A 57,550-nucleotide genomic window follows, 5' to 3' on the forward strand; every position below is an offset into this window, starting at 1 on the left:
TAAACAATTACGAATCTCGCTCCGGTTGGGAGGATTGCGATAGGGTTCAATTAAGACAGTATTAAGGACAATTCTGCCTAATAATCCCAGATAATCGGGGTTGGGTTCGGGATTGGGGGAAAAAAATACATCTATCTGTCGGGTTTCGTCGCTGACTTCTTTGCTGATTTCGACGATTCCCAGGGGAGAAAGTAATTGTTCAAGGTAATTTTTGGCAAATTGGTCATGGGGTTTCATGGAGTGAGCAGTTAATCGATAATTCTCAATTGTATAGTTATTAAAAAAGTGGGTTATTTAAACCCACTTCTCAGGTGATGATTGGTAGTTTTTAGGATGGGAATTTTCAAACTGTGCCAGAAACTATGAGCAGCCATGGCAATTATTCTCCTTGTCAATAGTGAGCAATTGCAAGATTATACTACCTCTTCGAGAAAATCATAAATTTTGTCTAATTGTTCCAAGGTCACTAAACCGTACTGCCAGAGAATCATCGGTAAATGAATTTTATCAGATTGGATCGAGCGCTCGGCCATAGCGATCGATTCTTGGGTAAGGGACAATTCCTCTTGTAGAAATCGTCGGAATTGGGAATAGGCAATCGTGGACATAGGGGGATTTTTTCCTCAATAGTACATCTCGTAATTTTAACAAAACACCACCGATCGGTTTCAAGGACAGTTAGTCTCGCGACTGTTTTTTCTGTATCTAAGCTATCTCGATGATAGAGAGTGCTTTCCTAAAAATCGCTGGCTCTCTCAAGATAGTCCCGTTAGAGCGAGCAGAATTTTGTCTCTGTTCAATCTATACCAAGAGTGAAGATTATTCAATCTATCACTTGACCGACTATAAAAATCTTAATCGATATGGTTAGATTTTAAACAGTATCAATGCGTAATAGCTTATAAAAGCCATACTTATATTTCCGGACAAGGGACACTTTCTATAGGAAAGTTAACACCATTTTGAAAAATTAAGGTCTTGAGATAGACTCAATCTTAATTTTATCTCCTTCTTTCACTCCTAATTCTTTGGCTCGGCCCCCAGCTAGTTCGATCACTTGATTAACCATGGTGTTTGGCCCATAGACAGGACAAGGATCCACCCCACAAGGAGGGACATTGAGCAAAACTGCTTTTACTATACCATCTTTTAGAAAAATCATGTCTAGAGGAATCGAGACATTTTTCATCCAAAACCGTGCCATCAGAGGTTGTCCAAAGGGAAATAGCATACCGCGATTTTTCTCCAAAGACGAGCGATACATTAAACCCTTAGCCTGTTGTTCGGGGGTTTGAGCTACTTCTAACTCAATCATCTGACCATTAATATCTGCTTTGGCCGTGATCGGTAATATTTGCCCTTGATTCTCAGTTGTAATCTGAGCCATTGAGCTATTATTACCATTGAGATTAGTCGATTGACAACTCAGCAGCAACAAACCTAAGAATAATATTAACTTGATCTTGAGCATAAATGATTTTTTACCAGTCATCACCAATAGTTATCAATACTTAATTTTCCCAGGATAGGGGGAGAATTAAGCAGATAAGACACTAACATAAAGTGATGACAGCAAAGATAAAGATATTATTAAAAATATCCAGCCTAGGGGTGAGCATCCTTCCTTGAGGAGAGGGGCAGCTGGGCTAGAACATATATACTAAGAAAATTCTCAAAGTTGTCTGCCGATTTTCCCCCTCAATTTTGCCCTAGTGCGGCAGCAGTCGATCGCCTTCGTAGGTTAAAATACGATTTATCGATTATTGTAGGCTCAGGAGCAATCACCATGACCGCAGAAAGTATGTTATTTAATGGGCCGATCGTGGCGATCGTTCTCGTCCTCGTCGGATTAGCTTGGGGTTTTCTCCTCCTCAAAATCCAAGGTGGAGAAGCGGAATAGCTTGTTTTTCAGTTCATGGTTACTTTATTAGTAGTCATGAACTACTTTTCTCCCGTCCAAAGTAATTAAGAGAAAATCAATAACTAAAATTTTATACCCACACCTATGACCACTCCCACGATCGAGTTTTTTGTCGGTTTATCAGAAGAATTAAGCGGTGTTAGTCTCCGCCAAAATAAAAATACCGGGATTCGCAATGTCCTGATGACTTTTAAAACCCTGAAAGCGATCGAACGTTTCCAAAGTTTCACCACCCGCACCTACGGCGATCTCCGTCTCACCGATGAGGAAGGAGTGATTACAGTTATCCCCAACTCGACTAAATTTATTTTTGGAGGAGATGAAGGGGATGAAATTCAACGGGTAGAATGTGGTTTTGAAATCACCGATGAACACTGGGAGCGTTTTATGCGCTTTATGAATCGTTATGCGGCAGCCAACGGTATGGGGTATCAGGATAAGTGAGGAGACAGGAGTGGGAATTATAAATTATGAATTATGAATTATGAATTGGGGAGTGGTAAGAATAAATAAAATAATCTCCTGACTCCTGACTCCTGACTCCTGACTCCTGAATACGAATAGCCAAAAACCAGCTAAAATAAGGATAAATTTAGTCAAGAAACCATGAAAATAGCGATTACTGGGGCGACGGGATTTGTGGGTAGTCGATTGGTGGTCAAACTTTATGATCGCAGCGATGACATCCTAATTTTAACGCGCAATCCCGATAAAACCCAGAGAATTTACCCAAAGTCAATCTATCCTAAGATAGAGATTATCCCCTATATCGCCACAGAATCGGGGGATTGGCAAAAAGAGATTTCCGGATGTGACGCGGTGATTAATCTAGCGGGAGAACCGATTTCGGAACGCTGGAGCGGTGAAGTGAAACAGGCAATCGTCGCTAGTCGGCAAATCGGCACCGAGAAAATTGTCGAGGCGATCGCCAATGCCGCCCAGAAACCGAAAGTTTTAATTAACTCCTCGGCGATCGGTTACTATGGAACCAGTGAAACCGCTAGTTTTGACGAAAACAGCCCTCCCGGTGGCGATTTTCTGGCAGATGTCTGTAAAAAGTGGGAAACAGCCGCCCAAAAAGTTAAAGATTACGGCACTCGTTTAGTCATTCTTCGCACGGGTATTGTTTTAGGCAATGGGGGTGCTTTAGGGAAAATGATCCCACCCTTCAAACTTTTTGCCGGCGGACCGATTGGCAGCGGTCGTCAGTGGTTTTCTTGGATTCATCGGGATGATTTAATTAATTTAATCATCTATTGTCTCGATCGCCAGGAAATTAGCGGCACTTTCAACGCTACTGCACCCAATCCCGTCCGGATGAAAGAATTCTGTCAGATATTAGGGGAAGTAATGAAGCGTCCTTCTTGGTTGCCAGTGCCAGATTTTGCCCTCGAAATTCTCTTGGGAGAAGGGGCAAAAATCGTCTTAGAAGGTCAAGAAGTGCTGCCAAAAGCCACCCAAGCGATCGGTTTTGACTATCGTTATCCTAATCTAGAAGCGGCCTTAGAGGAAATTGTCCCGAAAATGTAGAAATCTGATAGACGAGCGGGCCGAATGCTCTCAATCTATTTTTCACTCCAGACGGGATGGGAGAATAAAGAGGCAGCCACTCTCACCCCGCGCAGTTGATTTAACAGGGGTAAATGGCCCACGGGAGCGCTTAAATCCCAGGTAAATTCTTGGGGGTATTTTGTCCAATTATTGCCATTTTTCCAGCCAATTTTCGGCCAGAGTTTCGGGAAATCTTGACCCACACCGAGCCATAATTTGCGCTGCACCGACCAACCGAATTTCCCTTCCGAATGAACCAACCAAAGATGATCAATAGTCTGAATATCCACACCGGGGAAAGCTTCTACTTCCGTAAAATAGACCCATTTTCTCTGTATTGCTCCTTCTCCTGCTAATTCACAGAGTTTTTGACGGGTGAGACTATCGGCAGTTTGAAAATCCTGTTTAGCCAATAATTCCTGTAAAAGTCGATAATCGATACCTTTAGCACTATCGAGGGGAACAACACCCGTGGGGAAATAATTAGCTAAAAATTCCTTGCTCTGAGCGCTATTATCTTGATAGAGCAATTGATAAGCCTTACCTGTCACCAGATTAACAGGAGTCGGCCGCTGGGCTAATAAAAAATCTCTCAATACAGTTAGGCCACCTTCTCCGTCCCCGGCTAATTGTGTCAGGATCTGTAATTGATTTTTCGGCGACTCGGTGGCTAATTGACTCATCTTACCGGTAATATCCTCGCTCTGTTCTTCTACTAACACGCCATTCTGGTCAGTCATATCATCACTTTTAAGACCACTCCTTCAATACTATTACCACTATTTCGGGGTCGCTGCTCGATTTTTTCCCGACAAAAAAGGGATTTTTAGCGGGTGGTTGATCGTACACTGAAAGAGAGAACTATTTTGGTTATCTAGATCACCGTCGGTCAAAATTCCCTTAACTGAATCGGGGATGCGCGGAGATTGTAACAAAATTTATCGATTTCTTGACAAAAAACACCGATCATGCTATCAACTGAACCTAAAATCAGCAATTCCGGACAAAAATATTTAGCCTATCAAGATTGTCTATCCCCGAATCAAACCCTGTTCCCCCTGACAGCCAAGGTTAATAACCGCGATTGTCTAGAAATCGGTGGTTGTGATGTGACCACCCTAGTGGAACGTTTCGGTTCACCCTTGTATATTGTCGATGAAGTCACCCTCCGCACTGCCTGTCGTCAATACCTGCAAGGTTTCCAGACTCATTATCCCGGAGAATCTAGGGTAATTTATGCCTCGAAAGCGTGGAATTGCCTGGCCCTATCGGCCGTGGTCGCTAGGGAGGGATTAGGTTTTGATGTGGTCTCGGCCGGAGAAATTCACACGGTGTTAACCGCTTTAGACCAGATCAATAAAACCGATGTGCCGATATACTTTCATGGTAATAACAAATCGATCGCCGAGTTAGAATATGCGATCAAGCATAACTGCATTATTATCGTTGATAACTGGCTAGAGTTAGAAAATCTGGTTAAATTAGGCGAAAATCGTCCTGATACCCCTATTCCGATCCTATTGCGGTTAACCCCCGGCATCGAGTGCCACACCCACGAATATATTCGCACGGGTCACTTAGACAGTAAATTTGGTTTTGACCCTCATCAAATCGAAGCGGTATTTGACTATGTTTTAGCTCATCCGGTGCTGAATTGTCTGGGTTTACACGCTCACATCGGTTCCCAGATTTTTGAACGTCAACCCCACCAAGACTTAGCCGCTGTGTTGGCAGATTGGTTTAAATTAGGTTTAGAACGGGGATTACCCCTAGAGCAATTAAACGTCGGTGGTGGTTTAGGGATTCGCTACCTCGAAAGTGATGACCCCCCAAGTATCGAGGAATGGGTGCAAGCAGTGTCCTTAGCAGTGGCTAAAGCTTGTCAGGAAAGAGGTATCGCTTATCCGCTGCTCATTGCCGAACCGGGACGCTCTCTGATTGCCACCGCTTGCGTAACGGCCTATACAGTGGGTAATCGCAAAGAAATCCCCGAAATCCGCACCTATATCGCCGTCGATGGCGGAATGTCTGATAATCCCCGACCGATTACCTATCAATCGGTTTACCGGGCCGTGGTCGCCAATAAAATGAGTCAAGAATGTCAGGAAGTGGTGACAATAGCTGGAAAACACTGCGAATCTGGGGATATTCTAATTAAGGATATTACGCTACCGAAAACCAACCCAGGGGATATTTTAGTGGTTTTAGCCACGGGGGCCTATAACTACAGTATGGCTTCTAATTACAACCGCTTACCCCGTCCGGCGGCGGTAATTGTCCAAAACGGAGAAGCCAATCTCATCCTTGAACGGGAAAACCTGGCGGATCTGCTGCGTCAAGACCGCTTACCCAATCGACTCTCCTTGATATAAACCTCATCGCCATCGTCCCCCATGTCGGGTTTTTTTCTGGACCCTCGCCGGTTATTGTCCTGGATTCTCAGCCATGGTCTGTCATTGCTAGACTTTGGGTTAGTTCTCCTCCTTACCTATATGCTGCTGCTAATTATCGGCGAGCGGCGTACTTTTTGGATGGTGCGAGGACTAATCTACTTAATGCTGGCCTCGGTGATTAGCGATGCCCTAGGATTGCGCTTGCTGGGGTTAGTCCTAGAAAAATTGATTTTAGGGTCAGCCGTGGCCATCGCTGTGATTTTTCAGTCGGAATTCCGCCGTTTTTTAGAATTATTGGGCAAAGGTCAAGTGTGGGAATTATTTAAAAAAAGTTCCCCCACTCCCAAGACCGATAATGTCATTGATGAGTTAGTGGACGCAGTGAAGGACCTATCTCAAAATCGCACCGGCGCGCTGATGGTATTAGAAACCAGTGGCAATCTCGACACCAGGGTGTTTGTCAATCCGGGGGTGGCACTCAATGGCCAGGTATCGAAGGAATTAATTCAAACTATTTTTCAAACTAAAACTTTACTACACGATGGGGCCGTATTTATTCGAGGCGATCGAGTGGTGGCCGCCGGTGTTATTCTACCCCTATCGGAGCGCAGTACCTCAAGGCAATTAGGCACCCGTCATCGGGCGGCTATGGGCATTACCGAAAGGCTAGATAATTGTATCTGTATTGTGGTTTCTGAGGAAACTGGCTCGATTTCCCTCGCGTCGGGGGGTAATCTGGACCGGCCTTTAACCAGTAGTAAACTAAAAGAGCTGCTCGAAGCGAAGTTTTCTCCGTCGGGAGAGGGGGAAGTGGTCGCACCGAGTTGGGGACGTTTAGGGCGTACAATTGGCTTAAAAGGTCGTCTAATCTTAGAAAAATTCTCCCGTTCGCCCAGCGCAACCCCCAAAGATAGAAAATGACTGTTAAACCGAGCTTATCACCAGAATTACCTACGGATTTAGATAAAAACCGTTTGCCTCAGCACGTCGCAGTGATTATGGATGGGAACGGTCGTTGGGCGAAAAATCGTGGTTTGCCGCGGATTATGGGCCATCAACGGGGAGTAGATGCGCTCAAAGACTTGCTGCGCTGTTGTCGTGACTGGGGTATTCCCGCTTTGACCGCTTATGCTTTTTCTACGGAAAATTGGGGTCGTCCCCTGGAGGAAGTAGAGTTTTTAATGACTCTATTCGAGCGGGTTTTACGGCGGGAATTGGAGGAAATGATGCAGGAAAATGTTAAAATTCGCTTTATTGGTAATTTATCAGTCTTGCCAGAGTCTTTAAGACGGGAAATTGCTAAATCTCAAGCAGAAACTAGCAAAAATTCCGGTATTCAATTTACGGTGGCGACTAACTATGGTGGCCGAGAGGAAATCGTACAAGCTTGTCGGGCGATCGCTCGTCAGGTGCAACAGGGTTTAGTCTCCCCGGAAGCGATCGATGAATCTCTCTTTGAACAGTATCTTTATACTGCCGGGATTCCTAACCCAGACCTGTTAATTCGCAGTAGTGGGGAAATGCGAATTAGTAATTTTTTACTCTGGCAAATGGCCTACGCGGAAATCTACGTTACCGACACTCTCTGGCCGGATTTCGATCGAGTGCAATTTCACCGCGCTTTAAAAGATTATCAGGGTCGTCATCGTCGTTTTGGCAAATTATAAGGGCTGCGGCCTAAATTGAGCGAAATAGCCACTGTGGAGCAGTTAAAGGACAATTCTTGATTTTTCACTTTTAATCTTAAACTCCCTGGGGCAACGGTCAAACCGCGACGAGAAGGCCGTTTGTGATCTTGTCGATTTCCCCAATACGGTAATCCGTAAATCGGCCAGAGCTAGACTTTTTCCCCGACTAAAATAAAATAGGGGGGAGAATAACTATCGACGATAAGCAGTTTTAAGATTATGGGATTCTTTGACTCAGAAGTGGTTCAACAGGAAGCTAGACAGCTATTTGAAGATTACCAGTCTCTCACACAACTGGGCAGCGAGTACGGGAAATTCGATCGAGAGGGTAAAATCATCTTTATCGATAGGATGGAGGAGTTAATGGAACGCTACAAGATATTTATGAAGCGTTTCGAGTTATCTGAGGATTTCTCCGCCCAAATGACCGTAGAACAGCTAAAAACCCAATTAGGTCAATTTGGTATGACTCCGCAAATGATGTTCGACCAAATGCAGCAAACCCTTGAGCGGATGAAGGCAGAAATTCGCTAAAATTGCCGATATTTATCGGGTATTGGCTGTCTTCTGCCCGATAATACTCTCTCGCTGTTTACTGCTCGGAAAATTGGGGTTTCTGCGGTTTTTTGAGAACAATGATCTAATAATTTTAAGTAGGTTAGCTGATGAACTCCAGGCCAGATTCAGAAGAGAATATTGATCCACCTCAGTATAGTGAAAAAACTAACCGCATTCAGGCGATCAGTCAACTGATTAAGGCGATAACCCCGTTAATTTGGGCTATAGTTGTTCTAGTGGTTATCGTGCCTCTTTTAGGGAAAATTTGGCTAGGAACTGCTGGCAATGAACCGTTAAAAACTAGGGTTGCTACCGAAACTAACCTAGAGATTCCGATCACTATACCCGAAAAATCGAACGGTCAAATCGATCGGGAGATTAGCCAAGCTTTACAGACAGCGAGAGCAAATTCTCAAACCTTTGCCCTAGTACAAATTGAGGCATGGGTGCAGGAGTTGATGACACGAGTAGATCAGAGTTTTCTGCCTTGGTATTTTAACTATTTCAATCAAAAACAATTTGAGGGCAAGGCCTTTTTAAGCGGATTATACTCCTCGATCGCTCACTGGGTCAATACAGATAATCCACCCGCAGAACAGGTGGTGGCAGAAAATTTGACCAAAACTATTCAAACCGAGTTTACCAAACGGGTAATCCGTCCCCAAGAGGCCCAATTGCGTCTAGAGAGAATTACTAGGGATACTGTTAGTTTATATGTCAATAATTTAAGCAATGAATTAGCGAATATTCAGGCCAGTTATCAAATTCCCCAAGGCAAATGGGATCGTTATCTTAGCGATATAGCCGTAACAATTCAAGATACCGAGGGCAATATTTCTAACACATCAATCAAACTTTTAGTCGGTGGTGCCACTGCTTTAGGAGTTAAATCTCTGGTCCCAGTGATGAAAGTGGGCAGCACAGTTTATTTGTCCCTAGCGGGAAAAACGGGGGCGAAAATTGCCACCAAAACCGGTGGAGCAGTAGCGAGTAGTTTTGGGGCAGAATTAATCGATCCAATCGTGGGAATTGGTTTGATAGTTTGGGATTTATGGGACTATCAGCACCGGGTAAACATTGAACAACCGATTCTGCGGGATGCCATTTTTAATTATTTACAAGAAGTCAAATACGATCTAGTCAATAACCATCAAGGTAGCGTCCTTTCATCTATTTATCAAATTGAAGCCAGTGTCAATAAATCCCTAGGCAGAACCTATTAATGTATCTTTTCACTTTCCAAGGTTTATTAACACAAGTTTAGATACTTTAAAAATGAAACTTAGAGTAAGATTTGAATCTAGAAAAATTGACTCAGCTTTGAGGTGAATTTACCGATTGTGGAATCAATTTGAAAATGGCTTATTTCGTTTTTGTAAATATAATAGTCGAGACATAAATTTTTTGATTGATTTATTAATAATTTTAATTTCTCTTCCCTTTCTTGTTGTTTTTTTATCTATTAGTGAGGACAAAGATTAAAAAGACTATCCCCCATTTCTTATGATTAAATGGCCTTAGCTGCTCATAAAGGTCAAAGGTGTTAAAGGTCTAAAGGTTACTGCCAACCGCGCAAATTAAAATAACCCAGATAAAAATCGCCCCCTTGATCTGCTAATAAACTTTTCTGTAAAATTGGCCATAAATGGGACTCAATATTATCAAAAATGCGCGGCATATTTTTAATCCGTAGGGTGCGCTCTTCGATAGCGTAACGCACCGACAATTGTGGTGGGTGATTTTGGTTATGGTGGTGGGTTACGCGTTGCTAACCCACCCTACTGAATTACTTAATCCAAACCGTTTTAACGTTGACAAATTCGCGAATGCCTTCCACACTTAATTCCCGGCCAAAACCAGAACGTTTAATACCCCCAAAGGGTAAGCGAGGATCGGATTTAACCATACCGTTAATAAACACACAACCGGCCTCAATTTCGGTAATTAAATGCTCAATTTCTTCGGGGTTATTCGTCCAGGCACTAGAACCTAAACCAAAGGGACTATCATTAGCTAAAGCGATCGCTTCCTCGATATTTTTGACTCGAAATAGTAAAGCCACAGGCCCGAAAAATTCCTCTTTTTCCCCCGGAGAACCGGCGGGAATATCGGTTAAAATCGTCGGTAGATAGAAGTTACCTTTTCCCTCTAAACGCTGACCCCCCACAAGGACTCTACCACCCATAGCGACGGTTTTTTCCACTTGAGCGGCAATTTCCGAGACGATCGATACCGTGGCCAAGGGACCGATATCAACGGTTTCATCGAGGGGATCACCCACTTTTAAAGCTTGGAATTTGGCCACTAATAACTGTTCAAATTGATCGGCGACAGTTTCCATAACAATAAACCGTTTAGCGGCGATACAAGTCTGACCATTATTTAACAATCTTGCCGTCACTGCCGTAGCCGCTGCCGCCTCGATATCGGCACTATCTAAAACGATAAAAGGATCACTACCTCCCAACTCTAAAACCACTTTTTTGATCTGTTTTCCCGCCGCAGCCGCTAAACTGATCCCCGCCGGTTCACTACCGGTTAAAGTGGCGGCTTTTACCCGTTCATCGTTAATTAAATCACTAACGCGATCGGCCCCGATCAAAAGAGTTTGAAAAGCAGCTTCGGGAAAACCGGCTTCTAATAAAATTCTTTCCACCGCTAAAGCTGATTGAGGGACATTAGAAGCGTGTTTGAGTAGGCCGACATTTCCCGCCATTAAAGCGGGTGCAGCAAAGCGAAATACTTGCCATAAAGGGAAATTCCAGGGCATAACCGCTAAAATCACCCCTAACGGTTGATAACGGACAAAACTGCGACTAGCATCGGTGGCAATCGGCACATCTTCCAGATAACCGGCGGCATTATCGGCATAAAAACGACAAACCAAGGCACATTTGAGAACTTCTGCGATCGCTGACTTGATTGGTTTCCCCATCTCTAAAGTCATGGTTGTAGCCAATGCTACTTGATCCCGTTCTAAAATATCCGCCGCTTGCCGTAACCACTGTCCCCGTTGACTGATGGCGGTGCGGCGATACTGCTGAAAAGTTGCCTCAGCCAGGGCCAATTTCGTGGCCAATTCCTCCGAGGTTAGAGGGGTAAAAGTCTTGAGAATTTCTCCCGTGGCAGGGTTAACTGAAGCGATACCCATATCCCAATTGTCTCCTATCGAGCGCTATATCTCTAGTTTAGTTCTCCAGCTGTACCGCTGCTCACCCTAATTTGGCAATCGGGATTAGGATTCAGGAGTCAGGAGATAGGAGTCAGGAGATAGGGTGATGGGGTTTTGGGGTGATAGGGTTTTGGGGTGATAGGGTGATGAGACAGCTTCCCCACTTCCCACTTCCCACTTCCCACTTCCTAATTCATAATTCTCATTTCCCCAACCCCCAACAGCTAAAACCCATCTATACGGCGCTGCTGACATAATTCGATCGCTAATTGGATCGCCGCTTGCATACTCTGGGGTCTAGCGATGCCAAGACCAGCGATATCAAAAGCCGTACCGTGGTCTGGAGAGGTGCGAACAAAAGGTAAACCGATGGTAGTATTAACAGCACAGTCAAAAGCCATTAATTTGACGGGAATTAGGCCCTGATCGTGGTATAATGCCAGATATGCGTCGGCGGGTTGCCCTGCACCGCTAAACCAAGCGCGTCCCGGTTCCACCCAAAGCGTATCGGGGGGGACAAGGCCGATTAATTGGGTTTGCGGGTATTTCTGTCCCATTGACTGCAGCCAAGGCTGTAACCAGTCCTTTTCTTCCCTTCCCAGTTTTCCCGCTTCGCCACTGTGGGGATTAAGGCCGGATATGGCGATTTTTGGGCGATCGATGCCGAAATCTAGCTTTAAAGACTCGATCAATAGGTCTAGTTTTCGGGTCATCAGATCGGGGTTAAGAGTATCGGGAACTTCTCGCAGGGGGATGTGGGTAGTGGCGAGGAGAGTGCGTAAGCTATAGCCAGTGTGAGGGGATTTAGCGACGAATAGCATCCCATAACGGTTAATTCCCGCCATGGTAGCTAAAACCTCCGTTTGACCGGGGAAATCATAACCGGCCAACTGCCAACAGGATTTGGCAATCGGACCGGTGACAATACCGTCAAATTCGCCCTTGAGGGTGCGTTTTATGGCTTCTTGCAGGTAAAGAAAGCTAATTTCACCACTATGGGCATCCCCACGCCCGCAAACGATTTTTTCTTGATTGTAGGGCAAATCGATCAGAGAAAAGCGATCGAGGAGATGGGGATCGTGATAGGCTTTTTCGAGAAGCGTTCTGGTGCCGATTAGAGTAATCTGACAAATAGACGAGATTGGGGAATCGGCGATCGCTTTCAACACCACTTCAGGGCCGATCCCGGCGGGATCACCGACGGGGATAACTAGACGGGGAATAAAATAGGCGGATTCCATAAATTTTGGCCGTCAAGATGGCTAATTCTCCCGATTAATCTGATCGTTGACAATTATCAGGAGGGAATAAATCAGTAAACAATCTTCAGTTTACTGTAATCTCATGGCGATAGATAGTAACTTTAGGCAAATTAAATTTTTTAACTTTTCTGTTTTCTTATTGCCCAAATTAGCCAGATTGTTGTAAGCTTATGACCCAACTACAACCCGATATATTCGTTAACAACCGTCCCGATACCGATGGAGACGAGGAAGAAGACTACTTCGATTATTTTTATGATGAACCGGGTAGTGAACCGGGGACATTAATTATCGAACCGGATGCCAAACCCTCGCGGATTATTTTAATTGACTACGATGAAGATAACGCCATTCGCAAGGTGGATATTACACCCAATGCTTGCGCCCCCTATATTGGCACAAATACCGTGTCTTGGATGGATATTCAAGGGTTAGGGAGTGAGACGGTTTTAAAACAAGTAGGGGAAATTTTTAATCTGCATCCTTTGTTATTAGAAGATGTGGTTAATGTGCCGCAGCGACCCAAGTTAGAGGACTATAACAATCAATTGTTAGTGATTTCTCAGATGGTGCGACTGAAAGAAGATGAAAGCGGTTTTGATACAGAACAGGTCAGTTTTGTCTTGGGAAAACGCTATCTTTTGAGTTTTCAAGAGGAGGAATTACAGGACTGTTTTGAGATAGTCAGAGATCGAATTCGCACTTCCCAGGGACGAGTACGAAAATCGGGGGCGGATTATTTAACCTATTTATTATTAGACACGATTATTGATGGTTATTTTCCCGTGGTAGAACACTACGAAGATCGGATTGAGGCTTTGGAAGATATGATCATTAGTAATCCCGATCGAGATACTATGCAGGAAATCTATGATGTCCGTCGGGAATTATTGGCACTGCGTCGCTTAATTTGGCCGATGCGAAATGTCCTACATCTACTGATGCGTGACCATCATGGTATAGTCAGCGACGAAGTACAAATTTATTTTCGGGATTCCTACGACCACGTCATTCAAATTCTGGAAATTATCGAAGCTTATCGAGAATTAGCGGCGAGTTTGATGGATGTTTATATGTCCACTATGGGCAATAAATTAAACGAAATTATGAAGTTTTTAACCGTAATTTCAACCATTTTTATTCCCTTAACTTTTATCGTTGGTGTCTATGGCATGAACTTTGAGAATATGCCAGAATTAAAAGGAGAATGGAGTTATTTTATTGTTTGGTTAATCATGTTAGCCGTAGCGGGAGGCTTGATTTTCTACTTCTGGCGCAAAGGTTGGTTTAAACCAATTTATTCCCTGAAAGAGGAAGCAAAAAGTTAGTTAACGAAGACAGGAGGCAGGAGGCAGGTTTTGGGGTTTTGGGGTTTTAGGGTTTTAGTTCAATTTCCCCACCTCCCCAATTCATAATTCAGGTTCTTCCGAACTTACACTGTAGAAAATTCCTCAAGCTCCCTCTCTGCACAGCAATGCTCTAAAGTTGATAAATATCAATCTGACAAAAACTCAAAGCCTTAGTATATAAACTTTACAAGCATGAGTTGTTGATAGTTTTACATGACAGGTTCGGTAGAGCCATAATTCATAATTCATAATTCATAATTCATAATTCCCACTTCCCACACCCGACGACAAACTTTTTCAGCCAACCCTAATTATTCCACCACAAATGCGAGGATTTGGCCTTGGTAACTGCCGAAGCGAATCTGTAAACCGGACTCTAGGGGAACTTCTTGGTTATGTACCTGCTTCCAGTGGCCATCTTGGTAGATAAAAGTACCAAAACGGGAGAAATCTTCGAGAAAGTATTGATAGTCTGAATCATCGGGTTTTTTACGGCAAATGATCCGACAATGGTTTTTACTAACCCATTTTTCAGGGACCTGTAGATCATTTTCCATGTCCCTTCCTATATTCATGCCACCACCACGGATTGACCATTTTCTTTCGGGATGATCGAGATAGTATAAGAAAGCGGCGGGCATGGTTCCGGAGACATTGGGCATAACCGTCGGTGATTGAGTCTCATCAAAGGTTTGCAGCAATTGCCCGTCGAATTCCGGGTGCATATAGAGAATCGGCAAAGTCCAAGCAGGCTGATTGTACTTGTAGAGGGTTAATAACTGCTGCCTGGCGATGCGAACGGCCTGATCGATAGGGACTCGCGGACTTGGAAGCAACTTAGATATCTGTGCTTCTTTGTCTTTGAAACCGAGGAGGCTGCGGGTAAAAACTTCGATAAAACTCAAGGCCTCGCGATCTGCGATCGCATCTCGCATGGCCAAAACTGCGGGAACGCCATGGTGAATCAAGACTTCCGCCAGACTGCTGCGGGGGATCATCTCCTGACCTGATTTAGCGGGATAAGCACCCCAACAGGCATTAAAAACCGTTAAAATAACTTGATTTCTCACCAAAGCTTGGGCTAACTCCGTCCCGTTTAGCTGTTCCCCCGGCCGCAGAAATAGGGAACCGCCATTGGGGGCGGCCATTCCGTGACCAGCGTAGAAAAAAGCTTGATATTTACCCGTATCCAAGGCCCGGGTTAGTTCTTTCGCCCCCGGTCGAATTAGGGTATCGACTTTGACTTTCACTCCCGAATTCTGGAGGGAACCACTGGGGGAGATGGCCTGGATGAGATTGGCGGCCTCGGATTCCAGTGCCTGGTCGGGATTAGTTTCTCCACCCGTATTAATGGCGGTGAGGTTGAGGGAACTAGCGGCGGGTTTAATCTGTTTTTCGCCGATAACTAAGAGAATATTGAGACTATTACTTGGTTTTATCGGTGGCAGTGGGTCCACATCGCTGGTGGTGCGGCTAAAGAGTATATTCGGATGCAGAGATATGGCCTGTTTACCCGCTTGCTGCATAATTTCCCAGGGCAGCAGAATTAAATAGGGATTGCGACATTCCAAGCGAATTCGCAGGGGCTGATTTTTGCCGAGGGCGATTCCCTGACTTTGGGCAAAACTTTGACTAATTGATGCTTGAAATAACCATTGCCAGAGACTAATACCTAGTTTCTGCATCAATTGACCGCCATAACTGCCGCCTTCTCCCGCAAGAATCAGTTTAGGTGGAGAATTTCCCTCTAATTGCTCTAACATCGGCAAGGGAGGCATTTTTTGCAGACAGAACATTTCCTGCCATGCCATCCATTCCGAGGTTAGACTCCCGGTCCATTCACAGTCATGATGCACATATCCCCCCGGTAGGGGTGCTTTCGTCACCCAACGGGCGAAGTTATTACTCGTGGCTAAACTAGAGATCGCTAAATTTAGACTAGGGATGGCATCATCGGTCATTGTGGTTATTTAGAAGTCTGAAGTCTATAGAATCTTATTCTAGAGGATTTCTGAAAGCTAAGGAAGAGTATTAAGTTACCAATAAACAACAAAGTTCGATAATTTTGGTTTGCAACGTTGCCAAAGGTTCTGCACCCCGCTTGAGACGATATTCTAATTCGAGAAGTATGGGCAAGGTGGCCAGAAGTTGTTTAGAAGAAAAGGATTGTATCTCTTTGCGAATGAAATATAGTCGCTTGGGATTGGCAATTTCGGCGGCGGCGGCGATATTTTTCTCGTCTTTTTCTCCTTCTTCAATTTTTAATTTCACTATTGCCCAAGTGCGAAATTGACCCCCTAGGGTGGCGGTGATAGCCAAGGGGTTCTCGTTGCGATTTAATAATTCATTAACTAATTCTAGGGCCTTGCCTGTCTCCCGTTTTAAAATCGCACTGGCTAACTGTAGGCTGCTTTGATTGCTGGCGTTGACTAAGCTTAAAATGTCCTTTTTGTCAATAGTTGCCGCCGAATTATTTTTAAATAAACGCAGTTTTTCTAACTCCATCCACAGCAAGCGGCTGTTATTTCCCACTGATTCAGCTAAGAGTTCGATCGCATCAGGAGTTAATTTTACTCCCACTTCTTTGGCAATTTCCCTAACTCTTTGGGCAATTTCCTCGACTTTCCAAGGGGGAATTAGTTCAAATTCTCGAACCTCTGCCTGATTTTGGATAAACTTGCTCGATTTTAAGCGGGAGTCTGGTTTTTTGGCACTGGTTAATAACAGATAGGAATTTTCGGGTAAATTGGGCAAAGTGCGCTGTAATTCCTTGAAAACATCCTCGGAACATTGTTGACAAATAACCGTATCTGCTAACCAAACTAAACGATTTCCCATGCCGAAAACTGGAGTCATCGCTTGATTGAGGGCCTCGATAATTGCCTCATTACGATCGCCATTGATTTGATCATAATTGAACTGTATCCAATTGGGATCGAGAAGTTTTGCTTGCAGATTTTTCACCGCTTGTTTAATAGCAAATTCATCTTCTCCCCAATAAAATATTGTCGGCATAAGTTTCTACTTATAGCAGTTATCTTGATGTTACTATTACCCATTTTGCCAGATTTTTACAGTTTTGTCAGCACTACCACTAATTAAATATTTCCCATCGGCACTAATTACTAAAGATAACAGTTTTTCTGTGGGTTGATCAAGGGTTGCTAATTTTCCTTTGCTTGTTAAAGACCAAAACTTAATCATTTGATCCGAAAGCTTGTTTAGAGGATAAACCCAGAATTTCCTAATATTGAGGCTGGCTATTCATAAACACAGGTGAAGACGATCTGACTCGATAATTTTGAAAATTAATCAAAAAATAGACTCGATCGACCCCAAATAACGCACAATAAAAAAGGAAATGTCAAAGGAGAATCGCAAATGTTGCCCTATATCCTAGCGGTCGTTGTGGGATTGAGTAGTCTGTACCTCCTCACCACCGCTTTTATCGCCCCCGATCGCCACCGTCAAGATGATTTTCTCTGGAGTGCGGTAGGATTATTCTATGCCCTTGTCCTCTGGTTGTGCGCGGGAAGGATTACAGGCACTATCCTCCTCGGACAAGTTGCCGCAGCCATTTTATTTATCGCTTTTGCTTGGCAAACTCTCAAACTCAGACAAGCACTTTTTTATCCCGACAAACCGGTTAAATTATTTACTATTGTCGGTTGGTTAGGCAATCGTCTCGGCAAAGTTACTCCCTCCCAATCCCCTAAAACTAAAGCTAAACCTGAGAAAGTAGCAGCAAAAGTTAAAGAAACGGTTAAAGAAACGGTGGACCCCGTTATAGAAAAAGCCGCGGCTATCGGGGAAACTATTACAGAATCAGTGACAGAAATTGAGGAAAAAGCTCAAGAAACGGTTGCCCCCGTTGCCGAAAAAGCCGCAGCTATCGGGGAACCTATTACAGAATCGGTGACAGAAATTGGGGAAAAAGCCGCAGAAATTATTGATGATGGGGAAACTTTCGATGATTTCGATGATTTTGATGATTTTGATTTGGCAACGGAAGAGATCAAACCCTCCGAAAATGCCCCAGAAATTCCCCCGACTGAACCTGTGGCTAATGTTGAAGTCGAAACTATTGCTGTTAGCGAAACGGTGATTATTGAAGTTACCGAGGAAAATTTGCCTCCAGAAGAAACCATCAGAGAAGATACTCCCCCAGAAACTCGCTCAAAAAGGGAAGAAAATCCCCCCCCATCGGATTAAAAGTTAAGATTATTTAGCGGGTGGTTTAGGCAATAATTACTCAAAAAATTAACTAATTAATTTAACCTTTGCCCCCACCCAGTCAAACCAAGTTGACAATATGACTTGAAAAATTAATTTAATTCGATGGTTTTATTTTCCCATTACACAGGGATAGTGCTTCTCGTTTTTCGGGACGAGTCCTGAGATAATCTTCTAACCAAAAACAACCTCGATCGAGCAATTTTTGTAAATAATTATATTCTGTTTCTAAGGGCCAGCGATGCTTTTGACCATCCCTAGCAATAATCACAATCTCTTGACCATCAGGACTAAAAGTGATCCCATAGACGATATCTTCTTCTATTTTAAACTCCGAGCGCAAATTTCCGTCAATGTCCCAGCGTCTAGCTGTACCATCCCTTGAAATAGCAGCGATTTTTTCACCATCGGGACTAAAACTAACTCCATAAACGGGAAAAGAATCGGTTTTAATCTCCTTTAAAATATTGCCCTGTAAATCCCAAATTTTAATCTTTCCCCGAGTAGCGGTAGCAATTTTTTGATGATCGGGAGAAAACACCAAATCATAGATAATACTATCATCAACTGTCCAAGAATTAATCAATTTAGTCCGATGATTGCTTAAATGCCAGTATTGAACTTTTCCCTCGCTTGTTCCCGTGATTATTGCTGTTCCCTCTCCATTAAAAGCAAGACTATAAATCGGTACTTGACTAGCGGTAAATTCTTGAAGCATTGTTCCTTTTTTGCTCCAGATTTGTACTTTTCCATTTCTTCCTGTAATCGCTATCTGATTATCATCAGGATGAAAAGCTATACTATAGATTGAGCGCATTTTTGTGGCAAATTCTCTAATTTTTTTTCCCTGGGAATTGAGTAAAGTAATTTGACCATCTTTGTTAGCAATAGCGATAATATTGCCCTGGGAATTAATGCTAACACTGGTATTATCGGTCCTAGCTTGATTTAAATTGTTCAGCTGCCAAATTTTAGCCGTTTCATCACTCGATCCAGTTACCACCTCTTTTCCATCTTGACTAAATACAGCAGTAAAAACTGATTCTTGATGTCCTCTAAGAGTAGTTATTTCTTCCCCTTGCATTCCCCAAATTTTAGCACTACCGTCACTAGATGCAGTAATTATAAACTTGCCATCAGGACTAAAATTAACACTGTTGACAAAATCTTGATGTCCCCGGAAAGTAGCTATTAAATTTCCCTGTAAATCCCAGATTTTAGCAGTTTTATCGGCCGCTGCTCCGGCAATTTTTTGACCGTCGGGACTAAAATTAACACTATAAAAAGCCTCAATATTTTCTTGACCTAAACTCAAGATAATTTTACCTGATAAATCCCAGATTTTAATCGTACCATCCCGGGAAGCGGTGGCAATTTTTTGACCGTCGGGACTAAAACTAGCTGCATCTATCGATCTTTTATGTCCCTTAAATACCTGTAAAGTTTCACCTGATAAATTCCATAATCTAGCGGTTTTATCCCTGGAAGTGGTGACAATTTTTTGACCGTCGGGACTAAAACTAACACTATAAACTGATTCTTGATGGTCAGGATAGGTGACTAAATTTTGTCCTTGCAAGTTCCAAATTTTGGCGGTTTTATCTTCGGAAGCAGTGGCGATTTTTTGACCATCGGGACTAAAACTAACACTATAAACTGCTCCCTGATGACCTGTCAAAGTTTGAATATTCTCACCTTTTTGATTCCAAATTTTTACCGTCCCATCTTGAGAAGCAGTAGCTATTTTTTGACCATCGGGACTAATACTAACACTATAAATAGTTCCTCGGTGTCCTTGCAGTTGGTTTTTTTCTTGAATGCGATCTAAAATTTGTTGTAGGGTAATAATTGGACTGGTAGCAGGATATTTACTCAAGGTTTGGTCATCAGTAACGATGTTTTTTAAACTATTTACTGCTTGCATGGCCGCCATTAAAGATTCTAGTTGTTCAAATTGAAATTGCTGCCAATAACTGTCACCATTGCGCTGTAATTTAATACCTAATTTAGCGGTTTCTACTTGCTGCCACGCTTGTTTTACCTGAATAAAAGCGAAGAAAGAACCCAGGAGAGAAGCAATTAAAATTACCGAGCCAATTTGAATTCTTTTCGTAGCTTTTTGGTGAGCGATTGCTAGAATTTTATTAGCTTGCTTCTGAGTTTCTAGGCTAATTTCTGCCTCTCTTTTATCGAGATTTTGACTAGCAGTTAAAAACTGATAATCAATATTACTTAAGCTTTTCCCCTGAGACCAATCGAGGGCATTATTTAAAGCTTTTCCGCGTAAAAGCCGCGATTCATCGGTATAATTAGACTGTTGCCAAGCGGCGATTGCTTCTGAGTAGGGACGCAATTGCTCTAATTGTTTTTCCACCCAATTGAGATTAAATATTTCTCGATAAATAGGATTATAAACTACTAATTGATTATCCTTTTTTACCACTAACCCCGATAACCTTAATTCCCCTTGTTCTGGACTATCATCGCACAGGATTGATCCCTTTTCTAAAATTTGTTGATAGATACCTAACAAACGACCGGCTTTGTCTTGATTTCTTAACAAGCGATCGGCAATAGTTCGCAAATGAACTGGCTCATCTTGAGATTCCCAATTATTAATAATTCTCTCTTTGATCAGCGTCTCAATATCTAAATTAGTTTCCCGCAATAGCTGACAGATTTTCTGGGTTAAAAATGGCTGTCCTCCCGTCCAAAAAATAACTTTTTCTAAGCAGTCGGGTTGATAATTACTTTGACTGGATAATCCTGCGGCTAAAGGAGCAATTTCTGCCAGATTAAATCCCGTTAATTCGATCGCCTGGCCGATATTAAAAGATGTTTGGGTCTTTTCGCGAATTAAATCTGCTGGGGTAGCCACACCGAATAAAGCAAAAGTAATTCTTTCATACTGGGTATTTTCTGCCCTTTGGTTATAACAATAACGAATCAGGGAAAAAAAGTCATCTAGAGAAAACTGTAAACTGAGAATTTTATCAATCTCGTCAATAAAAATATATATTTTCTCTCCCCGACAATAAACTAATAAAACTTCCTCAATAAATTGTCCCAAACGCTGCACGGGGGGTAAATCCTCTCGCTCGCGCAACCAGGATTTAAGATTAATTTTTCCCGTCAGATTAAATCCTAAAAACAAACGGGTGATCACGCCGTTATACCATTGGGATAAATTATCATTGCTACCAATACTGGTTATATCTACGGACGCGCAATCCATGCCCAATTGCTGTAAAATATGGGTTACTCGTACCCTTAAACTGGATTTGCCCATCTGACGACAGTTAAAAATGTAGCAAAATTGACCATTTTTTAACGCTGTTAACAGTTCTTGATCGGCATTTCTCTCGATATAGGTAGGATGGTTATAGGCAAGACTACCCCCGACACGATATTGATAATTCATTATCCTTAAACAAAGTTATTTCAATGTCACCAACAGAAATAAAATAGACAATTCTGATTTAGATATCTATAATGCAAGGATAATCGCTATTGACAACCTATCCCCAAGGCAATTATGAAGAAAACTTTTTTCACCTCCATGGCCATTAGTGCTACCCTCGTCAGTAGCATTGTTTTAGGTACTCTTGATGCCGGCAGTGCCTCCGCTTGTGCTTTCGCTAAAGGTAAAAGCATTTTTGGCAGCAATCACACCCTCCCTGTGGATGCTAACAAACTTATTTTAGGGGTTGCCGGTGCTACGGGAGCAATCACCGTAGCTGGTGTTTTAACCTACCGTCGTTTTCACTCCGGGCAGCCTCCCGAAGATGCCACCGCTAACCTGCCGGCGGTATTTTCTATCCCCATTCCCCCCGCAGCTTTAAACGTGGCAGTGGTGACGGAAGAAGCGGCAGAAACCAGCAAAATCTCCTAAAAATCCGCTAGATTCCCTCAAAAAAGGTGTTGGCATCCCCGCAGATTTCCCGCTAGGCAACACCTTTTTCTGCCTAATTGTGTCCCAGTTATCAGAATTTTCAGCGATTTTTAAGTTATGTTAAAAGGTACAACCCTACCACCAGAGGTAAAGATGGGCAACTCTACCACATTTTCTGACACCCCATTTCACAAAGAGCATCACACTTGGGAGCATTTAAAACAAGCCATCGCCGCTAGTTCGGGTTTTCGGCGTTGGCAGCAAGAACAACTAGAATCAGGTAAAAATAGAGACGATGCTGATGCTCGCATTTGTTCCTATCTACGGGAAACTTTAGAAACTTTAGCCTACTAGATTGATGCTCCCCAGCTATGACGGCATGGGGACTTTTTTGTCCGTTTAAGCTAATTGGCGGGCCCTATTTTCTGCGAGCTTCGTAACCCAATAACCAGACAAAAGCGACAATTAAAGGCAGGAAATAATAAATAGCTCGATAGGCGATTAAAGAACCTAAAAGCTCGCCATTAGATACATATTCGGGCCGTAATCTCAGCATGATAAACTCAAAAACACCTATCCCCCCCGGCACATTGCTTAATACCCCTGCGGTCATGGCAAATACATAGAGACCGAAAAATCCTAAAAACGAAGTATTGTAGTTGTCCGGGAGAAGAAGATATAGAACTCTAGCGGCTAATATCCAATCAATAAAAGTCAACAAAATCAAAGCCAGGGAAAGATTCCAAGAGGGTAGATATATATTTTCTTTGCCGATTCTTAGGGGTTTTTTATAGGTGAGAGTCAAGAAAAAATAGCCCGTCACCAGCAACAAAAAAATTATTCCTAAAGGTTTAGTAGTTAAGAAAGGTAATTTTAAAAGTTGAGGAATCCGTTGGGGATCGAGGAGAAAACTTACACCACCAATGCCTAACATTCCTAACCAAAAGCTTAAATGGGTAAAGGTGATAACTTTGGCAATATCCACCACCCCCACCCCCGCAGGAGTATAGAAACGATAACGGATCGCAGTTCCAGAAAATAAGGTTAAACCAATGGTATTACCAAGAGCATAACTGATAAAAGCAGTACGGATAATAGTGCCTAAAGCTAAGGGATGATTAATATAATAAAAACCTAGGCGATCATAACCCGTCATCGACAAATAACCCAAGGCCATGCAAAAAATAGCTTCTAGCTTATGACTTGTGGTAATATGATTTAAACTGTCCAACAGTTGGGCGAAAGTGTCGTGTTTAAATTCTTGACTAATTGCCCAGACCGCTAGAATAAATAAACTTAAAGAGAGGATAATCGGAGCAAAACGCAGGATTTTTTTATACATCTTACTTTTTACGAATTACTTTTGTCCCATTAAAATTTATGAAAAAATCAAAGGTAGATCTAGCCAAACGTCTAAATCGATCCCGAAAAAGGAAATATAATAAATTCCTGACTTCCTCCTTATATTTAACAAGCATTCTGGTTTTGTCTTATCTAGTTTACCTTAATCTGCCTTGGTCTTTCCATCTTTTTATGCGTTGGGTGACTAAAGGGGGTGATTTAGACAAAATTCCCGCCAAATTTTATGCAGAACTTAATCAATTGTGTTTGAGGGCCGATAGTGGGGGGGAAGTAAGAACGAGAAACTATAGAGAACATACAGAAATCGCCGAATCTCTCGGTACATTTAGATGTACTCTAGTTAATGGTGGTCAAGAATGGTTAATAGAAGATTATAAATCTTTTAGTGCTGCCGATGAAGCGATTTTAGGCACTCAGTTAGCGGTTTTTATCACCGAGATTTTAGGAACAGATTATAGTTATAGAATTCGCGCTTATATTCCCAATACTAAGTATCAAGCAACTTCTGAAACCAAATTCTAGACTAGGGATGGGTGCAGAACCCATCCTTAGAAAAAAATTAGGTTTCCGATACGGGTTTCGGTCGGGAAGGCCTAGGAAGGGGAGATTGTCCGGGGGTAAAAGGTCGTTTTTCTCCTTCCCCTTCCAGTTGAGAATATCGATCGACCGGGGGACGACGATTTTTATCAAAAGGCTTTTTAAAACCTCCCTTACCCATCGGTTTTTTCTTGCTGGCAAAACCGAGGTCTAAACCTTCCAAAATAGTTAAGGCATCTCCTTTAAGCTGTACCTGAAAATCCCAAAAACGACTGACCGGTTTACCAGGTAAAGTGCCGCGCAATTTTAGTTTAAAAAACTTGGGTTTGTCCGCTTCAGTTTTGGGCATTTGTCGGATTTTGACCACTACCGCTTGATTTTCCCGTTCGGTAAAGATGACTTCACCTCGAATCGAAAAATAACCAGGGGTAGAAGCGAGGAGCGGTTCTATCTCTGGATCATCCTCCTTTTTCAGGGTTTCTGGTTCCCAAACACCAACAATCTGAACATGAAGGGCATCATTTTCCTGACGGGTGCGCGGATAAACCACCCAAAGATGGGGTTTTTCCAGATCGAGATGATTTTTAACCAAACTGATCACCCGACCGAGAATCACAGAATCGATCAGAGTACCATCGGCAGTTAAAATATTGCCTTTAGTTAATTGTTCCTCCGATCGCTGATAATGGCCATAGACGAGACCGATCGCCCGGTACTGCCGCAGATGACTGGGAGGGGGGATCGGTTGTTGACGTTTGACTTCTTCGGGGGTGGCTGACTCTACGGCTAAATCAGCCTCAGTATGGGGGGATTCAAGGGGGACTTCCTGAATTTCCACTTCAGGGGTCGGGGGGGTTTTCGGTGATTCGGTAAACCGATTCCCAGGACGATTCATATCACACTCCTAGCGGCGGAGACACATAGTAAATTAGTAATCAAGCAAGTCAAAAGCGCGATCTGGGAGGTTACAATAACCCTCTAGGGCGACTCTACTGGCATCTATATATTAAGAACCATGATCTTTTGACTGTCAACCTGGTCAAAACCCTTTTGAGTCTTGACCGTTTGCCCATTGTACTCAATAAAGAGCGGCGAATTCGATCGATCCCTTCATCAAATCTCCAGATTTCCATAACATTTTCCTGTCTGTCCTCTCCCACCCCAGCGTATGAAAGCCTCTCTCTCTAACCGTCGTTGGCTGTCCATCGGTCTCGTCCTCATGTTATTTGCTTTGCTGTCTTTCTCGACCATGCCGCTATTGACTTCTATTCTCAAAAGTCAGCACTCCTCGGGCCAGAGTCATCTGTCCGCAGTCAAACAAGAGGAATTAGCCAGTCAAGCACTGGGTTATCAGATGGTTTTAGAGCGCGAACCCGATAATCAGACGGCTTTACGGGGATTATTAGATACTCGCTTACAGCAGGGTGATTTAAAGCAAGCGATCGAACCTTTAGAAAAATTAGCGCAACTTAACCCCCAACAATCCGATTATCTACTACTTTTGGCGGAAGCGAAACAGCAAATAGAGGACTATGCAGGAGCCACCGGCAGTTATCGCTCCCTTTTAGCCTCCCATCCCCAAGATCTACGGGCCTTGACCGGATTAACTAATTTATTTCTCAGCCAAAACCGCTCGATCGAGGCGATTAGTCTGGTTAAAGAGACGATTGATCGCGCTTTCAAAGCGGCTGCCGATCCCAATAATCCCGCTAGTTCCATCGATATCGTTTCCGTTCAGTTACTTTTAGGCAAAATCTATTTCGAGCAGCAAAATTATCCGGAAGCTTTAAACGCCTATAAACAAGCTCAACAGATGGATGTTAACGATTTCCGTCCGATTTTGGCGACAGCGATCGTACTGAAAGAACAGGGCAAAAATCAAGAGGCTCAACCCCTCTTTCAAGAGGCTCTCAGTCGCGCTCCTTTTGCCTATAGACAGGAGATTCAGACCCTAGCCGAGGAAAATAACAAAATTGAAGCCACAGCCCCTAATCAGTGAGCAGCTTTTTTCTCTCCTCTCCCTTCTCCCCAATTCATAATTCATAATTCATAATTCATAATTCCCTTGAGACTTGACACTGGGGACAAAAATGAGAGGATCGTCCACTTAATTTAATTCTGGCAATAGTTGCACCGCAAAGGCGACAATTTTCGCCAGTACGTCCATAAACCCAGGCCATCGAGCCATAATTGCCATTAACTCCCGTAACGTGGAGAAAATCGCTAAAACTGGTGCCGCCTTCAGCGATCGCCGTTTCCAATACAGAAATAATGTTTTTTGTCAATAAGTCTATTTGCTCAATTTTCAAAAGATTGGCGGCAGTTTGGGGATGGATGCCACTTTTAAAAAGAACTTCATCCGCGTAGATATTGCCAATTCCTGCCACCACATTTTGATCGAGGAGAAAAGTTTTAATCGGACGACGACTTTTTTGACAGTGACTATAGAGGTAATCGGGGGTAAAATTGCGATCAAAGGGTTCCAGTCCCAGTTTTTTGAGACCAGTAATCACGCTTTCTGGGGTTTTATCGGCGGCAATCCACCAAATTTTCCCGAAAGTGCGGGTATCGACAAAACGCAATTCTTGCTGATTGGCAAAAAAGAAGCGTAAGCGCGTATGAATCGGCAGGGGAGTGGTATCTTTTACCCAGAGCAATTGTCCGGTCATACGCAGATGAACCCCGATACTGCTACCATTATCTAAATTGGCGAGGAGATATTTGCCTCGGCGCTGCCAATTGGTAATCGTGGTCTGAGTAATTCCTTGCAGAAAAGTTGCCTCACAATTAGGATAGGCTAGGGTACGCTGTAATAATACTTCCCCACCGATAATTTTTTTGCCTTGGGTAACTTGATTTAATCCGCGACGCACCGTTTCTACTTCTGGCAATTCTGGCATATAAGTGATTGAACAAAATTAAGTTCTTGGTTAGGGTAGGCAAAAGGCAAAAGATAGATAAACAGAACTTTTCATCGGGAAACGACACCAAATTAACGTCAATTCTACTTTAACTTTAACATTTCGATAGTATCAATTATTTCCCGTTCAAAACTGACTTGAGCGCGATTAGTTTTACCAGCAATATAAAAGCGATCGCCCGATTGTAAAGCCCAAATTTGCGAATGGGAAAAGTAACTCATTACCACTCCCATCATCAATAAAGCAAAACCTAAATAGACGATAGGTACTCCCGGATCTGCCTTAATTTGTAACCCTGTACTGCCCACTAATTCGACTATTTTTAGATTAACTCCATTGATAGGAATCGTCATTCCTTCTCGTACCGCAGAGGTTAAATCTCCCTTAGCATCATAGACGATTACCGTACCTTGTAAATCTCTGGTTAAAAGAGAAACTCCCTCACTAAGATCGGTTTTAGTCGGAATCCAAGTTCCCCAGATTTGTCCATTACCTTTGGTGTCTAAACTAGCCATCGGTAGCTGTAGAATCGGACTATTATTCACCTGTACTTTTACCCCAGCAATTCCCCAACTGGTTTGATAAAAAGTCACCCCTTTATGGTGCAAAGGTTGGTTAACTTGAATAGTTTTGCGATCGATCTCCTCTCCTTGATTATCGATCACCGACAAATCAGAATAGAATTGTTCTATATCACCTTTAGGACTATAATCAATCCAAAAACGATTAACTTTAATCCCCCAATCTTTAGGGAGAGAATTTTTAGATAAGGGTCCAGCTTCAATAATATTTTTAACCTGAAAACTATCGCCACTAGCTACCATTTCTTGAGCGAAAAACCCCGTTAACGCTCCCCAGATCGACCCTGCTAAAATAATTAACATGGCTGCATGAACGATAATCGGACCGATTTTACCGATCAGACCTTTACGAGCATAAAGACTGTTATTTTCTAGAAAAACTTTGTAGCCTTTTTTTTCTAATAGAGGGGTGAGGGATTCTAGGGAACCAGTTTCTAATTCAGCACTTAAAGCTAGTTTTTGAAATTGGCGAGATTGTTGATAAAATTGCCAGTTTCTTGCCGCCTTTAAAGCGGGTAATTGTCGTCGGAAGGTGCAAGCGGTTAAACTGGAACCAAAGAGAATTAATAATGATAGATACCACCAAGTGCTATAAACATGATTTAATCCCAATAGTAATAAAACTTTCCAAGTCAGAAAGCCAAATAAAGCGGGTTTCTCAGGATAATTAACTTGGTAGAAAGATAGAGATTGACCCTGTTCGATTACCGTCCCAGAAATGCTAAAAATAGCGATTAAAAGTAAGAGGATAATTGCCAATCGCAGATCGGCAATAGTCTGGATAAATTTACGTCCCCATCGGGCCGGTGTATTCTTTAAATTTGAGGAAGTTTCCGATATAGTCATAGTTAAAAGTTTTGCAATTCTAGCCAATTATCTATCATAACTCTCCACCATCACAGCAGACGGGATAATAAAGAAAAAACTCCAAAACCGATTAATAAAACCCCACTGACAGGATTAATCCACCCGGACCATTGACGCAGGGAAAGAAAGCTTTTCAGCGAGGCAGTAAAAGAACCGACGATAATTAGGGGTAAAACATAGCCGCCGGTGTAGGATAACAATAATCCCCCTCCTAAGCTTAAATCCCCCGTATTTGCCACCCATGCCAATAAACTTGCTAGGACTGGTGTACTACAAGGAGAGGCGATTAAACCAAATGTTAAACCGAGAAGATAGGACCGCAAAATCGGAGGAAAATCCCCGGTAATCCAATCGGTAGCACCAAGGGAGGGGAAGCGCAGGGGTAATAATTCCAAGAGGTTTAACCCCATCAAAATAGCGATCGCACTGACGATAATTGGTAAACCGATCCCCACCTGTCCATAGACTTTTCCTAGAGTAGCGGCAATTAGTCCCAATCCCGCTAAGGTGGTAGCTAATCCCAGGGAAAACCATGTGGACTGCCAAAAAGCCGCTAAACGACCTTGATTTTCGTAACCCCCGATATAAGCGACGGTAATCGGCAACATCGACAGCATACAGGGGGTAAGACTGGTGAGTAAACCGGCTAGAAAAATCACAGCAATACTGACAAAACTAAGGTGAGTTAGTTGGGAAGTCACTAAGCGATCGGCGTATTGTTCAAGGTGATAGAGTTGAGTCTGTAATTGGTCTAACATATTGGGGAATTTTTCAGGCTAAATTTGGCTCATTTCTAGGATATTACCATCCGGATCACTGACAAATAATGCCTTTCTACCTGAGGCACTCATTTGAATTGTATAACCTTGACTTTCTAGATAGTTAGCCATGGCTGTCACGTCATCAATAGCGAAGGCAATATGAGGATTGCGTCCCCATTTTTGGGGATTGGGACGGTAGTTTTGATAATTGGTATCGACAATTAAATGAATTTGATAATCTCCCACTTGATACCAAACCCCATCGTATTGAAAAGGGCGATCAATTCTAGTTAATCCTAGAACATTTTCGTAAAAGTTAACGGCTTTTTCTAGCTCCGTGACTAAAATCCCCGTGTGTAAGGATTTTGTGATGTTCATAGTTAATATCTGACTCGCGGATCGAGCCAACTATAGGTTAAATCGGCAATTAAGTTAAAGATAACAATTAAAATCCCATAGATAAAGGTAATCGCCATCACTACGGGGGTATCACTGCGGGAAATAGAATCGATTAATAAAGCACCGATACCCGGCACACGAAACACTTGTTCTGTGACTAAAGCACCGGTAAAAATTGAGGGAATATCGAGAGCAATCAGGGTGACAACGGGAATTAAAGCATTGCGAACTATGTGCTTAGTGAGGACAGAAAAATTAGTTAATCCCTTCGCTAAGGCAGTTTTAACGTACTCTTGGTGAATTTCTTCAGTTACGGAAGAACGCACAAAACGCATCAACATCGCCCCTTGATATAAGCTTAATACAGTTACGGGCATAATTGACTGTTTAACCTGCTCGATCAAACTATTAAAATCACTGATTTCTAGGGTACTGTTATAAAAAGATGGTAGCCAGTTTAACTGCACACTAAAGATAATTATTAATAATAATCCTGTTACAAAGGTGGGTAAAGAAAAGCCAAGTAGCGAAAAAGTAGAGATGATTTTGTCTAACCAAGAATAGCGCTTGACTGCTGAAATTACGCCCAAAGGAAAAGCAATTAAAACCCCGAAAATATAGGCAATACCGACAATCCAGAGAGTTATGGGTAAACGCTGCCAAATGAGGGTAAAAACCGGGCTGCGACTGGTGAAAGAATAGCCCATATCTCCTTGAAGAAATGCTAACAACCACTTGACATAACGCACGGGAAGGGGTTGATCTAATCCGAGACTTTTGCGAATATTTTCTCGCACCGCTTCGGTGATAGCGGGATTAGCTGCAAATTCCCCCATCGGATCCCCCGGCGCTAGGGCCAAAATGCCAAAAACCACCATACTAATAGCTAAAAGAGTGGGAATCGAAAATAATAATCTTTTCAGAAAATATTTGAGCATTTATTTACTACGCTTCCAGTCCTTTATGTTCCAAGTATTTCTATCCCAGGGAGTTAATTTAAACCCCGACAAACTATTGCTAATTGCCACCACATCGGCACGATGAACTAGGGGAATAATCACAAAATTATTGATTAACATATCATTCATTTTAATTGCTATTTCTCTCCGTTTTTCTGGTTTTAATTCTTGACTAAAAGCTTGCCATAATTTATCGTATTCAGGATTACAATAACGAGCATAATTATCCCCGGCCCAACCATCAGCTTTTTGGGGAATTTCGCTACAGGTAAAGGTTTTAAAATAGGCTTTTGGATCGGGACTATTATTACCTGTAGTGTACATTTGTAGGTCAGCATAAAACTTTTCTACCGTGTCATCGTTAGCAGGATCGCTAGAAAAGAAAATACTGGCATCAACAGTTTTTAATTCTACTCCTATCCCGATCGCTTGTAAACTTTGTTTGATAATTTCTTGGGTTTTCTGACGGAGAGGATTGACAGTGGTTTGAAAAACTAATTTCATTTCTACCCCATTTTTATCCCTAGTGCCATCACTATTACTATCTTTCCATCCCGCATCATCTAGTAATTTATTAGCCTTTTCTAGATTAAATTCATAGCGAGTATTGGGAGAATTATATTCCGATGGCATCACAATAAAATTAGGAGTTGTTTTCCCAGTAATACCATAAAGCTGCGTGGCAATAGTATCTCTATCAACGGCTAAAGATAAAGCTTCTCTTACTTTTACATCACTCAAAAAAGGATGGGGAAACTTAATACTAGACCTCTCACCTTCGGGAGTAACTTGATTAGGATCGCTCAAATTAAATAAAACTCGTTCAATCAAAGAACCGAAACTAGATATTAACTGACCCCGACCCGCTTTTTCTAAATCACTTAAAACCTTAGCCTCCACTTGCAAATTATAGGCATAATCCGCCTCCTGTGTCTGTAAAACCGCTCGTGCCGCCGAAGTGGCATCACCTCCTCCTTTTAATTCTATTCTTTGAAAACCTAATTTATCCGCTTCTCTAAAGAAAGAATTTGGTTCATAAACTGCCGTATCTCCCGGTTTAAATTCTACCACTTTATAGGGGCCAGTTCCCACCGGTAATAAATTAGCAGGGGCCTGGCGTGCCGTTTCATTGCTATACTTTTCATAGAGATGAGCGGGTAAAATCATCCCTTCTGTTCCCACAAAAACTAATGACCACGCGGGATTAACTTGCTTAAAAGTTATTTTAACTGTATGGGGATCGATCGCTTCCACACTTTTAACTATTTCATAATTGCCGGCGCTAGTAGAACCAGTTTTCGGATTGGTAATAAAATTATAGGTAGCGATGACATCTTTGGCAGTAAAAGGAGTACCATCTGACCATTTAATATCTTTTTTTAGCTTCCATGTCACCGATTTACCATCCCGGGCAACTCCCCCATTTTCAATAGTAGGAATTTCTGCCGCTAAAAAAGGAACTAATTCCCCTTTTTCATCGAAACTAGCCAAAGGTTCTAGGGTAATACGACTCGCTTCTGAGTCTTTAAATCCCGTGGAGAGATGGGGATTTAAAATCGTCGGTGCTTGCCAATACAAAAGTTTTAAAGTTTCTGGATTATTATTGGTCGTTGCCGGAGGATTATTAGCTGTTTGTTGACGACAAGCACTAAAAACCAGCGTACAACTAAGGGATAAAATTAACAGGGGCAAGAAAAGCGATCGCTTAAACATTTTTAATGACAATCAATAATTCAACAGGGTGACTTAGGTGATTCCCTAACCCACCAATAACAAGTTATCAGACATTGAGTCTTGATCTCGATCGATTAATTGATTATTTGCCTTTATCCATTCCTAGTCAAGTTAAATCGATCATGCTATGGTAGCGATGCTGTACTAGACAAGAAAATTCTAGGCACGGCGACGAAAATGCTTATGACCTTATTTCATCAGGGTGCGACAGCAGAGGAAATCGTTAATCGTTACCCATCACTAAATCTAGCTGACGTTTACGCCACGATCGCTTTTTACCTCAAGCACCAATCGGAAGTAGAATCCTACTTGCAACAGCGACAACAGCAAGCACAGGAGATTCGGGTAATCAATCAAGAGAGATTTGACCCCCAGGGATTGCGGGATCGCTTTCTTGCGCGTAAAGCAGCGCGGCAAGCATGATTAAGCTTCTGGTTGATGAGAACTTTGATAATACTTAACTGGTGCGTTACGGCGGATTACTAATTTTGGTTTTTCATTCCAAGGTTATCACCGCCTAACGCACCCTACAAAATTGCTTTTGCATGAGTAGAAAACGGGTTTCTTGGAGAAACCCGTTTTCTGTGCGTTACTCAAGGGATTTAGTGCGATCGCCGATCTTGTAGGGTGCGTTAATGAAATGTAACGCACCTTATCTAATGTTCAAAATCCGTGCGTTACGCTAACGCTAACACAGGCTACATCATATCAATCGCAAAGATAAATAATTGATAAGCGATCGGCGCATAACACATCATTGGAGCGGACAATATTAGAGTAGTTTACGCTTAGTTGAACGGAATCTCTTGCTGCTCAATTAAGCCGTTATGTTTCATTCGGAGCGCTAGCCTAAGTGGAATTTGTTTACGCAGATGAATTGAAGCGCTCCTTCTCGGTGCGAGGGGATTTCTATGACGTAGAAATCGCCGGAAAAGTGTTTCCGTGCCGAAGCGTTTTGGAAATTATCGCCAATGCCGGAGATTCTGAAGCCACAGGGGTGCCGGACGCGGTAGTGATAATGATGAATCCGGGTTCTTCTAGGCCACTCGATATAAGTTACATTCCAAAATGCTACTCAGTGAGCGATGTACTTGATGGCGGATGGTCGAGGGAACTGATTCCAGCCAGGCCAGATAACGCGCAGTACCAACTGATGCGCCTGATGTTGCTAAAGAGGTGGAAGCACGTCAGGGTTCTCAACCTATCAGATCTCAGAAACGGAAACAGCGGCAGCTTTTCAGTGGATTTTGAGGATGCTCAGAAGCGTGACCCCTCCAGTCCCCATAGCATTATCCATCCCAAGCGGCTCGGCGGGCTTCAACGTGATTGTGCGGGAAGTTCTCGCATAGTTGCAGCATGGGGTTCTACTGAAGTACTTCGAAATGCTGCTATTGCATTCTTATCCGAAATCCCTGGGGTGCAGGGGCTACAGTTGGACTACCCTTGGTACCGCTATCCCAGTCCATATAGAAAAGATCAGAAGATCGATTGGTTAATCAGTGCCTTCGATAAACTTGAAACATAACACTTCGTTCCAGGGTCCGCTGCGCGATAAAGCTGCGCAGCGCCCCTGAACTCGAACGTTATGCTGAAACGATACGCCCGTTAAAGTTATCTATTTTTAGACAAGTTTAAGCAAGCAAAAGTTATCGGTTTCGTTGATGAGTTCCGAGAGATTGTCGGCGATCGCAAAGATAAATAATTGATAAGCGATCGGGGCATAACACATCATTGGAGCGGACAATATTAGAGTAGTTTACGCTTAGTTGAACGGAATCTCTTGCTGCTCAATTAAGCCGTTAGGCGGCTTCACATCCCGTGTGCCTCATACTCACAGTTAGCCGTAGGGTGCGTTCCCTAATGTGGCTCCTACCGCTCCACTAGCAGTAGGCTAATCTGGATAACACGCTTTTGGGCGTGATATACGGAAAAGTTACAGCAAAAAAGGAGGTTTATTATGGCTGAATGACTAGCAGTTGATGTTTCGAGAACTTACGAATCTGGTATGCTTGGCAAGCGAGGAGACGATAAATTTCCTTGCACCGGAGCAAGAATAACACGGGTAGAATTCCACAAAGAAGTTTCCAAACACCGTATTACTCCCTTTGATGATGGCATAGGACGGGGTGACGCTCACACAAATGATACTGAACTGCCAGATGTTGGAGTTCACTACTGGCTAGATGCAGGAACGAGGCTGAAATACATTTTGAAGGTCTGGGTTGAGGATTAAGGATTTTGTGAATCAGTCGTTGGGGGGCGTTGGTTCCCCTTGCTTTTTTTGTGCGCTACTATGGAATTAAATGATTAAAAGCTAAGACTGCTATGGCACTGGCATCGAATGGACAAACAGCTATAATCCGCACAGAGCGAGGGCTTACAATTGCGGATACTCGTATTACTCTGTATGACGTAATCGATTATCTCAAAGCTCAGTATCCACCCAAGTTTATTCGTGATGCCTTCAATCTTACAGATGCTCAGATTCATGCTGCCCTTTCCTACATTGAAACACATCGAACAGAAGTGGAAGCGGAATATCAGGAGGTTTTAAAGACTGCCGCAGAAACTAAACAATTTTGGGAAGAGAGGAATCGCGAACGTTTTGCTCGGATCGCTGCTACTCCTCCTCGTCCAGGCTATGAAGCGGTTAGAGCTAAACTTCAGGAACGGAGAGCAAAGCGGGAAGCGAAGAAGCAATGATTGTTCTGGCTGATTACAACTTGAATCGGCAGGCAATTCTGATCTCTGGAAGTCTTGTTGTTAGCGGGTTATTAGATCTCGCTCTAATTCGGTTGAGGACATTTGAAGACGTTGGCTTACCCGCAGACAGCAATGATCGAGTAGTTTGGAGATTTGCCCAAACCAACGGGATGCTCTTACTTACGGCAAACCGGAATGCGAAGGGTGAAGACTCGTTGGAACAAGTAATGCGTGAAGAAAATCAACCGACTTCATTTCCGATCATTACGATTGGCGATCCGGATAGGGTCAATGAATCTGACTATCGAGAACGCTGCGTTGAAAGGCTTGTAGAAATTGTGATCGATATCCAAGACTATATGGGGGCTGGTCGGTTGTTTATTCCATAAGGTGATTGGCGCATCATATCTGTTGGTGACACAGCATAACAACCCCAATGCACTCCGACCGACGAAAGCTAATCAGTGTGATCGCCGATCTTGTAGGGTGCGTTCCCTAATGTGGCTCCTACCGCTCCACTAGCAGTAGGCTAATCTGGCTAACACGCTTTTGGGCGTGATATACGGAAAGTTTCCGTATAATCAATAGTCCAGTAGTCGTAACGCACCACCCACGAGATATATTAAAAATAGCCTCGTAGGTTGGGTTGAGCGAAACAATACTGAGGCGAAAATAGCTTAATTCGCTTGAAAAAGCGAAACCCAACCACCCCAAAGGTTACTCTTTGTTGGGTTTCCTTGCGTCAACCCAACCTACAATAATTGCTTACCCAGATTGGTACTTCATGAACTGGCAGGGCAACGTAAAGGAACCTGGACGGTGAGAGTATCTGGAAACTGGCGGATCACTTTCACCTTTGACGGTGTTGGTGCTTGTGATGTCGATCTTGAGGACTACCACTGATGAAAATGCATAATCCACCACATCCTGGTGAAGTTCTTAAAGAACTTTGTCTCGAACCTTTGAATCTGACTGTGACTGAGGCTGCTGAAGCATTGGGTGTAAGTCGAAAAACCCTATCTGCCATCTTAAATGGTAGGGCAGGTATTAGCCCCGAAATGGCAATTCGCTTAGGGAAAGCTTTCGATACATCTCCTGAAAGTTGGCTCAATCAGCAAATGCAATACGAGCTATGGCAAGCAGAGCAGACAATTGGCAATATCAAAGTCAAACGGCTATCAGTGCGATCAGCGATCGCGTAGGGTGCGTTAATTAAATGTAACGCACCCCCCACGAGATATATTAAAAATAGCAATCTTGTAGGGTGCGTTCCCTAATGTGGCTCCTACTGCTCCACCAATAGATTTTTGGGGAACGCACCATGCTAGAGGATTATAAAAATATCTGCTGTCGCACTCCAGCCCATCGCGGCTGAGTTCAACCGTTATCGAGAAAAATAGTTAAATCCCGTCAAATTCCCCTAAAACTTTCACTTCTGGTTCTAACCAGAGAGACCAGCGATCGAACACTTGTTCCTGCACATGACGAATTAAACGCAGAATATCCGAGGCTTTTGCTGAACCAATATTCAGGATAAAATTAGCGTGTAATTCTGATACTTGCGCCCCACCAATTTGATAACCTTTTAATCCCATTCCCTCAATTAAAGCCCCGGCAAATTGCGGTTTAGGATTGCGGAAAACACTACCACAACTGGGACGATCATAGGGTTGGGTACTTTTGCGATGGCGTAAATTATGGGTAGTAATTGCCATTATTTCCTCACAATTATCGGTAGCTTCTAACTGAAATGTAGCTTCGATAACTAAACGTTGATTCCCTTGCAGAGAAGAACTGCGATAACTATAATTTAAATCTTCTTTGCTTAAAGTTTCTAACTGACCATCGGGATTTAATACCAGCGCCCGCACTAATCGATCCGCCACACAGGAGGTATGTGCGCCCGCATTCATCACCACAGCCCCCCCCACCGTCCCGGGGATACCCACCGCCCATTCTAGGCCCCTCCAGCCCCGTTTTGCCGCTCTCCAAGCTATTTTTGGCAGGGGTTCCCCCGCCGCTGCTGTAATCGTAGCAGTTTCGGCATCAAAACAACTCGATCGCAGATGGCGAGTATTGAGGACAAGTCCGGGTAAACCTCGATCGCTGATCAGTAAATTTGAACCAGCCCCCAAAACATTCAAAGGTAAATCTTGCGCTCGCCACCAAGCGAACACTTCTCTTAATTCCTCTAGATTAACTGGTTCGGCATACCATTGCGCTCTTCCCCCCACCCGGTAGGAAGTGAACTCAGCTAGAGAAACAGAGGATTTAATCATAGGGTTTTAGGGATTGGAAATTATAAATTATAAATTATGAATTATAAATTGGGGGTTGGGGAGATGGGGAGCAAAGGAGCAGAAAGTAGGTTGGGTTGAAGCATGAAACTCAACACCCGCAGGGGTTACGCTGCCGCTAACCCATCCTACAAATAATTGTGCCTCCCTACTTATTTAATACTGCTCACTTAAAAACTCAAATCTGATAACTGATAACTGATAACTGATAACTGATAACTGAATCCTATACTCTAACTGCTAATTGTTCACGGTAAAGAGAGAGCATTTCGGGGATAACTTGATTGAGATTGCCAGCGCCGAGGAACAGAGCCAGATCCCCTGGTTGGAGAATTTCTAGCAGGAATTGACCTAAAGAACTCAATTCAGGGTGATAGTAGGCGTTTTTATGGTGTTTTCTCACCTGTTCGACCACTTGCTGCCCGGTGACGTGATTGATATTCACTTCCCCAGCACTATAAATATCCGTTAAGACTACCACATCGGCGGAACTGAAAGCGGAGCCGAATTCCTCTAAAAAGGCAGTGGTGCGACTGTAGCGATGGGGTTGGAAAATAGCGATCGAACGTTGGTACTGTTTGCCTTCTACCTTCAATTTTGCCGCCGCTAACGTGGCCAACAATTCGCTAGGATGATGGGCATAATCATCGATAAAAGTAATGCCGTTTGCCTCTCCCTTGTGTTCAAAACGGCGTTTTGCCCCAGCAAAAGTAGCGATCGCATCGGCAATAACGGCAAATTCTAAACCGAGATAACGTCCGATAGCAACCACTGCCAAAGCATTACTAATATTATGTTGCCCCGGGATTTTCACTTCCATTTGTCCCAGATAACCGCCTTTTTCCCAGACGGAAGCTTTCATCATTCCCTGTTCATAGATAATCTCGCTGACGGTGTAATCGGCACCTTTTTCGGGATCGAGACTATAACTGATTGTCGGACGGAAATGCTCGGCGATCGTGTCACAATCTAAACAAGCGACTAAAATCTGGCACTGATGGGCGAATTCATGGAAAGTATCGATAACTTCGCTTAAATTATGGTAATGATCCGGGTGATCTAGCTCAATATTAGTGATTACGCCGATTTTCGGGGCGTGTTTGGTCAGGGAACCATCGGACTCATCGGCCTCTGCCACTAAAAAACGACCTTGACCGAGACGAGCGTTACCTTCCCACGCGTCCACCTCACCACCGACAATGATCGTGGGGTCTAATCCCGCTTCTAACAAAACGTAACCGATTAGGCTGCTAGTGGTGGTTTTGCCGTGGGTTCCAGCAACGGCGATACTGTCATAATCAGCGATTAAAGCCGCTAAAACGTCGCTACGGTGAAAAATTGGGTATCCTAAGTCTCTGGCCGCTTGATATTCCTTATTATGGTCATTAATCGCCGTGGAGCAGATTACTTGCGGAACTGTTTGGCTACTGTTTTGAGGGACCGGAGAATGAAATACAGCTAAATTATTGGCCTCTTGACGGTGGAAAATCTGCGCTCCCGCTCCCTGTAGCCGTTGGGTAATATGAGTAGGACGTAAATCAGAGCCAGACACGGGTAAATTGCGCTTGGCTAGGATATAAGCGAGGGCTGACATCCCAATACCGCCAATACCGATAAAATGGAAAGGTTGGCCGTTAAACTTAACTTTTTTCACTGTTTTCACTCCTCAGACCCACGATTATATAAGTTTTAAACTCGATCGGTAGTAAAGTCAACTTCATGATAGGGGCATTTGACCAGAATTCCCAAATGTTGCCCGGTCCCCCTGCAACATCCTTGACGCAGAATTAAAATTTTTTCTCCCAATTCCTTTTTTCTAGGCTGCGAGGAGTGGGGAGTGGGAAGTGGGGTGTGAGGTGTGGGGAGTGGGGAGTGGGGAGTGGGGAGAATAAATAAAAATAGTCTCCTGTCTCGGAGTCTCCTGTCTCGGAGTCTCCTCAATGGTGAGCTAATAAATTATTTTCGATCGGGATCGCAAAGTTCAACCTTTAAGGTATGATTGGGAACATTAATTATTTTTTTATGTATTGCACTAAAACGTAGAGGGCAAGCAGCAGTGATTAGAGTAGCGATCAATGGTTTCGGACGGATTGGACGTAATTTCCTAAGATGTTGGTTAGGAAGGACTAATAGTGGCTTGGAGGTAGTGGGGATCAATGATACATCCGATCCCCGGAGTAACGCTCACCTGCTCAAATATGACTCGATGTTAGGCAAACTTAACGCTAATATCGATGCCGATGATAATTCTTTAATTGTTAACGGTAAAACTATTAAATGTTATTCCGATCGCAATCCCCTCAATCTGCCCTGGGCAGAATGGGGTGTAGATCTGATTATCGAGGCTACCGGTGTTTTCGTCGATGAAGAGGGCGCTTCTAAGCATATTGTCGCAGGAGCTAAAAAAGTCCTCATTACCGCACCGGGTAAAGGTTCGGGTGTGGGAACCTATGTGGTTGGTGTCAACGCTGACGAATACGAACACGATAAATACAACGTCATCAGTAATGCCAGTTGTACCACCAACTGTCTGGCTCCTGTCGTTAAAGTGATTCACGAAAACTTCGGCATCATCAAAGGGACGATGACCACCACCCACAGTTACACTGGTGATCAACGGATTCTGGATGCTAGTCACCGGGATCTGCGTCGCGCTCGCGCCGCCGCCGTTAACATCGTTCCCACCTCCACCGGCGCCGCCAAGGCTGTAGCCTTAGTTATCCCGGAAATGAAAGGGAAACTTAACGGTATCGCTCTGCGGGTACCCACTCCTAACGTTTCTGTGGTGGATTTAGTGGCGCAAGTGGAAAAAAGCACGATCGCGGAACAGGTAAACGAAGTCCTCAAAGAAGCTTCGGAAAATTCTTTGAAAGGAATTCTCGAATATAATGATTTACCTCTCGTTTCCTCTGATTATCGCGGTGTTGATGCCTCCTCGATCGTTGATGCTAGTCTCACCATGGTGATGGGTGGCGATATGGTAAAAGTTATCGCTTGGTACGATAACGAATGGGGTTACTCCCAACGGGTGGTTGATCTCGCTGAAGTCGTTGCCAGCAAGTGGAAGGCCTAATTTTTGGCCGTTAGGGGATAGGGAAATGGTGGAATGGGGGAATTCAACTAACACCCCAACACCCTAAAACCCTAACCCCCGCCCCCCGATTCCTTTCAACTGATAAGTGATAAATTCTCACCGAAAAAGCGCCGATAGATTCCCTCTGTCACCAATTGTGCGGTGATTAGGTTAGCTAGGGCAATCATAAACAGGATCAGTATCTGGTAGGAAGCGGCGTTTAAAGGTTCACTTCCTGCCAATACCTGTCCGGTGAACATTCCGGGTAAACTGACTAAACCCACTACCATCATCTGATTGAGGGTGGGGATTAAACTAGCTCGAATCGCCGCTTTTTGATAGGATGCGATCGCTTGTTGAGGGGTTGCCCCCAAACAAAGATGGGTTTCGATTTCTAAACGGTGACTTTTAATCGCACTGCTTAATCTTTCCCCGGCTAAAGAGGCACTATTCATCGCTTGCCCTAACACCATCCCCGTCAAGGGAATTAAGTATTGGGGTGAGTACCATTGTTCTGGTTGAATAATTAAAGCGATCGCATAACCTAAAGTTAGACAGCTACTAATCAATAAAGAGCCGAAAACTAGGGGTAATAAGCCTTTATCTCGGCTATCGATGCGATTTTTAGCAACAATAGTCGCGATAGTCATCATCACTGCCAAAATCCCCAGCACTGCTAGAGGATTATCGAGGGAAAAAATAACGGCGATAACGTAGCCTACCACTAATAATTGCAGGATCGAGCGACCGGTCGCTAATAATAATTGTCCCTCTAGGGCTAAATTTGACCAACGGGAGAGGAGTAAACAAATGCCCATCATCCCCAAAGCCCAACCCAAATCCACCAGATTTAGTTCTACTAATCCATCCATAAAAATAAAAGAAACAAATTACAAGGGTACTTCATCTATAAATAGCAAGTTTATAATTATTTTTGACTAATTATTCCTTCTTTTCGCCAACAAATCCCGATTAGTCTCTAATTTGAGTGAAAGCGCGTGAGTACAATTCCCCCCGTCGATTTATCCCGTCAATACCAAGTCATCAGCGAAGAAGCTAACCATGCCGTTTTAGAAATCCTCCGTTCTGGGCGCTACATTGGCGGTGAAGCTGTGAGCGAATTAGAACGACAATTTGCCCTCTATCATGGTGTTAGCGATTGTGTCGCCTGTAATTCGGGAACCGATGCCCTTTATCTGGCACTGCGCGCCCTCGGTATTCAAGCGGGGGATGAAGTCATCACTTCTACTTTTTCGTTTATTGCCACCGCCGAAGCGATTAATTTAGTCGGGGCAGTGCCGGTTTTTGTCGATATCGATATTAATACTTTTAACCTCGATGTGGCACTGTTGGAAAAAGCGCTTACTCCCCAGACTAAAGCGATTATCCCAGTACACCTTTTTGGGCAATCTGTCAATATGTCTGAGGTGGTAAATTTCGCTCGTTCCCATAATTTATTGGTGATTGAGGATTGCGCTCAAGCAACGGGAGCAGAATGGCATGGGCAGAAAGTGGGGAGTATCGGCGATATTGGCTGTTTTAGCTTCTTTCCCACCAAAAATTTAGGCGGTTGTGGCGATGGTGGCGCAATTACCACCAATAACCCCGAGTTAGCGGCACAAATTCGCATGATTAAAGAACACGGCAGCAAGGTGCGTTATCTCCATGAGGTAATCGGGGTGAATAGCCGCTTAGATGCCATTCAAGCGGTTATTTTGCAAATTAAGCTGAAATATCTCGATTTTTGGAATAATCAACGGATCGAGATTGCCCAACGTTATCGGGAATTACTGCAACCTTTGCCTAATATCACTTTACCCGCCGCTTTAGCCGGGGGTAAGCACGTTTGGAATCAGTACACAATCCTAACGGAAAATCGTGACCAAATTCGGGCAGCTTTGCAGGAAAAAGATGTCCTATCTATGGTTTATTATCCGATTCCCCTACATTTACAGCCGGTTTATCAGTATTTAGGCTATAAAAAAGGTGATTTACCCATGGCTGAATTGGCCAGCGAAAAAGTGTTATCTTTACCTATGTTCCCCGATTTAAGCTTCGAGGAACAACAACAGGTAGCCTACGCGCTGAAAGATTGTTTGCATAGTTCCTAAGTTATCAGTAGGAATTATAAAGGTTTTCGATATTTTGACCAGATAGCGCCTCGAAAACTTACTTTTACAGGAGGTTTAGCTAAATTAACCCTATTGTTAAGGATATTAGCTAGAGCAGTGGCTCTCCCCGATTTGGTGGGTAAAATGTATTCTAAGATACAGTTTTGCGGGCAAGTGAGTGGAAGGGGAACCACAGAGACACAAAGGACACAGAGATCGATCACTACTATATAAGTTAAACTGGTCGCAACGCGCTCGCTACGCGAGATCACACAAAGAATAAGATAGCCGAGCAGTTATCTTAATGAGCAGGTACGAAGTTTTCGTTTTCGGGAGTCGGTCTTCGATACCAAATTAGATTACACTTCATCTTTAGGAGAAACACTGTAACACACAGAAATTAGCTGTTCCAGTCCCCTAAGACTGCTGACTTATACCATTTCTCTAAATGAAAACTACACATCGAATTTAAGTCCCCCTTAAAAAGGGGGATTTAGGGGGATTAAACTTCTGTAGTCAGACTTTGGAGAAGTCGATAGCCTTGAATACAGGTTCCTTGTAGGTTCAAAAATTTGTCAAGTATCATAAGTAAAATACTCTGGTTTTTGGCTATTATATCAAATCTTAACTCAATTGTCTATCTTTTGGCATTAACCTGTTTGTGCCTTGAATCTTTCCCTGTATGGGTTTCAGCTATTTTTGAGCGTAGGTACTCTCATCGAATTTTATTTTAAGTTAATTATTTGCATAACAATTACCGAAGAGCCATCTATCTTTAGGCTTAATCATAAATATTCATTTTTTGAAAAATTCAGCCGACAGTTTCCTCCCAAAACTACATGGATCAATAAAACAAGCTTCTCAAGGATTTTAATTACCTAAATTAGCCAGTTTATCGATAATCTTGGCTTAAAATTCTCTGGTTAGCCAACAATTATCTTAAGTCACATAAAAGACCGATGTAAAACTTGGATCTTGAAGATTTTTAATGGGTAAAATTGTCAATACTTTTAATTTTTAATTGGGACTTTTGGGTAACTTTAGCTAAAAAAAATTGCTCAGATGTTACGCGGAAGACATAAAATCGCCTTAGCAAGATAATTACTTTCCCCGCTCTCGTTTCTGAATTGCCAAGAATTGCGTTAGAATTAAAGAAATATTACAAGTGATTGACAAAAATGAGTAAGCCTGATATAGAAGCCATTGCCCTCCAGTTAGAAAGCAGCAACTCCAAAGATCGTCTGCTGGCCTTGGCATCCCTGCGAGAAGTGGCCCCAGAGGAGGCTGTACCCTTGATCAAAAAAGTCCTTTATGATCAAATGCTGCCGGTGCGATCGATGGCTGTCTTTGCTTTGGGAGTCAAACAAACCGAGGAATGCTTTCCTATCCTAGTGGATTTGTTAGCCAATGATGCCGATTATGGCATTCGCGCCGATGCTGCGGGAGCTTTAGGTTATTTAGAAGATATTCGCGCTTTTGAACCCCTACAACGGGCTTTTTACGAAGACACGCAATGGTTAGTCCGCTTTAGTGCCGCCGTCGCTTTGGGCAATTTGGGCGATATTCGGGCTAAACAGGTGTTATTATCGGCGTTAGACAGTAACGAAGCGGTTATTCAACAGGCCGCTATTGCTGCCCTTGGTGAAATCAAAGCAGTGGAAACCGTCGAAAAGCTTTTAACCTTTGTTAACTCCGATGACTGGTTAATCCGGCAGCGATTAGCGGAAGCTTTAGGCCACCTTCCGGCGGAAAAAACGATCGCGGCCTTAAAATTTTTGGTTAAAGACGAACATCCGCAAGTGCGCGAAGCGTCCCGTTTATCCTTGCAAAAATTGGCCAACGTCTAGGGATAGGATAGAATAAATAATCTAGTCTTCCAGAGCGATCAATCTTTGCCTACAGCCATTCATGGACATTCAAGAATTTATTAATCTCTGTGCGGGTAAATGGTTTTCCCAGCGTACCAGTTATCAATTAGCCGCCCAAAAAGTTGCCAATAATAAAGCAGAAATCACCATCGATTTACTGACTGCCGATGCTGCCGATGTGGTGCAATTATGTTTAGAAAATAACTGTCAGTCCCAGGCCAGTCTAGGGGGATGGAAAGCGACTTGGGATAATTCCGTGGACTATGGACAACCGAAAAAAATCGGTTCTAGCTATTTAGTTTGGCTGCCCTCAGAGAATCCTTGGCAAGGAAAATTGATCACATCGGACGCTAAATCGGCAGCGCTGGGAGAATATCATCTCAGAAGCGATCAAGCTTTAACTTTAACCATCGAGCATAATCACCATCGTATCGAGGAAAGAATCTGGTTTGCTAGTCCTAATCTGAGATTGCGTACCAGTATTATCCAGTCGGCCAATGGCGATCGCCAGACGGTTTTCTACTCGGAAATTCGCAAAATGGTTGCTTCTTAAGTAGCTGCCATCCCCAATGTCTGAGGTGGGGAAGACAGGATTAATCTTCCACCACTCCAGTCAAATCCTCCTAACGTCGGCCGCGTCTGCTGCTGCCAAAACCACTGCGACTAGGGGTACGACGGGAACCAGAGGAACCGAAACTAGGAGAACGTTTGACATTATCAGATTTACCCGAATTCTTCAGGGTACTCGAACCATAACCGGAACCACTGGGTTTTGTGGTGGTGCTGCGATTGGGACTAGAGGGAGTATTGCTAGGATAACGACGTAAATTGCCGGTAGAACGGAGAGTTTGCCGGTTTTTGACCGCCGGAGGTGGACTATTATGTTTAGTCCGGTATTGATCCACTGCCTGATTATAGGTGGAACCGTAACCACCAAAACCGGTCATCACACCCCCCGGAGTATAAAGGGGAGGAACGTAGTATTGAGGACGAAAGAGCAAACTACCCAAAGCTTGACCGGCAACAGCACCGAGAAAAGGACTCCAAAAACTCGATTCTTGCCGAATCACCACGGTTTCTTGTTGTCCGGTTTGGGGATTGTTCCGCACTTCCGTGACATTGTGGACATACTCAATTTTAAAATCTTCGGTCATGTACAGGGTAGCCTGATCGCCGTTGATTTCCAGTGCGGTTTTTTCCCCTTTAGCGATAGCTTCATCGCTTAATCTAGCCATTTGCAGGTTAGTGGTGCGGAAGAGGGGAGAAGTCCCCCCGGGGGTGTTTAACAGCATTAAGGTATAAGTGCCATCTCCGTCATCGTAGGTAGCTTGTTGCACCTCGTAGCGACCGCTACTAACCTGATTGGATTCTTGTCTTACACTACTGTTATTAGCTGACGGTGACTGAGTTTGATTTGACGACGAACCACAGGCCACCGTTGTGCAACAAAGGGTAAGAATTAAAAGGATTGTCGTTACTTGGCGCAGCATAATGGCAAAATTAAGACTATAAAGGCAGTAATTCGGGGAAATTGAGTAATAGTTGCTCATTGGTCAATTCATCTCCCAATTGAGCAGGAGAAAAATGTACCTGAATCGCACGCAGCCGACCTTGGTAGTGGAGGTTAATTATTGATTTTAAACCATCTTCCAGGGCCTCTCGATCGGCTAGGCTAGTTTCTAAAGCAGCACTCTCACCCTCGAATGCTATTGTGATCATAACAACTAAGTTATCGGTGACGGGTAAAGTTAAGGGTTCCTTTTCTCCCAGCTGTGAAGACACCGATTCACTTAGGTATCTCCCCGCAGAATCGGTAAACAGTTCGTTAACGTAGTCTCCCGCTTCCCCCTCACTCCAAAAAACATCGCCCTCATTAGCCACAGAAAACCAATAGAGGTTCATCTGCAGCAGATTTTGACAAATTTCTACTAAACCCTCTCCCATGACCTCTAAATCGCCTTCGGAATCGATCGCCTCCCGGCCGGCACGATTAAGAATACCGATCAGGGGTGCGACTTCTTGGCCGTAGAGATGCAAAAATAAGCGACAGACCACATAGCGAGTTCTACCCGCAAATTTCTTGAAGCGATCGCCTAAAGAACCCATAATAGACCTCTGGTAAAAATCAAAAATTGTCGTTAAGGTTAGGAGTCAGTAGTCTTGGAGCCATCAGCTAGATCAAGGTGATAGGGACCAATTCAATGAGATAAATAAAAGCTGATAGCTAAAAAGACTGATCACTGATAGGACGTTTTTAAACTGGCAAAAATTAATCAGGCAAGAGGTTTAATCTATCCAGTAATCAAAGTAAACAGCCAGAAAAGCCCTCAGCTTTTATTTATTTTGCCATTTTCTAGGCTTCTATGCCTTGATGTCCTGTTAACAGTCTATAATGACTTAGAATCCTATTGGTGTGAGCAAATGGCTGTCCAACTACAACAAGCTTTAGTGGTTGCTTCCTATATCTTGAAACAGCGTCTAGCAGGAAAAAAGCGTTTTCCCTTAGTTTTAATGCTAGAACCCCTATTTCGCTGTAATTTAGCCTGTACTGGCTGCGGGAAGATTCAACATCCCCCGGAAATCCTCCGCAATCATCTTACCCCAGCAGAATGTTTCGCAGCGGTGGAAGAATGCGGGGTTCCCGTGGTTTCCATCCCCGGGGGCGAGCCGCTTTTACACCCACAAATCGATGAAATTGTCAAGGGGTTAGTGGACAGAAAAAAATTTGTCTATCTCTGCACCAATGCCCTGTTATTGGAGAAAAGCCTAGATAAATTTACTCCTTCACCCTATCTTACCTTTAGTGTCCATCTGGATGGTCTCAAAGAACATCACGATCGCTGTGTGGATCGAGAGGGAGTATTCGATAAGGCAGTACAAGGGATTAAAGCAGCGAAAGCGAGAGGTTTTCGGGTTACTACTAATACCACGGTTTTTGAAGGCACAGATGCGCGAGAAATGCAGGAATTTTTTGATTTTCTCGCTACTTTGGGTATCGATGGCATGATGATTTCCCCGGGTTATAGTTATGAGTGGGCCCCGGATCAAGATAGTTTCTTGAAACGGGAGCAAACCAGAGCTTTATTCCGAGAAATTCTCTCACCCTGGAAATCAGGTCAGAAAAAGTGGAATTTTAACCATAATCCTCTCTTTCTCGATTTTCTCATCGGTGAACAGGACTATGAATGCACCCCTTGGGGTAGTCCTAGCTATAGTCTTTTAGGATGGCAAAAACCCTGTTATCTGCTCAACGAAGGACATTACAAAAGCTTTCGGGAACTTTTAGAAGAAACCAATTGGGATAACTACGGTCGGGCCAGTGGCAATCCTCAATGTGCCGATTGTATGGTACATTGCGGCTATGAACCGACCGCGGCCATGGCAGCTTTTAAACCGGCTAATATGGGACGTGCCATGCAGAGTTTAATCGGAGTCTAATCCTAAACTGATTCTAACCAGACGGCGGGGACTTGACTAGGGCGATCGGGTAATTGCATCCACCCCATTTCGCACAGACGAATTACCGAACTTAATTTTTCTACCAAAGCGGGATCAAAACGAATCCCGCTATAATTTTGACAGCGCTCTAGGGCCTCTCCTAAATCTAGAGCTAGTCGGTCGCCTCGCGGTTGAGTTAATTCCTGAAAATAGGCTGATAATCCTAAAATTCGCGACTCTAGGCTGATTTCTTCCCCTTTTAAGCCGTTGGGAACCCCGCTACCATCCCAGTATTCAAACTCATGGTAAATAATCTGTTGAATTGGGGCTAATTCGGGCATAGTGGCGAGTAATTGTGCGCCTAACACCGATCGATCCCGCCAAAATAACGCATTTGCTCCCTCTAACTGACTGGCACGCTGTCTAAAAACTTCGATCGGAGCCTCCGCTAGACCGATGCGGTATAATAAACCGGCTAATCGTAAGCGTCGTAATCTTAGGGTGGGTAAATCGAGCAATTGTCCCAACATTTCCGCTAAAGCGGCCACCTGTAGGGAAGCGAGGGGATTATCAATATCTCTTTCATCGACTTTTTGAGCCATTCTGAGAAAAGCTTGCAGTTTATTAGCGGCCAAATTTTTATTTAAACGGGATGCTTGTCCTTCTAAGTCGCTTAATTCTCGCGCTTGTCTGCTGACGGTGACTAACTGCTGTTGACTGGTTTGCAGATAGGTGACAATGCGAGAGACTACTCCCGTTAAATCCGTGGGAATGGGATTAATATTTTGACTAATTTCCTCTTGTTGTCTGCTTAAATCGGCCGCTAGACTGGGATTATAGGGATGCAGACGCTCAATTAAGATCCTAGCGGCTTTTTCGACTAAATCGCGATCGAATGTCCATAAACCGTAGAATTTTCGCTCCGTGTCTATTTGGGGTTGACTATCGGACCGGTATTCTTCCGGGGATAACTCATGACAGAGTACCATGGATGCGTAATCGGGGGAAAGAATGATTAAATTCCACTCATTAACCAAACTATCGCTATTATCTAAGTTCACTAGCGAAACATTCTCTAAACTGCCGGTTTTATGCTCAGAAAAACCACTATCGGCCACGGCGGCGATCGCAATATGACGAGAAGAGCGAGCCATATCTAAATAGCGATCAGCTTCCTGTAAATACCATTTTCCCTGTTGAAAGGTGACTAAGACCAGTGGTTTATTTGTACTATCAGGGCTGCTAGTTTGCAAGATATGATCTTCAAGAGCATGACAGAGGGCGACCAGGGTATTCTTAAAATAGACCCCGTAACTGCTGGGTAATCGTCCCGATGAAGCTCTTTTTAACTGTTGTAAGCTGGATTCTACGGTCATAAGTCGCAAGATGAGGGGTTGAGTGTGGGGAGAGAGGAGAATAAATAGGGTATGCTGAAAAAGTTTTTCGGTGGGGGTAGGGGGGGTGTGGGGTTTTACCGGTTTTGAGGTGGCCAATTACCTAATTTTCAGGGAAAAAGTACCTGAATTTTCCCCCTGATCACTCCCATGCCTAGTACTTTTTGATTAACAAAAAGTCTAAAAGTCTTACCCAACAAGGTTTTTAGATTTTTTCAGCCAACCCCAAAATAAAAGCCATCTCCTGTCTCCTGACGACCGGCTCCTGACTGCCTCAAAGGGATTTATTCTACCACCCAGGGAGTGATTGCGGGAGTCCAATTAGCCAATTCTGCATCGCTAAACCAGAGACTAACTTCATCTTTGGCAGTATCTGGACCATCGGACCCATGGATAAGATTGCGTCCGACACTAATACCAAAATCACCGCGAATCGTACCAGGTTCAGCATTGAGGGGATTAGTGGCGCCAATAATTTTTCTAGCGGAGGCAATTACTCCTTCTCCTTGCCAAACCATGGCCACCACGGGGGAGGAAGTAATAAAATCGACTAAAGAAGGGAAAAAGGGTCTTTCTTTATGAACAGCGTAGTGTTTTTCCGCTAATTCGCTAGAAACCTGCATCATTTTCAACCCAACCAGCGTAAAACCTTTAGCTTCAAAGCGTTGAATAATTTCCCCCACCAGATTGCGCTGTACACCGTCGGGTTTAATCATTAAGAAAGTGCGTTCCATACTGCCTCTTAAAATTTAGTCATAAATTGTCCCGAAACCCAGATTAACCCGGAATGGCATCCTAGAGAATGGTAGAATTTTCGCTTCAATTGCTGAGTTAGCTTGCTGTCCGACTGAGATAGAAAGTTTTCGTTTTTTCTCCCCACACCCTGGAAAAACTTTTTTAGTAAACCCTAAATATAGTGGTAATTTAGAGAGTTACCTGGAAACAAAAGGTAAAAAGGATGATTGTGGTGGCGAATTGCCTTCGCCCTCTTTTAATAACTTCTGCTTATCAGTATAAGTGGAAATGAGTCACAAATGTGAGATGCACCCAAAAGATGAGTCTAAAACTTTACTTTTTGCGTCATGGCGAAACCACAGCCAGTCAAGCGGGTAGTTTTTGCGGTCGATTAGACTTGCAACTAACCCCGGCAGGCTATGAAATGGCCAAGGATTTCGCCCTTGCCTATCGAGATGTGCCTTGGACAGGCATCTATTCTAGTCCCCTCAAACGCACCATGGCCACAGCCACCCCTTTAAGCGAACTCTTAGGTATTCCCATCCAGAAACGGGAAGGGTTAAAAGAGATTGCCTACGGCCAATGGGAGGGAAAAACCGCAGCCGAGGTTAATCGGGAGTTTCATGATGATTATGTGCGCTGGTTAGCAGATCCGGGCTGGAATTCTCCCACAGGAGGCGAAAAAGGCATCGATATCGCTCGTCGCAGTTCGGAGGTATTAGAGGAAATCGACCATAATCACGATGATGGCCATATTTTGATCGTTTCCCATAAAGCAACGATCCGAATCATGTTATGTTCTCTTTTAGGCATTGATATCGGCCGTTATCGCGATCGAATTGCCATGCCTGTGGCCTCGCTGACGATCGTCGAATTAGCCGAACACGGTCCCCTCTTTCAAGTTATGGGCGATCGCTCTCACCTCCGCAATGACCTGCGCTCGCGAGCGGGAACCTAACCAGTCAACAGTAACAAGGGAAGCCCCGGATTTGGTCTGCTGAAAAACTATGTGCTTGATGTTATATTTTCTACGACACGGACAAACGGCCTATAGCAAAACGGGAGGATACTGTGGTACTCCAGAAAATGACCCCGGTTTGACTGCCGAAGGCATCGAAATGGCGCAGGAATTCGCCGATGTCTATCGTTCTTTACCTTGGCGCGCAGCCTACGTCAGTCCCCTACAAAGAGCTATTCAAACCGCTAAACCCCTCTGTGAAGCGGTGGGACTGAAATTAGAAATCCGCCAGGGATTACAAGAGATCGGTTATGGTCTTTGGGAAGGTATGCACCCCAACGATATCGATCGTCAATATCATGATCTCTATGTGCGCTGGTTGACGGATCCTGCTTGGAATGCTCCCCCCAACGGGGAAAGGGGTATCGATATAGCCCGTCGTTCCGCGGCCGTTTTGGAGGAAATTGAACACACCCACAGTGATGGCAATATCTTGATCGTTTCCCACAAGGCCACCATCCGGATCATGCTCTGTAGTCTGATGGGTATTGATGTGGGCCGTTATCGCGATCGATTTGAAATGCCCGTGGCCGCTGTCAGTATTGTTGAATTAGGCAGTCGTGGCCCGCTTTTCCATGGCATCGGTTTACGTTCCCACCTCAGTGAGTACCTGCGTTCTCTTCCTTGCACCTAATCAGTTATCAGTGATCAGTTATCAGTTATCAGATGTCAGTTTTGATACTCAATCCGGTTATTAAAAACTGATTATCTATTCCCTCTTTTGCCTTTTGCCTCTTGCCTTTTGCCTGTCCTGATATGTAGCCTATACTCAACGGATTTAGCATTACTTCCCACTTGATCATTCAATCCAAGCTTTTGGTCAGTGATCAGTTATCAGTGATCAGTTATCAGTGATTCAGTTATCAGTGATCAGATGTCAGTTTTCATACTCAATCTGGTTATTAAAAACTGATTATCTATTCCCTCTTTTGCCTTTTGCCTCTTGCCTTTTGCCTGTCCTGATATGTAGCCTATACTCAACGGATTTAGTATCAGGTCACTGATTACTGTTTACTGGACGGCTACGCCGTGCCTTTGGCAACACTGAAAATACTCCCCACTCCCCATTTATGCCCAAAATCCATCACTTTGAGCTATTACCTTCCACTAATACTAAAGCTTGGCAATTATTAGAGTCGGGGGAAAATCCGCCTTTTGTGGTGACTGCTAGTCAACAAAGTGCCGGGAGGGGACAATGGGGACGGGAGTGGATTTCTGAACCGGGAGGATTATATTTATCTTTAGCTTTAAATCTGGATTTAGAGGTGGATAAATCTGCCCATCTCGTTCTCGCTACAGTTTGGGGCATCGCTTATCACCTCAATTGTCAAGAAATACCTGTTAAAATCAAATGGCCGAATGATTTAGTATTACTAGGGCGCAAACTAGGGGGAATTAACCTAGAAACCCGTATTCAGGGTCAAAAAATCCCGCAAGCAGTCATCGGAGTGGGCCTCAATTGGGCTAATCCTGTCCCCCCCACCGGTATTAATTTACAGGCTTTTACTGGCAATAAAATCACCTCGATCGCTCAGTTAACCTCTCTCACCAGCGATGCTATCCTATACGGCTATGAATATTACTGTCATCACGGCATAAAAGCCCTATTAGCCTCCTATTTAGAACTTTTTGCCAATTTTGGTCAAAAGATAGCTTTCGAGGGCTATCAGGGCATAATAACCGGGGTAAGCGATCGAGGGGAACTAAAAGTTAAACTCACCTCGGACAATGCCAGTAGCGAAATCTATATACCGGCTGGTAGGGTCAGTCTCGGCTATAATTGAGTCTAAATATTTTTTTGACTAAACTGTGAGAAGTGAGGCCGCCCTATGTATCCTTCATCGGTGATATTGAAACTTTTTCTCGGAAAATCCTTAAAAAAGAAGCTGAGTTTATGCAGTGGTCTCGGTTTAGTAATCAGCGGTCTGCTCACTCTTGCTCCCAATGCGATCGCTAATTCCGAAACTGGCAGCGAAACCCCGGTAGTGGAAAATGCCGCCCCGACTCTGAAAGCCCCCGTTATCAAAGAAAATACTAATCCTGCCCCCCGTCTGGCTATCCCCGAAAACCATCAAACCGATATGCCTACCCTTGCCCCCCGGGCCGGCGGTAAAAATAATTTTATCGATACCAGAAACTTTAACCCCCCCAGTTCCGTTGTTGTCACCGAGCGCCGCAGTGGTTGCCAAACCATCGCCCAAAATGGTCAACTGGTAGGAGGTAGCTGTAATCTGGCGGCCCGGTCTTCCCGTCGTCAGCCGGTCAGCACTGTGGCCAAACCCTTACCCCCGGTTAATCTGGCCCGGGTGCGTCTCAATCCTAATCCAGCCGTGCGAGTAGGACGGCAGCCCCGAAATCAGCCGGTTATCGCTAATAATTCCCTGGGTCGTTATGCCCCCACTCTCGTGGCTTCTAGCGCCCCGGTACGTCTGGCTGCCCCCACGGTGATTCCCAGTCAGGTGGTAGCTCTCAATCCCCCGGAATGGAATGGCGTAAAATTGGCTTTGGCCCCAGTGACTCGCGCAGAAGTGGAAGCAATCAGCGAAGCAACCACCTATGAGCGGGCCACCCGTTTAAGTCCCACGGATTCTAACCCAACTCAACGCACGGATTTACTCTTTCCCCTCGCCCTTCCCGCCCAAATTACCTCGGTTTTCGGGTGGCGAAATCATCCGGTCAGCGGGAATCGGGCCATGCACGCGGGTACTGATTTAGGCGCACCGATGGGAACACCTGTATTAGCCGCCTACGCAGGGGAAGTGGCCACCGCCGACTGGTTGGGAGGTTACGGATTAACGGTGATTTTACGTCACCTCGATGGTAGTCAAGAATCTCGTTATGCCCACCTTTCGGAAATTACTGTCAAACCGGGAGAATGGGTGGAACAGGGCGCGGTTATCGGTCGTGTGGGTAGTACGGGACTTTCTACCGGTCCGCACCTACACTTTGAATGGCGACACCTAACCGAACAGGGTTGGACCGCCGTAGATGCCGGTTTACATCTAGAATTAGCCCTCGATAATCTGGTGCAGAGAATGCAAATGGCCGCAGCCACTGACCCTAATCAGAATTAATTTGTTTTGGGTTACAAATATAGCGGTTTTTGGAGCTTAAAAACGCATCGTTGAGCTTTTGCCCAATTGATGCGTTTTCATACATTCGCAGTATTAAGTAGTTGGACAAAAATAAAGTTAACTGTGGGGTAAGGGACTTGCGCTTTGATAATGTACCTTTTGGGCGAACGCAGTTCGCCCCTACATTGTGGACAAAATCCGTTACTGTAGGGGCGCAAAGCTTGCGCCCTCCGATCAATTGGGATATTATTCCCACGCAAGTCCCTAAGGAGTCGGTCGTCAGGAGACGGGAGACGGGATACACGCTAAGATACAAATAATAAACTTGAGAGAAGCACTTGATTAAATATGACTCTAACTGACGTTGAAGTAAATCCCTCGACTCCAGAAGATTTTTTAGATTCTGAAACATTAGTACAGGTCGATTTAATGCAGCAAAAGATTCAACAATATTTACAAACCCTATCAGTAGAAAATTTAAAGATGATTCTAGAATTTGCCGCTTATTTGTCAGATAAAGAAAGTGAAAAGGCAACGCAAGAAATTAGAGCAATCCCGAATATTATGGAACATTTGAAAGAAGCTGAAATGGATTTACAATCAGGTTGCCTCATTGATTGGGAAAGCTGAAATAACTTATAAAGTCCGTTTGACAGCTAAAGCAAATAAAGTTTATTCTGAAGCGGATCCAATCTTAAAAAAGAAGATTGCTAAGTGTTTAAAACTCCTTCAAGAAACACCGAAAAATCACCCTCAAATTAAAGCATTAAAGGGAGAATTTGCTGGGAAGTATCGCTTCCGGGTTGGAGACTGAGTAACGCACAGAAAACGGGTTTCTCGGAGAAACCCGTTTTCTACTCATGCAAAAGGCTTCGGCCGTGAGCTTTTGCCGAACGGCAAAACGGAGAATAAATAATCAGTTTTTAATAACTGGATTTAGTATCAGTCAGGAGGCAGGAGTTTCAGGCTTTGTTGTCCTCTTTTTTGTACTAATTTGTGTTCTATAAAAATGGTAATGCAAGGTTTTTGAAGCTCCCAATTTTGGACTGAGAACCCTACTAGGCGGTTATTTCGGGTATTTGAACCCCATTTGATGCCTAAACATTTCGCAGTTATGGGAAACGCTGTAGCTTAGATGGTTAACCTTTCGAGCAGAGGTTGTAGGGCATCTTCATAACTCCGCCACCGCTCTACCGATCGCTTGTATATCGGTTGCCTTACTTGAGTAACACTGGCAGTACGCACTAAGCGATCGGTTTTATGGAACTGCATACAAGCATCATCCCATTCTAATCCGATAAAATCCAAGAGCCGAACCGTTTGCGCCGTTTGCTGGTCAACCGTTTCCTCATAGTCAATTTCCAACATGGGAACTGGCAAAACACGCCGCCAATGTTCCATAATCCGCCAATATTGCTGAATGCGTTCGGCAATATGAGTTAAGTCGAACGCCCAGCGAATAGACTTAAACTGAGTCATCCAACAGGAAACCGCCACATCCCGCACATCGCGGCGACAATGGATAATCTTGGCATTGGGAAAAGCAGTAACAATCCAGCCCAAAAGGCTGTAATTGTCGGGCATTTTATCGACAATTCTCCAGACATTCTCCCTCTTTATCCCTGCTTTGGTAAGCAGTTGTTCTAACTGTGCCAGATGCCAATCGGCCAGGTGAAGAATCTGGGGTTGACCAAGCTGCTGGAGGCAGTCCCAGACGGTTGTACTGCCGGGATGCCCCATCAGTGCCGGTAGGCTGTTAAAGCAATTACCGGCAAAGTTGCGCTCACCGGCCCCAAATACTTGGGGATGGCTGGCGAGAATCTGCTCCGTCAAAGTCGTGCCGCTGCGGGGCATCCCGACGATGAAAACGGGGGCGGTGGAGGGATTGCCCATCCCCTGAGTGCGCTGGAAAAATTCGGGGGTGAAGTGAGCGATTAATTGGTCGATATATTGGGCATAATCATCGGGATTGTAATCCCAACCTCGCTCCTGCTTGTAGGCGGTGTGTAGTTTGTTGGCGGCGATCGCATGGGTGGCGGCCTGGGCGTAGTTCTTACAACCGTCGTAGTAGTGGGCGAGTCCAAAATGAAGCGCCGACTGTGTGCCTTCTCTGGCCCACTTGGCTTCGAGTAATGTCTCCATCTGTTGAGCATCCTCTGGCGGCAGTTTTCCCCGCAAATTCTGGGCTAAATTGACCAGGGCGGGAATACAGTTAGGATTGACGGCCAGGGCCTCGCGGTTGGCGGCGTTGGCGCTTTCCACATCCCCAGCAGAGGCGAGAATGCTGGCTAGATGCGCCCGCAAGCTGGCATTTTCGGGCTTGAGTTCTACTGCTCGATAGGCCATAGCCACCGCCTCTTCTGCGTCGCCATCTTCCCAGAGAGCTTGGCTGAGTCCTGAATAGGCCTCGCCATAGTCGGAATGCTGCTCGATAATTTCTTGGTAGCGAGTGATGGCGGTGGCGCTATCCCCTAAATCGAGAATCGCCTCGGCGAAGGCACAGCGACTATCAAGGCGCTCTGGTTCAATTGCTAGGGCTTTATCGTACCAAGTGAGAGCCTGTGGCAATTCGCTGACTTCCTGCCAAATCTGACCGATCAGGGTGCAGAGCATGGCAGAATCGGGATTGAGATCGTAAGCTTTGCCATAGGCATCCATGGCCGCTTCCAACTGTCCCAAGGTGCGGAAGACGGTTCCCAAATTCATCCAAGCTTGACTATTTTTCGCTTCAGATTCGGTAGCCCGGCGGCAATATTCTAGGGCGCGTTCCGGTTGCCCGACTGCCAATAAAGTTAGTCCAAAATTGCCCATGGCGTGAGGTAAGTCGGGAGAAAGATGGAGAGCTTGTTCGTAAGCCTCGATCGCCGCACGAACCCGCCCTAATTCCCGCAAGGCATCGGCTCGGTAGGCGTGGAGTAGAGCCTGTTCTGGGGCGATCGCGATCGCTTGTTCGTAGGTTGTCAGCGCCTCCTGGTACTGCTCCGAGGCAAAGTAGGTACTGGCAAGGGTAGTTAGGGCATTGGGGTAGTTGGGACGCAGTTTGAGCGCTTTTTGACAGGCGGAAATTGCTTCGTTATAGCGGTGACTCTGGCGGTAAGCGGCGCCTAGGTTGCACTGGTAAATCGGTTCGCTGGGGTTGAGTTTTACTGCTCTCTGTAATAGTCGGACGGCTTGTTCTTTTTCTCCTTGGTTGAGGGCAATCAATCCCGATAAGTTGAGCGCACCGTGATGGTTGGGATTACTGCTGAGGAGTTGATCTGCGATCGCCGCCGCTTCCTGAAGGCGACCTGTCCGCAGGCGATCGAATCCAGTTTCAATGGTTATACCAGTTGTTTTTGTAGATTTAGAGCGCATAGTAGTATGGTTATAGCATAAGCCAGAAAACGGGTTTCTCATCAACAACCCAGAAACCCGCTTTCTTAAAGAAAACGGGTTTCTAAAGAAAACGGGTTTCTTTAAGAAACCCGTTTTCTTTAAGGGTTTCTTCGTTTGATCTTAGACAACAACCCAAAACCTAGTAAACTTCCCAATCCTATGAGGCTGGAAGGTTCGGGAGTAGTAGCAACTGGTTGCTGCTTCCAGTTGGCAGTCTCCTCAATCTGGGTGGGCGACAAACCCGCCAGCAAGCCAGCGGCTCCCAAAGTACTCAAGTCATCGAAAACCGGAGTACCTGCCTGGGCTTCGGCCAAACTATTGTTA

General features: G+C 44.1%; 59 protein-coding genes and 1 pseudogene (1 of these 60 cut by a window edge). 31 read left to right on the top strand and 29 right to left on the bottom strand.

Features of this window, described 5'->3' with window-relative positions; genetic code table 11:
- The 3 genes and pseudogenes from MICAI_RS18565 to MICAI_RS18575 form a co-directional block, all read right to left on the bottom strand.
- Positions 1-237: pseudogene (locus tag MICAI_RS18565) on the bottom strand (flagellar assembly protein H); the annotation flags it as partial.
- A gap of 176 nt (positions 238-413) precedes the next feature.
- Positions 414-608, bottom strand: coding sequence for a DUF2949 domain-containing protein (locus MICAI_RS18570; protein WP_008205831.1), 195 nt, complete (start codon positions 606-608; stop codon positions 414-416).
- Positions 609-970: 362 nt separating this feature from the next.
- Positions 971-1,492, bottom strand: coding sequence for a DUF192 domain-containing protein (locus tag MICAI_RS18575; RefSeq protein WP_008205833.1), 522 nt, complete (start codon positions 1,490-1,492; stop codon positions 971-973).
- Between the two features lie 294 nt (positions 1,493-1,786).
- On the opposite strand from MICAI_RS18575, the gene MICAI_RS18580 reads away from it, so the two are divergent.
- The 3 genes from MICAI_RS18580 (at position 1,787) to MICAI_RS18590 (ending at position 3,451) form a co-directional block, all read left to right on the top strand.
- Positions 1,787-1,900 carry a cytochrome b6-f complex subunit PetM gene (locus MICAI_RS18580; protein WP_002731506.1) on the top strand — a complete coding sequence of 38 codons (114 nt, stop codon included), beginning with the start codon at positions 1,787-1,789 and terminating at the stop codon, positions 1,898-1,900.
- A gap of 105 nt (positions 1,901-2,005) precedes the next feature.
- Positions 2,006-2,365, top strand: a complete 360-nt coding sequence (gene psb28 / locus MICAI_RS18585; protein WP_002780430.1) for a photosystem II reaction center protein Psb28 — start codon at positions 2,006-2,008, stop codon at positions 2,363-2,365.
- Positions 2,366-2,527: 162 nt separating this feature from the next.
- A complete protein-coding gene (locus MICAI_RS18590; protein ID WP_008205837.1) occupies positions 2,528-3,451 on the top strand; it encodes a thylakoid membrane protein ThyD in 924 nt (307 codons plus the stop codon).
- Positions 3,452-3,486: 35 nt separating this feature from the next.
- Here the strand turns inward: MICAI_RS18590 and MICAI_RS18595 are convergent, their stop codons facing one another.
- Positions 3,487-4,212, bottom strand: a complete 726-nt coding sequence (locus tag MICAI_RS18595) for a GUN4 domain-containing protein (protein WP_008205839.1) — start codon at positions 4,210-4,212, stop codon at positions 3,487-3,489.
- A 228-nt stretch (positions 4,213-4,440) separates the two neighbouring features.
- Here MICAI_RS18595 and lysA point away from each other — a divergent pair, with 228 nt between their 5' ends.
- From lysA to MICAI_RS18620, 5 genes are all read left to right on the top strand, one after another.
- Positions 4,441-5,844 (top strand): diaminopimelate decarboxylase, encoded by a 1,404-nt coding sequence (lysA, locus tag MICAI_RS18600; protein WP_008205842.1) that lies wholly within the window; start codon positions 4,441-4,443, stop codon positions 5,842-5,844.
- A 21-nt stretch (positions 5,845-5,865) separates the two neighbouring features.
- A complete protein-coding gene (gene cdaA, locus MICAI_RS18605) occupies positions 5,866-6,786 on the top strand; it encodes a diadenylate cyclase CdaA (protein WP_008205845.1) in 921 nt (306 codons plus the stop codon).
- The gene (gene uppS / locus MICAI_RS18610; protein WP_008205847.1) at positions 6,783-7,532 is read left to right on the top strand and encodes a polyprenyl diphosphate synthase; all 750 of its coding nucleotides are present in this window, start codon (positions 6,783-6,785) and stop codon (positions 7,530-7,532) included. The genes cdaA and uppS overlap by 4 nt, the downstream gene beginning before the upstream one ends.
- A 240-nt stretch (positions 7,533-7,772) precedes the next feature.
- Entirely contained in the window at positions 7,773-8,087 is a 315-nt protein-coding gene (locus MICAI_RS18615) for a DUF1825 family protein (RefSeq protein WP_002738222.1), read from the top strand.
- Between the two features lie 131 nt (positions 8,088-8,218).
- A complete protein-coding gene (locus MICAI_RS18620; protein WP_008205851.1) occupies positions 8,219-9,334 on the top strand; it encodes a hypothetical protein in 1,116 nt (371 codons plus the stop codon).
- A 335-nt stretch (positions 9,335-9,669) separates the two neighbouring features.
- Here the strand turns inward: MICAI_RS18620 and MICAI_RS26570 are convergent, their stop codons facing one another.
- From MICAI_RS26570 to pdxA, 4 genes are all read right to left on the bottom strand, one after another.
- Positions 9,670-9,831 (bottom strand): hypothetical protein, encoded by a 162-nt coding sequence (locus tag MICAI_RS26570; protein WP_172456663.1) that lies wholly within the window; start codon positions 9,829-9,831, stop codon positions 9,670-9,672.
- 66 nt (positions 9,832-9,897) lie between these two features.
- Positions 9,898-11,262, bottom strand: a complete 1,365-nt coding sequence (locus MICAI_RS18625; protein WP_008205854.1) for an NAD-dependent succinate-semialdehyde dehydrogenase — start codon at positions 11,260-11,262, stop codon at positions 9,898-9,900.
- Between the two features lie 84 nt (positions 11,263-11,346).
- Positions 11,347-11,538: a hypothetical protein gene (locus tag MICAI_RS26050; protein ID WP_149037221.1), complete on the bottom strand. Its 192-nt coding sequence runs from the start codon at positions 11,536-11,538 to the stop codon at positions 11,347-11,349.
- Complete coding sequence (gene pdxA / locus MICAI_RS18630; RefSeq protein WP_008205857.1) at positions 11,508-12,524, bottom strand: 4-hydroxythreonine-4-phosphate dehydrogenase PdxA; 1,017 nt, start codon at positions 12,522-12,524, stop codon at positions 11,508-11,510. Before pdxA ends, MICAI_RS26050 begins: the two co-directional genes overlap by 31 nt.
- Before the next feature lie 191 nt (positions 12,525-12,715).
- Here pdxA and corA point away from each other — a divergent pair, with 191 nt between their 5' ends.
- A complete protein-coding gene (corA, locus tag MICAI_RS18635) occupies positions 12,716-13,873 on the top strand; it encodes a magnesium/cobalt transporter CorA (protein ID WP_008205859.1) in 1,158 nt (385 codons plus the stop codon).
- A gap of 332 nt (positions 13,874-14,205) precedes the next feature.
- Here the strand turns inward: corA and MICAI_RS18640 are convergent, their stop codons facing one another.
- The 3 genes from MICAI_RS18640 to MICAI_RS26055 form a co-directional block, all read right to left on the bottom strand.
- Positions 14,206-15,855: a CHAT domain-containing protein gene (locus MICAI_RS18640; RefSeq protein ID WP_008205860.1), complete on the bottom strand. Its 1,650-nt coding sequence runs from the start codon at positions 15,853-15,855 to the stop codon at positions 14,206-14,208.
- 70 nt (positions 15,856-15,925) lie between these two features.
- Complete coding sequence (holA, locus tag MICAI_RS18645; RefSeq protein WP_008205862.1) at positions 15,926-16,909, bottom strand: DNA polymerase III subunit delta; 984 nt, start codon at positions 16,907-16,909, stop codon at positions 15,926-15,928.
- 36 nt (positions 16,910-16,945) lie between these two features.
- On the bottom strand, positions 16,946-17,098 hold the full coding sequence (locus tag MICAI_RS26055; protein WP_008205864.1) for a WD40 repeat domain-containing protein: 153 nt from the start codon (positions 17,096-17,098) through the stop codon (positions 16,946-16,948).
- Between the two features lie 177 nt (positions 17,099-17,275).
- Between MICAI_RS26055 and MICAI_RS18650 the strand changes: the two genes are divergently transcribed.
- The gene (locus MICAI_RS18650; protein WP_008205865.1) at positions 17,276-18,106 is read left to right on the top strand and encodes a Ycf66 family protein; all 831 of its coding nucleotides are present in this window, start codon (positions 17,276-17,278) and stop codon (positions 18,104-18,106) included.
- Between the two features lie 118 nt (positions 18,107-18,224).
- On the opposite strand, the gene MICAI_RS18655 is transcribed toward MICAI_RS18650, so the two are convergent.
- A complete protein-coding gene (locus MICAI_RS18655) occupies positions 18,225-21,548 on the bottom strand; it encodes an AAA-like domain-containing protein (protein ID WP_008205867.1) in 3,324 nt (1,107 codons plus the stop codon).
- Between the two features lie 114 nt (positions 21,549-21,662).
- Here MICAI_RS18655 and MICAI_RS18660 point away from each other — a divergent pair, with 114 nt between their 5' ends.
- Together MICAI_RS18660 and MICAI_RS18665 are read left to right on the top strand one after the other, a co-directional pair.
- The gene (locus MICAI_RS18660; protein ID WP_008205870.1) at positions 21,663-22,019 is read left to right on the top strand and encodes a hypothetical protein; all 357 of its coding nucleotides are present in this window, start codon (positions 21,663-21,665) and stop codon (positions 22,017-22,019) included.
- A 117-nt stretch (positions 22,020-22,136) separates the two neighbouring features.
- Positions 22,137-22,373, top strand: coding sequence for a hypothetical protein (locus MICAI_RS18665; RefSeq protein WP_081504694.1), 237 nt, complete (start codon positions 22,137-22,139; stop codon positions 22,371-22,373).
- Between the two features lie 64 nt (positions 22,374-22,437).
- Here the strand turns inward: MICAI_RS18665 and MICAI_RS18670 are convergent, their stop codons facing one another.
- Positions 22,438-23,361, bottom strand: coding sequence for a lysylphosphatidylglycerol synthase domain-containing protein (locus tag MICAI_RS18670; protein ID WP_008205876.1), 924 nt, complete (start codon positions 23,359-23,361; stop codon positions 22,438-22,440).
- A 38-nt stretch (positions 23,362-23,399) separates the two neighbouring features.
- Between MICAI_RS18670 and MICAI_RS18675 the strand changes: the two genes are divergently transcribed.
- Positions 23,400-23,903 carry a hypothetical protein gene (locus MICAI_RS18675; protein ID WP_008205878.1) on the top strand — a complete coding sequence of 168 codons (504 nt, stop codon included), beginning with the start codon at positions 23,400-23,402 and terminating at the stop codon, positions 23,901-23,903.
- 37 nt (positions 23,904-23,940) lie between these two features.
- Here MICAI_RS18675 and MICAI_RS18680 read toward each other — a convergent pair whose 3' ends face one another.
- Positions 23,941-24,813, bottom strand: coding sequence for a hypothetical protein (locus MICAI_RS18680; RefSeq protein ID WP_008205881.1), 873 nt, complete (start codon positions 24,811-24,813; stop codon positions 23,941-23,943).
- A 273-nt stretch (positions 24,814-25,086) separates the two neighbouring features.
- Between MICAI_RS18680 and MICAI_RS18685 the strand changes: the two genes are divergently transcribed.
- On the top strand, positions 25,087-25,917 hold the full coding sequence (locus MICAI_RS18685; RefSeq protein WP_008205883.1) for a tetratricopeptide repeat protein: 831 nt from the start codon (positions 25,087-25,089) through the stop codon (positions 25,915-25,917).
- 55 nt (positions 25,918-25,972) lie between these two features.
- On the opposite strand, the gene MICAI_RS18690 is transcribed toward MICAI_RS18685, so the two are convergent.
- The 6 genes from MICAI_RS18690 to MICAI_RS18715 all read right to left on the bottom strand — a co-directional run bounded on the left by MICAI_RS18690 (position 25,973) and on the right by MICAI_RS18715 (position 32,119).
- Positions 25,973-26,818 carry a DNA-formamidopyrimidine glycosylase gene (locus MICAI_RS18690; protein ID WP_008205885.1) on the bottom strand — a complete coding sequence of 282 codons (846 nt, stop codon included), beginning with the start codon at positions 26,816-26,818 and terminating at the stop codon, positions 25,973-25,975.
- Positions 26,819-26,922: 104 nt separating this feature from the next.
- Positions 26,923-28,266: a cytochrome c biogenesis protein gene (locus MICAI_RS18695; protein WP_008205887.1), complete on the bottom strand. Its 1,344-nt coding sequence runs from the start codon at positions 28,264-28,266 to the stop codon at positions 26,923-26,925.
- A 50-nt stretch (positions 28,267-28,316) separates the two neighbouring features.
- Positions 28,317-29,045, bottom strand: a complete 729-nt coding sequence (locus MICAI_RS18700; RefSeq protein ID WP_008205890.1) for a cytochrome c biogenesis protein CcdA — start codon at positions 29,043-29,045, stop codon at positions 28,317-28,319.
- Between the two features lie 18 nt (positions 29,046-29,063).
- On the bottom strand, positions 29,064-29,426 hold the full coding sequence (locus tag MICAI_RS18705; RefSeq protein ID WP_008205892.1) for a VOC family protein: 363 nt from the start codon (positions 29,424-29,426) through the stop codon (positions 29,064-29,066).
- Positions 29,427-29,428: 2 nt separating this feature from the next.
- Entirely contained in the window at positions 29,429-30,385 is a 957-nt protein-coding gene (locus tag MICAI_RS18710) for an ABC transporter permease (protein ID WP_008205894.1), read from the bottom strand.
- Complete coding sequence (locus MICAI_RS18715) at positions 30,386-32,119, bottom strand: peptide ABC transporter substrate-binding protein (protein ID WP_008205896.1); 1,734 nt, start codon at positions 32,117-32,119, stop codon at positions 30,386-30,388.
- Between the two features lie 204 nt (positions 32,120-32,323).
- On the opposite strand from MICAI_RS18715, the gene MICAI_RS18720 reads away from it, so the two are divergent.
- The 6 genes from MICAI_RS18720 to MICAI_RS18745 all read left to right on the top strand — a co-directional run bounded on the left by MICAI_RS18720 (position 32,324) and on the right by MICAI_RS18745 (position 36,045).
- Positions 32,324-32,563, top strand: coding sequence for a DUF433 domain-containing protein (locus tag MICAI_RS18720; RefSeq protein WP_232306234.1), 240 nt, complete (start codon positions 32,324-32,326; stop codon positions 32,561-32,563).
- A gap of 430 nt (positions 32,564-32,993) precedes the next feature.
- Complete coding sequence (locus tag MICAI_RS18725) at positions 32,994-33,665, top strand: hypothetical protein (RefSeq protein ID WP_039900509.1); 672 nt, start codon at positions 32,994-32,996, stop codon at positions 33,663-33,665.
- Between the two features lie 800 nt (positions 33,666-34,465).
- Entirely contained in the window at positions 34,466-34,843 is a 378-nt protein-coding gene (locus tag MICAI_RS18735) for a DUF433 domain-containing protein (protein WP_002778608.1), read from the top strand.
- Positions 34,840-35,232, top strand: coding sequence for a hypothetical protein (locus tag MICAI_RS18740; RefSeq protein WP_002791850.1), 393 nt, complete (start codon positions 34,840-34,842; stop codon positions 35,230-35,232). Before MICAI_RS18735 ends, MICAI_RS18740 begins: the two co-directional genes overlap by 4 nt.
- 385 nt (positions 35,233-35,617) lie before the next feature.
- Entirely contained in the window at positions 35,618-35,746 is a 129-nt protein-coding gene (locus MICAI_RS27355; protein ID WP_081504695.1) for a type II toxin-antitoxin system RelE/ParE family toxin, read from the top strand.
- A gap of 5 nt (positions 35,747-35,751) precedes the next feature.
- Entirely contained in the window at positions 35,752-36,045 is a 294-nt protein-coding gene (locus tag MICAI_RS18745) for a HigA family addiction module antitoxin (protein ID WP_232306235.1), read from the top strand.
- Positions 36,046-36,243: 198 nt separating this feature from the next.
- On the opposite strand, the gene murB is transcribed toward MICAI_RS18745, so the two are convergent.
- Both murB and murC read right to left on the bottom strand, forming a co-directional pair.
- On the bottom strand, positions 36,244-37,122 hold the full coding sequence (gene murB, locus MICAI_RS18750; protein ID WP_008205908.1) for a UDP-N-acetylmuramate dehydrogenase: 879 nt from the start codon (positions 37,120-37,122) through the stop codon (positions 36,244-36,246).
- Positions 37,123-37,366: 244 nt separating this feature from the next.
- A complete protein-coding gene (gene murC, locus MICAI_RS18755) occupies positions 37,367-38,794 on the bottom strand; it encodes a UDP-N-acetylmuramate--L-alanine ligase (protein WP_008205910.1) in 1,428 nt (475 codons plus the stop codon).
- A 402-nt stretch (positions 38,795-39,196) separates the two neighbouring features.
- Between murC and MICAI_RS18760 the strand changes: the two genes are divergently transcribed.
- Positions 39,197-40,213: a type I glyceraldehyde-3-phosphate dehydrogenase gene (locus MICAI_RS18760; protein WP_039900510.1), complete on the top strand. Its 1,017-nt coding sequence runs from the start codon at positions 39,197-39,199 to the stop codon at positions 40,211-40,213.
- A 95-nt stretch (positions 40,214-40,308) separates the two neighbouring features.
- Here MICAI_RS18760 and fetB read toward each other — a convergent pair whose 3' ends face one another.
- Entirely contained in the window at positions 40,309-41,085 is a 777-nt protein-coding gene (gene fetB / locus MICAI_RS18765) for an ABC transporter permease (protein WP_008205913.1), read from the bottom strand.
- A gap of 126 nt (positions 41,086-41,211) precedes the next feature.
- Here fetB and MICAI_RS18770 point away from each other — a divergent pair, with 126 nt between their 5' ends.
- The 3 genes from MICAI_RS18770 (at position 41,212) to MICAI_RS18780 (ending at position 44,745) form a co-directional block, all read left to right on the top strand.
- Positions 41,212-42,324 (top strand): DegT/DnrJ/EryC1/StrS family aminotransferase, encoded by a 1,113-nt coding sequence (locus MICAI_RS18770; RefSeq protein WP_008205915.1) that lies wholly within the window; start codon positions 41,212-41,214, stop codon positions 42,322-42,324.
- A gap of 1,178 nt (positions 42,325-43,502) precedes the next feature.
- Positions 43,503-44,171, top strand: coding sequence for a HEAT repeat domain-containing protein (locus MICAI_RS18775; protein WP_008205920.1), 669 nt, complete (start codon positions 43,503-43,505; stop codon positions 44,169-44,171).
- A 61-nt stretch (positions 44,172-44,232) separates the two neighbouring features.
- A complete protein-coding gene (locus MICAI_RS18780) occupies positions 44,233-44,745 on the top strand; it encodes a phycobiliprotein lyase (RefSeq protein ID WP_008205922.1) in 513 nt (170 codons plus the stop codon).
- A 70-nt stretch (positions 44,746-44,815) separates the two neighbouring features.
- Here the strand turns inward: MICAI_RS18780 and MICAI_RS18785 are convergent, their stop codons facing one another.
- Together MICAI_RS18785 and MICAI_RS18790 are read right to left on the bottom strand one after the other, a co-directional pair.
- Positions 44,816-45,742: a hypothetical protein gene (locus tag MICAI_RS18785; protein ID WP_008205923.1), complete on the bottom strand. Its 927-nt coding sequence runs from the start codon at positions 45,740-45,742 to the stop codon at positions 44,816-44,818.
- The gene (locus MICAI_RS18790) at positions 45,699-46,298 is read right to left on the bottom strand and encodes a DUF1517 domain-containing protein (protein ID WP_008205926.1); all 600 of its coding nucleotides are present in this window, start codon (positions 46,296-46,298) and stop codon (positions 45,699-45,701) included. Before MICAI_RS18790 ends, MICAI_RS18785 begins: the two co-directional genes overlap by 44 nt.
- Before the next feature lie 315 nt (positions 46,299-46,613).
- Between MICAI_RS18790 and hpnH the strand changes: the two genes are divergently transcribed.
- Positions 46,614-47,630 (top strand): adenosyl-hopene transferase HpnH, encoded by a 1,017-nt coding sequence (gene hpnH / locus MICAI_RS18795; protein ID WP_008205928.1) that lies wholly within the window; start codon positions 46,614-46,616, stop codon positions 47,628-47,630.
- 2 nt (positions 47,631-47,632) lie between these two features.
- On the opposite strand, the gene MICAI_RS18800 is transcribed toward hpnH, so the two are convergent.
- The gene (locus MICAI_RS18800; RefSeq protein ID WP_039900517.1) at positions 47,633-49,006 is read right to left on the bottom strand and encodes a DICT sensory domain-containing protein; all 1,374 of its coding nucleotides are present in this window, start codon (positions 49,004-49,006) and stop codon (positions 47,633-47,635) included.
- Between the two features lie 302 nt (positions 49,007-49,308).
- Entirely contained in the window at positions 49,309-49,758 is a 450-nt protein-coding gene (ndk, locus tag MICAI_RS18805; protein WP_008205931.1) for a nucleoside-diphosphate kinase, read from the bottom strand.
- 320 nt (positions 49,759-50,078) lie between these two features.
- Between ndk and MICAI_RS18810 the strand changes: the two genes are divergently transcribed.
- The 6 genes from MICAI_RS18810 (at position 50,079) to MICAI_RS18835 (ending at position 54,665) form a co-directional block, all read left to right on the top strand.
- Entirely contained in the window at positions 50,079-50,717 is a 639-nt protein-coding gene (locus MICAI_RS18810) for a histidine phosphatase family protein (protein WP_008205934.1), read from the top strand.
- Between the two features lie 49 nt (positions 50,718-50,766).
- Positions 50,767-51,411: a histidine phosphatase family protein gene (locus tag MICAI_RS18815; RefSeq protein ID WP_008205937.1), complete on the top strand. Its 645-nt coding sequence runs from the start codon at positions 50,767-50,769 to the stop codon at positions 51,409-51,411.
- A 436-nt stretch (positions 51,412-51,847) separates the two neighbouring features.
- Positions 51,848-52,561: a biotin--[acetyl-CoA-carboxylase] ligase gene (locus MICAI_RS18820; protein WP_008205939.1), complete on the top strand. Its 714-nt coding sequence runs from the start codon at positions 51,848-51,850 to the stop codon at positions 52,559-52,561.
- A 45-nt stretch (positions 52,562-52,606) separates the two neighbouring features.
- The gene (locus MICAI_RS18825; RefSeq protein WP_002800997.1) at positions 52,607-53,851 is read left to right on the top strand and encodes a M23 family metallopeptidase; all 1,245 of its coding nucleotides are present in this window, start codon (positions 52,607-52,609) and stop codon (positions 53,849-53,851) included.
- Between the two features lie 348 nt (positions 53,852-54,199).
- Positions 54,200-54,481 carry a hypothetical protein gene (locus MICAI_RS18830; RefSeq protein WP_002759713.1) on the top strand — a complete coding sequence of 94 codons (282 nt, stop codon included), beginning with the start codon at positions 54,200-54,202 and terminating at the stop codon, positions 54,479-54,481.
- Positions 54,465-54,665 carry a type II toxin-antitoxin system RelE family toxin gene (locus MICAI_RS18835; protein ID WP_008205943.1) on the top strand — a complete coding sequence of 67 codons (201 nt, stop codon included), beginning with the start codon at positions 54,465-54,467 and terminating at the stop codon, positions 54,663-54,665. The genes MICAI_RS18830 and MICAI_RS18835 overlap by 17 nt, the downstream gene beginning before the upstream one ends.
- 317 nt (positions 54,666-54,982) lie before the next feature.
- Here MICAI_RS18835 and MICAI_RS18840 read toward each other — a convergent pair whose 3' ends face one another.
- A complete protein-coding gene (locus tag MICAI_RS18840; protein WP_008205945.1) occupies positions 54,983-57,205 on the bottom strand; it encodes a tetratricopeptide repeat-containing sulfotransferase family protein in 2,223 nt (740 codons plus the stop codon).
- Positions 57,206-57,324: 119 nt separating this feature from the next.
- Positions 57,325-57,550 carry the 3' portion of a PEP-CTERM sorting domain-containing protein gene (locus tag MICAI_RS18845; protein ID WP_157221769.1) on the bottom strand. 902 nt of this gene lie beyond the right edge of the window, so the window shows 226 of its 1,128 coding nt (coding positions 903-1,128); its start codon lies off the right edge, out of view; the stop codon is at positions 57,325-57,327.

This window comes from Microcystis sp. T1-4, assembly GCF_000297435.1.
In the GTDB taxonomy this organism is placed as follows: Bacteria; Cyanobacteriota; Cyanobacteriia; order Cyanobacteriales; family Microcystaceae; genus Microcystis.

Coding starts and splice junctions, on each gene's coding strand:
- MICAI_RS18570 (WP_008205831.1), bottom strand. CDS start 608: ATGTCCACGATTGCCTATTCCCAATTCCGACGATTTCTACAAGAGGAA.
- MICAI_RS18575 (WP_008205833.1), bottom strand. CDS start 1,492: ATGACTGGTAAAAAATCATTTATGCTCAAGATCAAGTTAATATTATTC.
- MICAI_RS18580 (WP_002731506.1), top strand. CDS start 1,787: ATGACCGCAGAAAGTATGTTATTTAATGGGCCGATCGTGGCGATCGTT.
- psb28 (WP_002780430.1), top strand. CDS start 2,006: ATGACCACTCCCACGATCGAGTTTTTTGTCGGTTTATCAGAAGAATTA.
- MICAI_RS18590 (WP_008205837.1), top strand. CDS start 2,528: ATGAAAATAGCGATTACTGGGGCGACGGGATTTGTGGGTAGTCGATTG.
- MICAI_RS18595 (WP_008205839.1), bottom strand. CDS start 4,212: ATGACTGACCAGAATGGCGTGTTAGTAGAAGAACAGAGCGAGGATATT.
- lysA (WP_008205842.1), top strand. CDS start 4,441: ATGCTATCAACTGAACCTAAAATCAGCAATTCCGGACAAAAATATTTA.
- cdaA (WP_008205845.1), top strand. CDS start 5,866: ATGTCGGGTTTTTTTCTGGACCCTCGCCGGTTATTGTCCTGGATTCTC.
- uppS (WP_008205847.1), top strand. CDS start 6,783: ATGACTGTTAAACCGAGCTTATCACCAGAATTACCTACGGATTTAGAT.
- MICAI_RS18615 (WP_002738222.1), top strand. CDS start 7,773: ATGGGATTCTTTGACTCAGAAGTGGTTCAACAGGAAGCTAGACAGCTA.
- MICAI_RS18620 (WP_008205851.1), top strand. CDS start 8,219: ATGAACTCCAGGCCAGATTCAGAAGAGAATATTGATCCACCTCAGTAT.
- MICAI_RS18625 (WP_008205854.1), bottom strand. CDS start 11,262: ATGGGTATCGCTTCAGTTAACCCTGCCACGGGAGAAATTCTCAAGACT.
- MICAI_RS26050 (WP_149037221.1), bottom strand. CDS start 11,538: ATGTCAGCAGCGCCGTATAGATGGGTTTTAGCTGTTGGGGGTTGGGGA.
- pdxA (WP_008205857.1), bottom strand. CDS start 12,524: ATGGAATCCGCCTATTTTATTCCCCGTCTAGTTATCCCCGTCGGTGAT.
- corA (WP_008205859.1), top strand. CDS start 12,716: ATGACCCAACTACAACCCGATATATTCGTTAACAACCGTCCCGATACC.
- MICAI_RS18640 (WP_008205860.1), bottom strand. CDS start 15,855: ATGACCGATGATGCCATCCCTAGTCTAAATTTAGCGATCTCTAGTTTA.
- holA (WP_008205862.1), bottom strand. CDS start 16,909: ATGCCGACAATATTTTATTGGGGAGAAGATGAATTTGCTATTAAACAA.
- MICAI_RS26055 (WP_008205864.1), bottom strand. CDS start 17,098: ATGATTAAGTTTTGGTCTTTAACAAGCAAAGGAAAATTAGCAACCCTT.
- MICAI_RS18650 (WP_008205865.1), top strand. CDS start 17,276: ATGTTGCCCTATATCCTAGCGGTCGTTGTGGGATTGAGTAGTCTGTAC.
- MICAI_RS18655 (WP_008205867.1), bottom strand. CDS start 21,548: ATGAATTATCAATATCGTGTCGGGGGTAGTCTTGCCTATAACCATCCT.
- MICAI_RS18660 (WP_008205870.1), top strand. CDS start 21,663: ATGAAGAAAACTTTTTTCACCTCCATGGCCATTAGTGCTACCCTCGTC.
- MICAI_RS18665 (WP_081504694.1), top strand. CDS start 22,137: ATGTTAAAAGGTACAACCCTACCACCAGAGGTAAAGATGGGCAACTCT.
- MICAI_RS18670 (WP_008205876.1), bottom strand. CDS start 23,361: ATGTATAAAAAAATCCTGCGTTTTGCTCCGATTATCCTCTCTTTAAGT.
- MICAI_RS18675 (WP_008205878.1), top strand. CDS start 23,400: ATGAAAAAATCAAAGGTAGATCTAGCCAAACGTCTAAATCGATCCCGA.
- MICAI_RS18680 (WP_008205881.1), bottom strand. CDS start 24,813: ATGAATCGTCCTGGGAATCGGTTTACCGAATCACCGAAAACCCCCCCG.
- MICAI_RS18685 (WP_008205883.1), top strand. CDS start 25,087: ATGAAAGCCTCTCTCTCTAACCGTCGTTGGCTGTCCATCGGTCTCGTC.
- MICAI_RS18690 (WP_008205885.1), bottom strand. CDS start 26,818: ATGCCAGAATTGCCAGAAGTAGAAACGGTGCGTCGCGGATTAAATCAA.
- MICAI_RS18695 (WP_008205887.1), bottom strand. CDS start 28,266: ATGACTATATCGGAAACTTCCTCAAATTTAAAGAATACACCGGCCCGA.
- MICAI_RS18700 (WP_008205890.1), bottom strand. CDS start 29,045: ATGTTAGACCAATTACAGACTCAACTCTATCACCTTGAACAATACGCC.
- MICAI_RS18705 (WP_008205892.1), bottom strand. CDS start 29,426: ATGAACATCACAAAATCCTTACACACGGGGATTTTAGTCACGGAGCTA.
- MICAI_RS18710 (WP_008205894.1), bottom strand. CDS start 30,385: ATGCTCAAATATTTTCTGAAAAGATTATTATTTTCGATTCCCACTCTT.
- MICAI_RS18715 (WP_008205896.1), bottom strand. CDS start 32,119: ATGTTTAAGCGATCGCTTTTCTTGCCCCTGTTAATTTTATCCCTTAGT.
- MICAI_RS18720 (WP_232306234.1), top strand. CDS start 32,324: ATGACCTTATTTCATCAGGGTGCGACAGCAGAGGAAATCGTTAATCGT.
- MICAI_RS18735 (WP_002778608.1), top strand. CDS start 34,466: ATGGCACTGGCATCGAATGGACAAACAGCTATAATCCGCACAGAGCGA.
- MICAI_RS18740 (WP_002791850.1), top strand. CDS start 34,840: ATGATTGTTCTGGCTGATTACAACTTGAATCGGCAGGCAATTCTGATC.
- MICAI_RS18745 (WP_232306235.1), top strand. CDS start 35,752: ATGCATAATCCACCACATCCTGGTGAAGTTCTTAAAGAACTTTGTCTC.
- murB (WP_008205908.1), bottom strand. CDS start 37,122: ATGATTAAATCCTCTGTTTCTCTAGCTGAGTTCACTTCCTACCGGGTG.
- fetB (WP_008205913.1), bottom strand. CDS start 41,085: ATGGATGGATTAGTAGAACTAAATCTGGTGGATTTGGGTTGGGCTTTG.
- MICAI_RS18775 (WP_008205920.1), top strand. CDS start 43,503: ATGAGTAAGCCTGATATAGAAGCCATTGCCCTCCAGTTAGAAAGCAGC.
- MICAI_RS18780 (WP_008205922.1), top strand. CDS start 44,233: ATGGACATTCAAGAATTTATTAATCTCTGTGCGGGTAAATGGTTTTCC.
- MICAI_RS18785 (WP_008205923.1), bottom strand. CDS start 45,742: ATGAGCAACTATTACTCAATTTCCCCGAATTACTGCCTTTATAGTCTT.
- MICAI_RS18790 (WP_008205926.1), bottom strand. CDS start 46,298: ATGGGTTCTTTAGGCGATCGCTTCAAGAAATTTGCGGGTAGAACTCGC.
- hpnH (WP_008205928.1), top strand. CDS start 46,614: ATGGCTGTCCAACTACAACAAGCTTTAGTGGTTGCTTCCTATATCTTG.
- MICAI_RS18800 (WP_039900517.1), bottom strand. CDS start 49,006: ATGACCGTAGAATCCAGCTTACAACAGTTAAAAAGAGCTTCATCGGGA.
- ndk (WP_008205931.1), bottom strand. CDS start 49,758: ATGGAACGCACTTTCTTAATGATTAAACCCGACGGTGTACAGCGCAAT.
- MICAI_RS18810 (WP_008205934.1), top strand. CDS start 50,079: ATGAGTCTAAAACTTTACTTTTTGCGTCATGGCGAAACCACAGCCAGT.
- MICAI_RS18815 (WP_008205937.1), top strand. CDS start 50,767: ATGTGCTTGATGTTATATTTTCTACGACACGGACAAACGGCCTATAGC.
- MICAI_RS18820 (WP_008205939.1), top strand. CDS start 51,848: ATGCCCAAAATCCATCACTTTGAGCTATTACCTTCCACTAATACTAAA.
- MICAI_RS18825 (WP_002800997.1), top strand. CDS start 52,607: ATGTATCCTTCATCGGTGATATTGAAACTTTTTCTCGGAAAATCCTTA.
- MICAI_RS18830 (WP_002759713.1), top strand. CDS start 54,200: ATGACTCTAACTGACGTTGAAGTAAATCCCTCGACTCCAGAAGATTTT.
- MICAI_RS18840 (WP_008205945.1), bottom strand. CDS start 57,205: ATGCGCTCTAAATCTACAAAAACAACTGGTATAACCATTGAAACTGGA.